Raw genomic sequence first — 57,671 nt, 5'->3', positions numbered from 1 at the left:
GCTTTTTACCTTAATCACTGCAATGCTTGTAAGTGTTTACAGTATTTCGATCTATTATTCATCCAAGGAAGCCAGAGAGCAATCTTTTTACAGCGAACTCCAAAACGAAGCCATCGCCAAAGCGGACCTGTTTTTCAGAAGTTCATTACCTGAGCAGGAAATGCATAAGCTCTATCAAAACAATACCAGAACACTGAATGAGGTTCAGGTAGCAATTTATGATAGTAATAAGCAATTGGTTTATCATGATGATGCCAGAGTAGATTATGTAAAGGAAACCCCTGAAATGCTTTCACAGATATTCAGGAAAAAAAGAATCAGTTTCTTTTTAAATGATCTGCAGGTCATCGGAATGGTGTATCATTATGAAGGAAAATCTTATGCTGTAACGGCCGCGGCTTATGACAAATACGGATACGAATATCTCACACATCTTTTAACCATCAGTATTGTTTCCTTTTTCAGTATTCTGATCCTGATCTATCTTTCAGGAATATTCCTTTCCAAAAAAGCATTGAGCCCGCTCAGTGATATGGTAAATCAGATCAAAAAGATGACTGCCGGAAAATTACAGCTGCGCCTGAAAACAACTAAGGAAAAAGATGAGCTTAATGAACTGGCCCAAAACTTCAACGGAATGCTGGAGCGGCTTGAAAATTCTTTTGACTCTCAAAAGCACTTCGTAGCGAATATTTCGCACGAACTGAGAACCCCTCTATCAGCCATTATTACAGAACTTGAACTGGCTTCCGAAAAAGATAAAACCAAAGAAGAATATCAGAAAACCATCCGATATGCGCTGGAAGATGCCCGAAATATGGTAAAGCTTTCCAACAGTCTGATGGATCTTGCCAAAGCGAGCTATGATCCCAATGAAATCAGTTTTTCTGAAGTACGCCTGGATGAAGTTCTCCTGGAATCTTATACCAAAACAATAAAAGAAAATTCAAAATATAAAGTTTCACTCAACATAGAAGACTCAGTAGAAGAACACCAGCTTATCATCCAGGGAAATGAATACCTTCTGCAGGTTGCTTTTAATAATCTCATTGACAACGCCTGCAAATATTCACCGGACCATACTTGCCTGATTGACGTGAAAGTTCACTCCAAGACTCTTACCATCAGCTTCAGCAATATAGGAAATATCATTTCTAAAGAAGATTTACAGCATATTTTCAAGCCATTTTACAGAAGTGAAGCCTCCCGGCAGGAAAAAGGGCATGGAATAGGATTATTTCTTACTGAAAAGATCATTAATCTTCACCATGCAAAAATCAACGCAGTATCAGAATACAATGAGACTGTTTTCACAGTTCTATTTGATATTATATAACCTTCTGAAGAAACAGGGTTCATTACCTTTTTTTGCGCTGATAACAGATATTCACGATAAAAACTATACTGCTGGTCACAAAAGGTATAATGTGTAAAAAATGTCTGAATAAAAGAGTCCCGGACTTTTTTTCTTCTGCAATACTTTGTATGCCCAAACCAACGAAAAAAAGTGAGATCAGAAGCAGAACAAGCTGTATTTTCCAATGTATTCTTATCATGGGATAAATCTTTTAATGACCAGATGTTCTGCTAAAAACAGTTGTTCCTATACTTGCAGCGATAACACAGCCAATAGAAATCCACTGTACAAAAGATAACTTTTCAGCAAGGAAAACCAATCCTGAAAGTGCAGCAAATGCAGGTTCCAGACTCATCAGAATACTGAAAGTTTTAGCCGGAAGTCTTTTCAAAGCCATAATTTCCAAAGAAAACGGCAAGGCACTCGAAAGAATAGCCACACCAAGACCTTTCACAAAAATGGTCGGTGTCAGGTTGAAAACAGCACCATCCCATATGGTAAAAGGAATAATCACCAGACTCGCAAATATCATTCCTGTTGTTACAGCATCCTTTCCGTCCATTATTTTAGAAACCTTACCTCCCATGATGATATAAACAGCCCAGAACATTCCTGCCAGAAAAGCCAATCCGAGACCTATTAAATCTACATGATTATTTTGCCACGGAACGATCAGTAAAATTCCCGCACAAGCCAGCAAAGCCCATACTACATCAAGCAGCTTACGGGATAAAGCCAGTGCAAGAAATAAAGGCCCCGCAAATTCTACAGTCACAGCCAGTCCCAATGGAATCCTTTGAATTGCCATATAAAAAATAAGATTCATTGCTGCCAGCCCGATTCCATATATTGCACAATATTGCCACTTCTGTCTGTTAAATGTTAAAAATTTCGGACGGTTAATCAAGGTAAGCAGAACCGCTGAAAGTACAATTCTTAAAGTAACTGTACCAATAGCACCTATTGCCGGAAAAAGCTGCTTCGCAATGGATGCTCCACCCTGCACACAGATGATTGCTAAAAGCGTAGCCGGTATTGCTATATTTGATTTTTTCATGCCTAAAATATATCATTCAAAAGATTTTGGAAAGAAACTTCCGCGATTAACAAACTCTTATTTTATACTTAAACCATGAAATTTACTATATAAAATAACTGCTACCAAATGTATTGATTTTTTCCCTTTTGCAATGGATACAGTTCTCACTTATTAATAAGACTTAATAAATATTTTTAATTCCTTTCACTCTAAACAAGAAATTATTTTCTCTAATAATTTTCTAATCATATTCTAAAGCTTTTCTAACTGCATAAAACCCCGGCTCTTTTTACTTTTGCACAGTAAAAATAAAGCATATGGACCCAGATCCTTACAGTAATTATCAATCTTAAAGCTTTAGTTGTACCACTTTTCCCGTACAGCTGAAAAAGCTTTATAAAAACAGGAAAAGTTATGAATACCTTTGAATTCACCCTTCGTTTACTGACTACATTCTGCCTGGGAGCCGGTATTGGCTTCGAAAGACAATGGCGTAAAAAGAATGCAGGTCTCCGTACCAACACACTCGTATGCATCGGCTCTTCAGCTTTCGTATTGATAGCCATCAGAATTGGTGGTGATGCAGCCGGAAGAATTACCTCTTATATTGTCAGCGGAATCGGTTTTCTCGGCGGCGGCGTTATTATGAAAGACGGCCTAACCGTGAGAGGGCTCAATACAGCAGCCACATTATGGTGCTCTGCAGCCATAGGTGCATTGTGTGCTCTCGGATATCCTAAAGAAGCCCTTATTACAGTCTTCTTCATTATTTCTACCAACATATTCCTGAGACCCACTTTATCCTCAAAAAAAGAAGCAAGGAGCAAAAAACTGCTCAACAACAGGAAAAACAATACAGAAAAAATAAAAATCAGCAACAGCACTCAATTGTTTTAAGAGCATGAAAAAAATAATCTTAAGCAGTATAATTCTCTTTGCAGTCTCCTGTAAGGACAATATACCTCAGCAAAACAACGAACGGGAAATAATCATTCAGGGTAACCAGGTTACCATCCCGGAAAACAATCCTGTATTCAAGAAAATTAAAGTACAGATCGTCACAGAGCAGGAACACAGTGATGGTGTTGTTTCAGCAGGAACAATTCAGGCCATTCCCAACCATTATGCAGAAATTGCCAGTCCTTTTTCCGGAAGAATTACCAAATCCTTTATTCAGCTTGGACAAAATGTTTCTGCCGGAAGCCCTCTTTTTGAAATCCTTTCTTCTGATTATTTTTCAGTTCAGAAGGATTATACAGATGCTCTGAATGATGTACAGCTTGCAGAAAAAAATTACAGACGCCAGCAGGATCTGGTCAGACACGGAGTAGGCATTCAGAAAGAACTGGACGAAGCGGAAACCGATTTCAAAAATAAAAGAACATCTCTTTCCAATGCTTCTTCAGCCTTAAAAGTATATAACAGCAAAGGCGGGGGTATAGGAAGCCCTCTTATTGTAAGGGCTCCCATTAACGGAGAAGTTATTTCCAACAGAATTGTAAACGGCCAATATCTGAAGGGAGATGCAGATCCGGTGATCATGATTGCAGAATTATCAAAAGTCTGGATTTCGGGTGATGTAAAGGAAAAAGACATCCGCTTTGTCAATACAGGAGATCAGGTTTCAGTAAAAGTAAGCGCCTATCCGGACAGAAATATTACCGGAAAAGTATATCACATCAATGAAATAGTGGATAAAGATACCCGAAGCATCAAAGTCCTTATTGAATGTGATAATCCTGACCGGAAACTAAAACCGGGAAAGTACGCCACCGTGAGCTTCTCAACAACACCTGAAAAAGCTGTGATGATTCCTGTAACATCCTTAATGCAGCACGACAGCTCCCAATATGTGTGGGTAAAAACCGGTAAGAACCAGTTTGCCAAACGTTTTGTGACTACAGGAGAAACGGATCAGAAAAAAGTAAGAATCACAGCAGGCTTAAACCCCGGAGAAATCATCATGACCGATGAGGAATTTATATGCCGGATGTGAAATAATGTAAATGAAAATTATGAAGAAATTACTCACACTCTCTATACAGAAGAGATGGCTGATGCTTGCCCTCTTCCTTTTACTGGGATTCTTCGGATATTATTCCTGGACCAGATTATCCATAGAAGCTTATCCCGATATTGCAGATGTAACTTCCCAGGTGGTTACACAGGTTCCGGGACTGGCCGCTGAGGAAGTAGAACAGCAGATCACCATCCCTTTGGAAAGATCACTGAACGGACTTCCCGGAATGCATGTGATGAGAAGCAAAAGTACCTTCGGGCTTTCCATTATCACTATTGTTTTTGATGATGGGATTGATGATTACTGGGCCCGGCAGCGTATTCAGGAAAGACTGACGGATGTAGAGCTTCCTTATAATGCACAGCCCGGTCTAGATCCCCTCACCTCTCCCATCGGCGAAGTTTATCGTTATATCATAGAAAGCAATAACCACAGTCTGCGGGAGCTTACAGATTTACAAAAATTTGTCATTATTCCCCGCATCAAACAGGTTTCCGGGATTGCTGATATTACCAACTTCGGAGGGATTACCACCCAGTTCCAGATCGAACTGGATCCTCATAAGCTTGAACAGTATGGACTTTCTCTTTCGGAAGTAACTGAAACCATTTCCAAAAATAATGTAAGTGCCGGAGGAAGTATGCTTCCCCGCGGAAACCTAGCCTATGTCATCCGTGGGATAGGATTGATAAAAGATTTAAATGACCTTGGAAAAATTGTAGTAAAAACCCAAAACGGAGTTCCTGTTTTTTTAAATGATGTAGGAACACTGAAATACGGAAACCTGGAAAGAAAAGGGATTCTTGGTTATACAGACCGGAAACGTAATTATTCTGAAAGTGTGGAAGGAATTGTGCTTTTATTAAGAGGGCAAAATCCCTCGCAAGTGCTGGCAGGTGTACATGAAGCGATAGAAGAACTGAATAACGAAACACTTCCTCCCGGCGTAAAAATCCATCCTTTTCTGGATCGGACAGAACTTGTAAAAACAACGCTCACCACAGTTTCTCATACCCTTACCGAAGGAATTGTTCTGGTTATTATTGTCCTGATTGTATTTCTCGGAAGCTGGCGCGGAGCATTGCTGGTGGCCATCACCATTCCGCTTTCTTTATTATTTGCTTTTATATTAATGCATTTTACTGACATTCCGGCCAATCTTCTTTCACTCGGAGCCATTGATTTCGGAATCATTGTGGACGGAGCCATCGTTATGCTGGAAACCATTCTGAAGAAGCGGGAAGAAAATCCGGAAGAAGCATTGGAAGAAAAAACCATTACTCAAAGGGTGATTGAAGTAGCCAAGCCCATTTTCTTTTCAACAATTATTATCATCACCGCTTATCTGCCCTTGTTTGCTTTTGAACGGGTAGAGAAAAAACTGTTTACCCCCATGGCTTTTACTGTAGGATATGCCCTATTGGGTGCGCTCGCTGTAGCATTACTTCTGATCCCGGGATTAGCATATGTTATCTACCGCAAACCACAAAAGATTTATCATAACAAATGGCTGGAAAAACTCGCTGCTGCCTATGGGAAAAGAATGGAAAGAATAATGCAGACTCCCAAAAGAGTTATTATTCCGATCATTATTGTATTGATATCTTCCGGGATTCTGTCTTACACCGTAGGAAAAGATTTTCTTCCGGAGCTGGACGAAGGCTCTATCTGGCTGCAGGTACAGCTGCCACCGGGAATATCCTTAGCCCAATCAAAAGAAATGAGTGACACCCTGCGGGCCCGTACCCTGAAACATTCCGAAATCACTTATATGATGGTACAGGCGGGCCGGAATGATGATGGTACAGATCCGTGGACAGCCTCTCATTTCGAGGTTTCCATTGGAATAAAACCTTACAGCGAATGGCCTTCCGGGAAAACAAAAGCAGACCTCATCAGAGAACTCGCGGCAGATTATAAAGACATGCCGGGATTCACGGTAGGTTTTTCACAACCTATGATTGACGGAGTAATGGATAAAATCTCCGGAGCGCACAGTGAGCTGGTGGTAAAAGTATATGGAGAAGATTTTAAAGAAACCAGACGCATTGCAGAAGATGTTTTGTCTACCTTGAATAAAATTCCTGGTTCGGCAGACCTTGCCATTGATCAGGAGCCGCCGTTACCTCAGCTGCAGATCATTGCGAACAGGGACAGAATTGCTCAGTATGGCCTGAATGTAGCAGATGTTGCCGACCTTATTGAAGTGGCATTGGGAGGAAAAGCCATTTCCCAGATCTTTATCGGCAATAAAGTGTATGATATTTCCTGTCGTTACACGGAAGACAGCCGCAATACTCCGGATAAAATCGGGAACCTGATGCTGACCTCAGCTTCCGGAGCCAAAATACCACTGTCTCAGGTAGCAGAAGTTAAATTAAGCACGGGCGAAAGTACTATTACCAGAGAAATGAACAAAAGGCATCTTACGGTAAAGCTTAATCTGAGAGGCACCGATCTTTCTTCGTTCCTGAAAAAAGCCCGGGATACAATTGAAAAAGATGTACAATATGATCACGAAAAATACCAGATTAAATGGGGCGGTCAGTTTGAAAATCAAAACAGGGCTTATTCAAGACTCGCATTTATTGTTCCGCTCGCACTGGCCATTATGTTTCTGTTATTGTATGGTGCATTTGGAGATTTCAGACAGGCCTTGGTCCTGATGTCTATTGTACCATTGGCATTATTTGGCGGAATGCTGGCACTCAATATCCGGGGAATGTCTCTGAATGTTTCTTCAGCAGTAGGATTTATAGCCTTATTCGGAGTTGCCATCCAGAACGGAGTCATTATGATTTCTCACATCAACGATCTGCGTAAGAAAGGATATGAACTGAAAAATGCCGCCATCAAAGGAGCAAAAGATCGTTTCAGACCTGTACTGATGACTGCAACGGTTGCTGTAATCGGATTATTTCCGGCATCATTGGCCACAGGAATCGGTTCTGATGTACAGCGCCCACTGGCAACTGTCATTGTCTACGGACTGATGTTCTCCACTGTTTTAACCCTATTTGTACTGCCGGCGATTTATTTTATGGCTGAATGCAGAAACGAAAACAAAATTTAGAATCAGATGAAAATTAGAATTCACTTTATCATAGTATCCTTTGTATTGCTCAGCATTACAGGTATGAAGGCACAGGAAAAAGAATTTTTGCCATTTGAAGAATACCTGAATCTTGTTGGAAGTAAAAATTTAGGCTATGCTTCTCAGAAGTACAATGTAAGTATAGCTGAAGCTGCTATCCAGACCGCCAATATGTTTCCTGATCCTCAATTGGAAATGGAAACCACCAATAACGGTGTGAATCAAAATATGGGTTATGTGTACGGGGCATCACTCAGCTGGACACTTGAGCTTGGCGGTAAAAGAAAAGCCAGGGTAAATCTGGCCAGAAACCAATCTGAACTGAGCAAACTACAATTGCAGGATTTCTTCAGGAACCTCCGTGCAGATGCCAGCTTAGGGTATATTGATGCATTAAAATCCAAAGCATTGCTTGAAGTTCAGCAGGATTCTTATAAAAAAATGCAGCAGCTCGCAAAGTCCGACAGTATCCGCTACAGGTTGGGAACCATATCACTTGTAACCTCCAAACAAAGTAACCTGGAAGCAGCTTCTTTACTCAATGAAGTATATCAGGCTGAAAGCGCAGAACATCAGGCCCTCACCAGTTTATCTGTATTTCTGGGAGACAGCAAAATTGTAGACAGAGAGGTTGCCGGAAATTTTAATGCCTTCAACAGGGATTTCAGTATCGATGACCTGATTCTCCAGGCATTGAATGAAAGAGCTGACTTATTAGCCGCCAGGCAAAATACCGAGGTTGCCAAAAGCCAGATCAATCTTGAAAAAGCCAACCGTGTCATAGACCTTGGCATCAGTGCAGGAGGAGAACGCCACACAGAAGCCATCAACGAAATTGCACCTTCCCCAACTGTAAATGCAGTAAAAATAGGCATTAGCATTCCCCTTAAATTTTCCAATAAAAGAAATGCAGGATTAAAAATAGCAGAAATGGCATCTTCACAGGCAGAAATTGAATACAGACAATTCGAACAAGGGATAAGAGCTGAAGTAATGCAGGCCTATCAACAGTATACAGCCACCCAGAAACAGCTCAGACAATTCCACAATGGAATGCTTACGGAAGCCGAAAGCATTCTGGAAGGAATTATTTACAGCTATAAAAGAGGAGAAAGCTCTATCCTTGAAGTCCTGAACGCCCAGAGAACTTATAACAATGTAAGGAAAGACTATTATCAGGCCCTTGCAGATAATGCATCTGCTTTGATTGAGCTTGAGCGTAAAGCAGGAATCTGGGATATTCATTTTTAGCTGGAAGAGGGAAGCTGGGGGATGGAAGTTTACGAAAGCCGATGAATAAATACACACCATTTAATTAACTTTTTAATCCCACCAAACGACAAACATTGATTCTAAAAACACAACTATAACTTCCAGCTTCAAACTTCCGGCTTCCAGCATAAAAAAAGCCCTGAAATCAAATAGATTTCAGGGCCTTTTTTATCTTTTATACTGAGATTCATAAATTCCGATCCAGTCGTCGGGAGTCATTTTCTTACTAAGCTCAGCGATCAGTTCAAAAGGGATATCTTCTACTTTTTTAAAGCGGATACAGGATTTACCCATATCCAGCTTCTTTTTGGAATGTTCTGGATATTCTGCCACAAACCAATCGAGAAGTTCCGGTTTTGAATAAAGCCCCATATGGTAAAGCGCTATAAAATTCTTCTGGGAAGCCAGATTAATGAATGGCAGTGGGGTTCCGGGTGCACAATGATATCCTGCAGGAAATGTTGCCAAAGGAACTACCCAACCTATCATCCCATAATTTGTAGCTTCTTCGAAACCTTTTGGAAGATTGTCATTCACTGTATCAAAAAGTTTTTTAAAAGCCTCTTGTCTTTCTTCAGGAATTTTTGAGATATAATCTTCTATGGAAACTGACTGAATCTGCATATTTTAAATTTTCTCTAAAATACAACTATTTTATAAAATTATACACATTGAACATCTGAACATCCTTACTGCTCTTTTGAAGGAACATCATTTTATTGACATTCGGAACATACTGAATCATATTTCCATCTGCGAAGCCATAGTTCTGGAAAAAGTTTCTTCCTTTATAATCAAGGCTTACTTCCTGAGGTTTCAGATTGGCAAAATCAAAAACTTTCATAGAAAATCCTGTATTCCCGAATGCTCCTTTCGGATAGAATGCAGAAATATAAAGTTTCTCCCCGGCATCAACAATATGAATCCTTTTTCCTGTAGAAGTTCCCGCAGCTACAAACTGCTTTACCTCACCTTCTTTATTAAATTTGATCAGCATTCCTGCATCCAGTGAATATACAGGATCCGGGAAACGGTTCATTGCCGTGGGCATCGGTCTTGTTACAGTTTCCTGTTGTACAGCCATTAAAGTTTCATCTCCTTTTACAATTGTTTTGATGACCTTTACATCACTCATATCTTTGCTTCCGGCTAAATTGGTATTACTGATCACTGCTTTTCCGGATTTCATATCATAAAACATTACTGTTCCGAAAGTACTTGCACCAATGGTAACCGCAGCGTTTTTTCTTCCAAATGTCACCAGACAATCGCTGTCATTTTTACTGAATGCATATAATTTTTCAGGAATATATTTATCATCAAACGGAAGGTTTTTATCCTCAGTATTCGAAACAAGTTCCAGCTTATAGGATTCCTTCCAGCCTGCTGCTTTTCTCAGTACAACAATTTTCGCGGAGTTAGTCAGCGTCAAAGACTTTTCAACATAATCATTACTCAATGTGATTTCTTTGTTCCAAACCGGAGAAAGTGTTCTCAGATCCAGGACCAGAACATCATTCACATTATCTGTTTTTTTGTTGGCATACCTGTCATTGAAGATCGCTGCATATTTACCGTTTTCTGAGAAAAGAACATATGTAGTTCCTGATTTGTTGGTAGATTCGATGCTGTATTTTGCAATGCTTTTGGTGGTAAAAGTACCTTCTTTTTTACTGAAAACATGCTGGAATACTTCCTTCCTGTTTTCTTTCCCGAAATACTCTTCCGTAAAGGCGATAAATTTATCATCATCAATCTGCTGTGAGCCAAGGTAGTTGTGAAGTACACCATTTGTTTTGTTGGCATAATCTTTCACATACGTATCCACAAGGCTTCCGTTCTGATCCAGTTTTCTCATCAATAATTTCTTATGTGGGAAAACATTTCTCATCAGTCCGTCAATATTGATGGCGCTGAACATATAAGAGTTGTAATCATCTGCCAGTACCAGTTTATCATCCGTTTCAAGATTGGCGTCCACGGTGAACTTTGTTCCCTCAGTCACTTTTGTCTGTGCATAACTGTACACAGCAGCTGTCATTAATGCCGAAGCAATAATCTGTTTAATCATATTGTTTTCTTTAGTTATTATAAATTTTTTCTTCCAATCTTTTCAGTTCAAGATTGGCATCGTAGGATAGCTTAATATCTACCAGATGCTCCTGCAGTTCATTTAAATATTTCTCTGCTTCCTGGTAATTACCCAAAGCAATATTCAATCTGATCAGGTTAAAATAAAGGTATTCGCCGATCTTTTGGTTGTAAGCAGCTTTCTTATCATTGTAATTTACTTTTGTCAAAGCGGTTTTCCAAAGATCAATCCCTTTCTGCATATTTTCCATGGCTACTTTATTCGGGGCGTAGTCTGACTTTGCCTGAAGTTTTTTCAGATTGGTCGTCACGTAGATATATGCTTTTTCCAGGTCATCGTATTCTCCTTTGTTCTTTACCGTCGCCAGAGTCACCGTAGAATTGATGGTCTGATAACCGAAATTTTCGTTAATGATATTCCTTGTACGGTCCATTGTTCTCTGAAGATATCTTTTTTCCTGGGCGTTCAGGTTGATTTCATTGGTCGGAACACTTGCTACTTCAGTAAAATCCGAGAAATACGTTTTATCCAGCTTTACTGCACCGCCTTGTTTTGCAACGATCCTTGTAGGCTGATTGGCAAAAGTTTTTCCCTGGTTGTCCTGGAAGTTTGTTCTTTCCATTTCGATAACGATATCAAGATAATTTCCGCCTTTTGAAAAACCCGTCACATCCATTTGTGATGCCAGAATTTTGTTATCCACAATCAAAGCGTCTCTCAGATCAGGCTGTTGGTAAACCGGCATTGGAGGAATATTAAGAATGGGTCTTGAAGGTAATCTCAATACAGGAGCTCCGTTGGTTGCAGCAATTTTCTCAACTGCGGATAATTTATTGTATTCTGCTGATTCCAGTTTGTATTTCTCCTGTAATTTTTTTACCTCAGCATCATAATCTTTTAATCTTTCCTGATGTTCGTACTTGGCGTTTTCAACGTTCGTCTGATAATTGTCCACCTTTCTCTGATAATCCTCTTTTGAAATTCTTATCACATCATCTTTTGTAATATTATAGGGAGATTTTACTGTAATCGTGTAATTTCTGTTGGAAAGTTCTGTAGGAAAAACCGGTTCTTTCAAAAGCTGGAAGCTGATCATTTCTTTATCAATTCGCTGAGCTTGGGAAAATTCGGAATAAAATAATGGTATTAAAAAAAGTAGTTTAAATTTATTCATGGTTGTTATAGTTTTCGGCGCAAATGTATAATAATTTTATGAACATTTCCGATAATAATTTTTTCCAGTTATTATGTGAAAAGCTATTAAAAAGGCAGCCACACGAATGTAACTGCCTACAGAAATTATTAACTCAAAAAATTTTATTTCTTAATGGCTTTCACTGTTGATTTTGAGCCATCTTTAAAGTTCATTGTCACTAAATACAAACCAGTATTCAAATCTCCTAACTGAAGCTCAGTAGTCGGATTATCAATAGTTTTCACCACTCTTCCCGCTACATCCGTAACTGTTACAGATTTCACATCTTTGATATCCGCAATATGCAGAACATCTTTGAAAGGATTAGGATATACATTCACTTCTTTTTTCTTAACAGATGTTTCAGCTGTACTTAAATTGGACTGCGTAAGGGAGAAATCATCAAATCCCATATAATATGGCGCCGGTGTTGTATTCAAAGCCTTAATTCCAAATGAGTAATCGCCGGTAGACGTTGGGGTATATGAAACAGTAACTTTAGTATATTCAGTACTGTTACCTCCTCCTGTTGCTGTTTGATCAGAAGTGATAAATGTCGTTAAACTGGTTGCACCGGCAGCAGTTTGTCCATTATTTACCAACACTTCATTCTGCCAGCCTGCATAGCCGTCTCCTACCCAATAGAATGAGAATTCATATGAAGTTCCTGCAGTTAAAGTAAATGTAGGGGTCCATAAATAAGCGGCATTACTATATGGATAATAGATTGTCAGATAATTTGGAGCAGATTTAGGGTCATTATAAGCTTGCTGGGAAGCGTTTGCTGAAGTAAAATTATAGCTGGATGAACTTCCTCCCGGAGTTTGTTTCCAGCACCCTGGAACGATGGCAGAGCCTATATTCGTCATTGCATCAAAATTTTCACTCCAAGGCAGTGTAGTTATCGGAAGACAAGTGGTTGTAAATGATACGGGAACTTCAGTCCAGATACTCTTATCAGTTGCGCTGCAGCTGGATCTCACCCATGCATAATAGGTTGTGGATGGTTGCAATGTACTTATCGGTGCAGAAGTTGTTGTAGACGTTGTAGAGTTTGCAGCATTTAAAACAGTGGAAGCATCCGGCGCGGTATTGCTTGTACTGTAATACACCTCATATCCGCCTGCAGGAACTGAAGATGGTGCTGTCCATCCGATTGTTGCTGAATTTGAATTCACGTTGGATGATGTAACAGCAGTCGGCTCAACGCAGGAAGGAATATTCTGAACAGAAATATTATCAATATAAATAGAACGGTAGGTACCTCCTAAACCATGTTTAAATGCTAACTGCAAATCAGAGCCTGCAGGAATATTAACAGTATATTGCGTGTGGGTAGATGTCAAAGCAATAGGAGAACCAATTGGCGTAAAAGAAGCCGGGTCTGCAGGATTCGATAGAGTACCTATTAATAATGTAGTCCCTGTTGTTCCTGTTTTTGCATAAAATCTGACACGTTTGGTCCCGTCTGAAAGGTTGATCGTTGGAGGTGTAACCAACATCTGGCTTCCTGTAGTAGCGCTTGAATTATATAGATAATAAGCATTAGGGGCTGAATAGTTACTTGATGTAGTTACATATCCATAGCCTGCAAATGATGGACTTTCCAGATATGCCCAGCAGCTTGGCGCATTGTTATTGGTGCTGGTGCCTGTGCTTGTCGTATCAAAGTTTTCTGTATACGGAACTGTGAAAGTAGAACATGCTGTTTTAAATGTTCCTGCAAAATACCATACACTTTGGCCGGTTGCGGTATTACAGTTGGATCTTACCCAATAATAATAGGTCGTATTGGAATTAAGACTTCCTATCGTTGTGCTTGTTCCCGTTACTCCCGGATAAGTAGGTGTTACTGAGCTTGCCGGTGTTGTGTTTGAAGTACTGTGGTATACATCATAACTGGCAGCATTACCTGTCCATGAAACTAAAGCAGAGTTGGCCGTTATGCCTGAAACTGCCTGCAATACAGGAGGTGCACAGTCTGAATAAGCATCCACTGAAAAAGCAAAAATATTCGGGATACCTGAACCGCTTGCTTTCGTTACTGTTACGCTTTGTATCAGCTTCGTCTGATTGGCAGCATCTATTGCCAGTTCGCTTTGATATAATCTTGGATTGGTTCCACCTTCAGGAGAAGGAACATCATCGCCCGCAGCAGGAGTAGCTCCCGCCTTTTTAATCCTTCCTATTCCCTGGATGGCAAAATTGGAACCTCCGTACCAGTCTGCAAGGCTGATATTGGAAAACGTCTGCGAACTGCCATCGGTAAAGTTTACCACAACATTTACTGCAGAACTTCCACTTCCGCTTACGGCAAGCATATACAGTTTGGTAGCGGCTTTCGGTGCCGTAAATGTCAGAGTTCCGTTATCATTGATTGCAGCCAGCCTTAACGAATTGTTGGCATTCAAACTTGCCAACTGGAAGCTCAATCCCGGAGTGGTTCCCACCACGGAATTAATAACTCCATCTACAGGAATACCATACGTAATGGCAGCACTTGTGGAAGTCAGCTGAAAATCTTTAGCTACAAAAGCGTAGGAAACTCCATCTACGTCATTATTTGTAGTAATTGCGGAAGAACCTATACCGTTCGCAATTACATCAGCAGTAAAGCCCGAGGAAACCGGCATAGTTTGATAATTCTGAGCCATCATTGCAGAGGCTGAAAACAGAGCAATAGCAGGTACCACTCTAGAAAATAAATTTATTACCATTTTAATCACATTTATGGCGAAATTAAGGCAAAATAACAATACAGAAATATTATTTTTAACAAAATCATAACATTTCTTTAAAACACACACAAAATCAATATTGAAAACTGCCATTATAACTGAATTTTTCGAAGAACATAAAAGCTCAGGGAATATTTTCTTATTGACTCATAATTTTATTATTGAGAAATTAAATCCTATTTTTGTCATACAAATTTTTTGAACAATGCCGAATATTTCAAACAGAGCACTGCATATGCCGCCATCGCCGGTAAGAAAACTGGTTCCCTTTGCTTTACAAGCGAAACAGAAAGGAATAAAAGTATATCACCTTAATATCGGACAGCCTGATATTGAAACTCCGGAAACAGCTTTAAATGCTTTAAAAAACATCGATTTAAAAGTATTGGAATATGCGCTTTCTGAAGGTAATATCGAGTACAGAAAAGCCCTTACTGAATATTATCATTCATTAGGCTTCTCAGACCTTACTCCTGATAACTTTATTGTTACCAACGGTGGTTCTGAAGCTCTCAACTTTGCGATCTCCACTTTATGTGACGAAGGTGATGAGGTGATTATTCCTGAGCCTTATTATGCCAACTACAATGGTTTTACCAGTACATTTGATGTAAACGTAGTAGCTGTACCTTCTACTATTGATACAGGTTTTGCTTTGCCTCCTGTTGAGGAATTCGAGAAAAAAATCACAGAAAAAACAAGAGCAATCATTATCTGCAACCCTGGAAATCCTACCGGATATCTTTATACCCGTGAAGAACTTCAGAAACTGGCAGAAATTGCCTTAAAATACGATATTGTAATCATTTCTGATGAAGTATACAGAGAATATGTATACGATGGAAAGCAGCAGATCTCCATGCTTGAGTTCCCGGAATTAGCTGAAAACTGTATCATCATCGATTCTGAATCCAAGCGTTATTCTATGTGTGGGGTAAGAATCGGATGTATGGTTACCCGCTCCAGCAAAATCCGTAATGCAGCGATGCTTTTTGCCCAGGCAAGACTAAGCCCTGTTCTTTTGGGACAAATTGCAGCAACAGCGGCACACCAGAATGACGGACCTTATATCAGAGCGGTAAGGGAAGAATATACCCACAGAAGAAATGTATTGGTAGATCTTTTAAATGCTATTCCTGGCGTGATCTGTCCTAAGCCAAGAGGAGCTTTCTACTGTGTTGCCGAACTTCCGGTAGATGATACTGAAAAATTTGCCCAGTGGCTGCTTGAAAAATATTCTCTTAATAATGAAACCATCATGGTTGCACCTGCAGGAGGATTCTACAGCGATCCTGAACTGGGAAAAAAGCAGGTAAGAATTGCCTATGTTCTGAAAGAAGCAGATTTAAAAAGAAGTGCTGAAATTCTTAAAGAAGCTTTAAAGAAGTACAGAGAAGAATTCAGCCTGTAAAATATATCCTATGCCGACAACAAAAAAACGTTATCTGAAAATCCTGTTTTCGATTCTTTTGCTGTCGGCATTGTTTTCCTGTGATTCAAAGAAAACAGAACCAGCTGATTCCCATAAAAATCCATACGAAATTACATTTGTCAGTGTATCGCACATCGGAGGAAATCTGGGAAGTTACAGGATTATCAAAGCTACCAAAGATTCTGTTTTTGCTGAAAAAGGGATGACAGCCAATCAAACTCATAAAGAATGGTCATCTGCCATCAATACCGAAACCTGGAAAAAGCTTATATCACCAGTCAATATCACAGATCTTGACCACATAAAAAGCTCTCCCAGCCAACAGTCTGTAAACGGGATAGATGAGACATTCCAGATTAGGACTCCCAAAAAATCACATATCTATGTGAACTCTTATGCAGACACCTTACATTACAGGCAATTACAACAACTTAAAGAACAACTAGACAAGATTCTTCCCAAAGAATACCAATAAAATATGCAGGAAAATTTTTCATTAAAGCCTTATAACACATTTGGTGTTGATGCCCGGGCCAGGTATTTTACTGAAGTCAATACGATTGATGAATTAAAAGAGGCGCTTATTTTCGCAAAAAACCAATCTCTTCAGCTTCTGTTTTTAGGAGGAGGAAGCAATATTCTTCTTACCAAAGATTTTGACGGCCTTGCCATCAGATTAAATTTAAAAGGAATTTCCGAGGAAAGCATCAATGAAAATGAAGTATTGGTAACCGCAAAAGCAGGTGAAAACTGGCATGAATTTGTGATGTATTGCCTGGAAAAGAATTATGGCGGACTGGAAAATCTTTCATTGATTCCCGGAAATGTAGGTACCTCTCCAATGCAGAATATCGGAGCTTACGGAACAGAAATCAAAGATATCTTTGTCACCTGTCAGGTATTGGATCTGGAGAATCTTGAGCTGAGAACTTTCAATCTTGAACAATGCAGGTTTGGTTATAGGGATTCTATTTTCAAACAGGAAGGAAAAGGCAGATATGTTATTCTGGAGGTTACTTTTAAACTCACCCAAAAAGATCACCATATCAAAACGGAATATGGTGCCATCAAATCCGAACTGGAAAACCTTGACATTGAACATCCGACTATTCAGGATGTTTCCAAAGCAGTTATCAATATCAGACAAAGTAAATTACCGGATCCTAAAGAAATCGGGAATGCCGGAAGCTTTTTCAAAAATCCAACCATTCCTCTGGCTCAGTTTGAAGCATTGAAACTGAAATTTGAAAATATCCAGGGCTATCCAAACGGAGATATGGTAAAAGTTCCTGCCGGCTGGCTGATTGAACAGTGCGGATGGAAAGGGAAACAGATCGGAAATGTTGCTTCACACAAATTACAGTCCCTGGTGATCATCAATGCAACCGGAAACGCTACAGGAAAAGAGATTTTTGATTTTTCTACGGAAATTATCAATTCTGTAAAGGAAAAATTTGGGATAGAGCTTGAGCGGGAAGTGAATATTATTTAATTTAAAATACATAAAGGCTGATTCATATGATTTCAGTCTTTTTTATTTCTTAATGATCTGTAAGTGTCGAATATTTTGAAGTCCCAGGGCAATATATTTTCGCACGGATTTCGCAGATAGCACAGATCCTTATGATACTACTTTATTTCGCTCTTGCTGAAAATCTTCGATTTTCTTGCGCCTTAAAACAGCATCTTATTCAAAAACATTTGCGTCTTTGCGTTTTCCAACCAACAATTAATTCAGGATAAACTCATATCCAGTCTCCGGAAAATCACTATTTTAGCTAAAAAATTTACAATCCGTAATGAAAATAGCGATTCTTGGAGCCGGAAATATGGGACTTTCTTTTTCGAAGTCATTTCTGAAATATGAACTGATCAAACCTGAACACCTACATCTGATTATCAGAAATCAGGAAAAAATTGCCAAAATAGCCGAAGAATTCCCCAAATCTAAAATTTCCACTTTCGAAGAAGTAAAAGAGATTGATGCGGATTTAATCATCATTGCCGTAAAACCTCAGGATTTCCAGACGGTAGCACAAAATATTCAGTTTACGTTAAAAGAAAACCAGATGGTTCTATCCATCATGGCCGGAATTAATATTGAAAAGATTCAAAAACTACTGAATCACCCGCTGGTTGTAAGAGCCATACCGAACTCTCCTACCCTTCTGGGAATGGGAATTACCGGGTATACCGCTGCCAACGGAATATCTTTCAGCCAGTTAATCAATATTGAAAGACTATTGAACAGTACCGGAAGATCGGTTTACCTGGAAGATGAAGAGCTTCTGGATGGTGTTACCGCACTTTCAGGAAGCGGTCCTGCTTATTTTTATTATATCATTGATGCCATGATCAAGGCAGGTATTGAAATGGGTATTGAAGAAAACCTTTCCAAACTTTTTGTAAAGCAGACCATGCTGGGCGCTTATCATTTAATCAATAACTCTGAAAAAAATCTTGAAGAACTGATTAAAGATGTTGCATCCAAAGGCGGAACTACCGAAGCGGCTTTAAAAACTTTTGAAGAAAACAGCTTCAAAGAAATTCTGAAACAGGGAATTCTGAATGCTGAAAAACGGGCAAAGGAACTTAACAGTTAAATTTCTTCTCAATAAATCTGCACAGCAGCCAGCCTATATAGACCCCGAAAGTATTCAGGATGATATCGTCTACCTCAAATATTCCCATTCTTGTAAAATATTGAAGAGCCTCAACGATAACAATACATGAAATAAAACCAAATATCAGAGGTTTCAGCTTTTTCAGTTCAGGAATAATCCATCCCAGAAATCCAAAAGGAATAAACATGATAATATTTCCCAGAACAATCTTCACAACATCTATGGTCTTATGAGGTCCCTGGATAAATTTTATGGTAGAAAAAAAGGGTTCTACGGTAATAAGGTTTTCCTCGTACTGAAATCTGCCCATCCCCAAAAACATCAGGTAGAGCAGAAACAGAATATAAGGAACAATAATGATTTTATATATTTTCTTTAACATTGAACTGCTAATATATTCATTTCAAAAACATTAAATTTGTGTATTAAAATAATTTAATGAAATACGTTCTGCTTACACTTATTTCAGCAATGCTGCTGTCGGTTTCATGGCCAACTTACGGGGTTCCGTTTTTTATATTTTTCGCTCTTGTTCCTCTGATGATGATGGAGCATGGAATTTCAAAATTTTCAGATTATAAAAGAAAAAGCTGGGCTGTCTTCGGATTATCTTACTTATGTTTCGTGATCTGGAATATAGTCACTACAGGATGGCTGTATGGCTCAAAGAATCCTGATGGAAGCCACTCTCTGATGGCTGTTTTATTTCCTGTACTGGTAAATTCTCTTTTATATTCTTTGGTGTTTCAATGCTATCACTGGTACAAAAATGCTCAGGGCACCTATTGGGGTTTAGGTTTTTTGATTGCCATCTGGATGAGCTTTGAAAAATTCCATTTGGGATGGGAGTTAACATGGCCCTGGCTGAACCTTGGGAATGTATTCTCTGACTATCCGAAACTGATCCAGTGGTATGACACATTGGGAGCAACCGGAGGAAGCTTCTGGATTCTTTTAGTTAATGTACTGATTTTTTATGCGGTAAGAACCTGGGAAGCAGGAAGAAAGAGAAAAGCTCTGATTAAAAACTCGGCAATCATTGCAGCTTTAATTGCCCTGCCGATGATTATCTCGGTCATTAAATACAATACTTTTGATGAAAAGCCATCCGGCCAGGTTAATGTTCTGATGCTGCAGCCGGACCTCGATCCTTATGCTGAAAAATATTCGAAAGACAGTTTAACGATAGAACAGGATTTATTAGCGCTTGCTGAAAAAAATTCCACAGGTAAGATTGATTATTATATTGCACCGGAAACAGCACTGCCCGGAAGAGGTTCTATTTCCGAAACAGCTTTTGAAAAAAGTTTGCTTCTCAACAATATCAAAGGATTTTTATCCAACCATCCGGGATCTGTTTTTGCCACAGGAATTTCATCACACCGTTTTTATTATAATCCGGCAGATTTACCTAAAGAAGCCTATCAGATCAATGGTGGTGTTTGGGTAAGCAGTTATAATACAGCTATTCAGCTTGTCCCTGGTCAGAAAGTACAGGCTTACCACAAAGGGAAGCTGGTACCGGGTGTTGAAATATTCCCTTATATGAATGTTTTAAAACCTTTGTTAGGAGATGCCATGCTGAATCTGGGTGGTACCGTGGCTTCTTTGGGAACAGATAAAGAAAGAGTGGCCTTTTCAAACCCTTACAACAAAGGAAAGCTGGCACCTATTATCTGCTATGAAAGCATTTATGGTGAATTTGTAACAGATTATGTAAAAAAAGGAGCTAATTTCTTAGGAATTATGACCAACGACTCCTGGTGGGGAGTAACAGAGGGACACAAACAGCTTTTATCTTATGCCAAACTGAGAGCCATTGAAACCAGAAGGGAAATTGCCCGTGCTGCCAACAGTGGAATTTCAGCGCATATCAATGCAAAGGGAGAGGTCACAGCCGACACTTTCTATGGTGACCAGACAGCCTTATTTGCGAAGGTAAATCTGTATGATACCATAACCTTTTATACGAGAGCAGGCGACCTTCTTTCGAGGTTTTCCATATTTGCATTAGGATTCTTATTGTTTTACTACCTGATTGAATGGTTTAAAAAGAAAACAAAGAAAGCATAATTTTTAAACACGAATTGCACAAATCTTCACCATAATACAACCTGAGTTTTGAGCATAAAAAAAGAGAAAAGCCGGCTGGACGTCCGGCTTTTCTCATTGATAGAAGATAGAATTGATTCAACTACTTAATCGTAAGCTTTCTGGTGGTTATTTCGTTTTTTATCTTCAGTTTTAATATGTATACTCCTTTAGGTAAATGAGAAACATCAACAGACTGATCTCTATTTATACTGATATTAAGTTTTCTTCCATCCATTGAATACATTTCCGCTTCCGAAACTTTCTCCCCTTTGATATACACTTTATCTGATGCAGGGTTGGGATAGATCATCAGCTGTTTTTCAGATCTGATTTCTGCCGTTCCCAGAAAATCCTGTGTGGAAGCATCAGAATACACCTTTGAAGCATCAATAGATTTTACGCTCCAGTATACATTCTGAATGGCCGGATCAAGCTCCAGAAACCATGATGGTGTTGTTACCACATATCTGGCAATATCGTGTGCACCCTCTGCAGATCCTACCGAAATCTCATAACGCAATGCATTCACCGGGGTTTTATCATCTGTTGCACCACTCCATGTAAAATTGAACCGGTTGCCATTTTTGGTCAGATTCAATTGAGTCGGAGCCGTAGGTTTCTCATTGACTGATGCAGAAGTATTTTTAAAAACTTTCGTCAGCGAAGGAAGATCAGATTCAGACCAATCAAATCCTCCCAATAAAATATCCAGGTGATGATCATTATTAAAATCAAAAAGCTGTACCAGTCCCGGACCTCCCAGCTCAGTAATTCCGGTTACTGTCCCTTCATCAAATTTGTTATTGGAAACATCATACAGATACGTTTTCACAACAGCATTGTAATTTTTGTTTCCTGAAATGATAAAATCGTAATATCCGTCATTGTTTAAATCTCCGACACTTAATGCTACATCCGAAATATCATTCTCCGGAATTACCTGCAGCGTCAGTGTACCCGTTCCGTCATTCATCAGAACAGCAAAATATCCTTCGTCATTTACATCTCTTCCAATCATTACAATATCCTGAAAACCATCGGCATTAAAGTCCGCAAAATCTATTTTTCCTACTGCTACAGGAGGAAGATCCTGTGTAGGCACAAGAATTCCATTTTGATTCATATATACTTTAGATACTGCATCTCCATTGATATCCGACCCGATAATCACAAGATCCAGCAGATTATCATTGTTAAGATCTACCACTTTAAAGCTTCCACTCTGGGTTCCATCCACCCAGTTTTCCGTCATAACAAAATTATTGCCTGTATTTTTATAATAATCAAGGCTGTTTCCGAAACCTCCGCCATGCGCATACTGAGTCCCATTAAGTGCATAGTCAGGTTTTCCGTCATGATTAAAATCAAAAACTTCCAGAGACCCGTAAATCTTACCAGGCAATTCTGCCTCTTTTACAAATCCTGCTCCGGTATTTTTGAACCGGTATTGCTTATAATTAACAACATCCATATAGCTGAGTCCCGTGGAAATAATATCCATCAGCCCATCATTATTATAATCAATGAACTTAATATCTCCCAGATGTGTCACGTCTCCTCCCAGTCCTGTAAACGGAAGTAATGTAGTTCCATTATTCTGATATACTTCATTATAGGTACTGTCTACATTCCCGTCACCATCAGAATCTATCGCTCCATTCACCACAATATCCAATGTACCGTTGCCGTCTATATCTGCAATATCAGCCGACGAGTAATAAAAATTATTCATGCCCGTCTGCACCTCAGTAAAATTCTGAGCCATCAGGGATATGGGCAGCATAGAACAAAAAATATAAATCCTCTTCATATTTATTTTTATTTAGATTAATTAAAAACAAAGATAAATTATTAAATTCTTTTGCTGAAAAAAAGCCTGTATGAAATATATCAGCACTGATTATCTGCTGTATCCCAAGGATTCTGCTATTTTTAAAAATTCAATATTATTAATCAGCCACTTATTTATAAATATTTTTCAAAAGATTTGTCTATCTAAAAAATTCTTCGTTATTTTGCACTCTCAAATATTATAGTACAAATAAGAACATCGAGATATGTCAAGAATTTGCCAAATAACAGGAAAGCGTGCAATGGTTGGTAACAACGTTTCTCACGCTAATAACAAAACGAAGCGTCGTTTTGAAATTAACTTATTGGAGAAGAAGTTTTACCTTCCGGAGCAAGATAAGCACGTAACACTGAAAGTATCAGCTCATGGATTGAGAGTGATTAACAAGATTGGAATCGAGGAAGCTATTGAAAGAGCTACTAGAAACGGATTGATTAAAAAGAATTAATAAATCATGGCAAAAAAAGGAAATAGAGTTCAAGTAATCCTTGAATGCACAGAGCACAAAGAAAGTGGTATGCCAGGAATGTCCAGATACATTTCTACAAAAAATAAAAAGAACACTACAGAAAGATTGGAATTGAAAAAGTACAATCCTGTTCTTAAGAGATCTACCATTCACAAAGAAATTAAGTAATTTATAAATAATAACTTACCATGGCAAAGAAAGTAGTAGCAACCCTACAAAGCGGTCAGTCTAAAAAAATGACTAAAGTGGTGAAAATGGTTAAGTCTTCTAAATCAGGAGCTTACGTTTTCGAAGAAAAAGTAATGAATGCTGATGAAGTAGATGGTTATTTAAAAAAATAATCAGTACTTTGTTTACAATATAAAAAACTACTCATATTTTGGGTAGTTTTTTTGTTATCTTTGTGCACCAGATTATTAATCAGTAAGGTATGAAAAAGATACTTGTTCTGGCCTGCACAGCAACTTTTCTATTTTCATTCAGTCAGAAAATAATGAATCCTGCAGAATATAAAAGTTCGCCGAAAGTTTTCAACATAAAAGGGCTTTCACAGTCAGTAAGCATTGACTGCGGAAGTTCCAAAATGATTTTGCTATCGGGACAGGTACCTCTGGATCCAGAAGGGAACCTTGTGGGAAGTACTATTGAAGAGCAGACACAGCAGGTTTTCAAAAATATTGAAAGCATCCTGAAAGAGTATGGAGCAACGGGAAAAGATATTATCAAAATGGTAATCTATACCACAGATATCAAAAAAACACCTGAATTCAGAAAAGTAAGGGATTTGTATGTCAACCTTCAAAATCCTCCTGTAAGCAGCCTTGTGGAAGTGAGCAGGCTTTTCAGAGATGATGTGCTTATAGAGGTAGAAGCCACAGCAGTGATTAAAAATAAATAAGAATAAACTAAAACTATGAGTTGGTTTAAAAATATTTTCAAAAAAGAAGAAAAGGAAACCTTAGATAAAGGACTTGAAAAGTCCAGCCAGGGCTTCTTTGAAAAAATGACGAAAGCCGTTGTCGGTAAAAGCAAAGTAGATGATGAGGTTCTGGATGACCTGGAAGAAGTACTGATTGCCTCCGATGTTGGCGCCTCTACCACTATCAAAATCATTGAAAGAATTGAAGAACGTGTTGCCAGGGATAAATATGTAGGTGTAAACGAACTGGATAAAATCCTTCGTGAAGAAATTTCAGGATTATTACTTGAAAATCCGCATGCAGGTACAGGAAATATTGATACTTCCAAAAAGCCATATGTTATCATGGTTGTAGGAGTAAACGGAGTTGGAAAAACAACCACTATCGGAAAGCTTGCCCACCAGTTCAAATCAGAAGGTAAAAAAGTAGTTCTCGGAGCGGCAGATACCTTTAGAGCGGCGGCTGTTGATCAGCTTACGATCTGGAGTGAAAGAGTGGATGTTCCCATTGTAAAACAGGGAATGGGTTCCGATCCTGCTTCTGTAGCATTTGATACGGTACAAAGTGCGGTAGCCCAAAATGCAGACGTTGTAATCATTGATACAGCAGGAAGGCTTCACAACAAGATTAACCTTATGAACGAGCTTTCCAAGATTAAAAGAGTGATGCAGAAGGTAATTCCTGATGCGCCTCATGAAATTCTATTGGTACTTGACGGTTCTACAGGACAGAATGCATTTGAACAGGCTAAGCAGTTTACAGCCGCAACAGAAGTAAACGCTTTAGCAGTAACAAAACTTGACGGAACAGCAAAAGGAGGTGTTGTAATCGGTATCTCTGACCAGTTTCAGATTCCGGTTAAATATATTGGTGTAGGCGAAAAAATGCAGGATCTGCAGCTTTTTAATGGTACGGAATTTGTAGACTCATTCTTCAAGAAAAGATGATTTATATCATGTTTTCTCTTATATTAGCAAACAAATCATTTTTAAATATTAACACTAAAAAAATTTGCAACTATGGGAATACTAACATGGATCTTATTCGGTCTTATTGCAGGTGCTATCGCTAAAATGATCATGCCTGGAACTCAGGGAGGAGGATGGTTAATCACTATTATCTTGGGAATTCTGGGAGCATTTGTAGGAGGAGCTATAGGAGTTTACGTTCTGCATTGGGGAGATGTCACTTCATTCTGGAATCCGAGAAGCTGGATTCTTTCAATCGGAGGCGCCTTAATTATCCTTTGGATTTACGGAATGGCCACAAGGAAAAGCTGATATTAACGCTGATAAAAAATAAAATCCCGGATCTGAAATTTCAGGTCCGGGATTTTTGTATACAATATAAATTTAGTTAGTTGTTGATTCTGATCTGATACGGCATTTCCATTTTCACCTCAGACTGTAGTTTTTTGTCTGTGATCTGCTGTAAAATTTCATAGTTGGATTTCCCTATTTTGCTTTTAATGATTCTTGCAGAAACATCCTCTTCATTCAGGTCTTTGAAGATTTGCTCAAACGGTGACATTCTCTTAGGAAAGGCATCTACCTGATATGATTTTAATCCTGCTTTCTGCGCTGCGAACTTCACGGCATCTGTTAGCGTACCAAGTTCATCTACCAATCCTATCTCTTTGGCACGAACACCACTCCATACTCTGCCTCCTCCTACATTATCGATCTGCTCAAAAGTTTTCTTTCTGTTCTGAGTCACAAAATGTACAAATCTCTTGTAAGTACCTTCCACACTTCTTGTCATCATATTAACACCATAAGGCGTTACTCCGTTTAATCCGGAATAATACATTGAGTTGGCATTGGTAGCAACAATATCTGCACGGATTCCGTTTTTAGCCGCAATATCTTTATAATAAGGCATAACCCCGAAAACTCCGATAGAACCGGTAAGTGTATTAGGCTCTGAATAAATTTTATCCGCAGCCATGGCTACATAATATCCTCCTGATGCTGCATAATCACCGAAAGAAACGATCAAAGGTTTTTTCTTTTTCAGCTGCTGCAATTCAAATAAGATTTCATCTGAAGCATTAGCGCTTCCTCCCGGAGAGTTGATTCTGAAAACAACCGCTTTCACCTTATCATCCTCCTGAAGTTTTTTAATATATTTCACATATTTCTCGGAATGAATATCATTGTACTCATCTCCGTTATTTATAGAACCGGAAGCATACAGTACAGCTACCTTTTCACCTGATTTATCATCATCAGCATAAGAACTGATATAGCTTGCCAGAGAAATTTTGTTCAGCTTTTCCTTTTCTTTCACATTTAACTTTGCCCTGATAAGATCTTCATATTCTGATTTCTGAATCAGTTTGTCTGCAAGTTTATGCTGTAAGCTTTGCTCAGGAATCATTCCGTATAAGCTGTCTGTAATGGTTCGGAACTGAGCTGTATCAATCTTTCTTGAAGCAGCCATTTTATTGGAAGTATTTTTCCAGAGATCATTCAGAAGAGTATTTAACTGTTCTTTATTTTCGGGTGAAATATCATTTCTTAAAAAAGGCTCAACTGCAGATTTGAATTTACCGTGACGGATCACTTCTATTCCGATTCCGTATTTGTCAGCAAAATCCTTGAAGAAAGTAACCTCGGTAGAAAGACCTTTTAATTCAATCATTCCTGCCGGATGCAGGTAATATTTATCCGCAACAGATCCTAAATAATAAGCCGATTGTGATACCCCGTTTCCATACGCGTATACGAATTTTCCACTTTTCTTGAAATCTTCAATTGCATTTCTAAGATCATCAATTTGGGTAAGCCCCGCATTTAAGTCATCTGCTTCTATACTGATCCCTTTAATATTATCATCAGTTTTTGCTTTATTAATAGCTTCTATGGCATCATAGATAAGGATACTTTTATTTTGGGCACCTATACCGAATAATCCCATTTCCTCTTCTGTAGGGCTATCAATGATATTGGTCTTTAAATTAATCGTAAGAACCGAGTTCTTTTTCACCGTCACCGACTTATCATTTCCCATCGCACTGAATACAAGCATTATAATGAAAAAGATGAAAAATAGAGCGCAAAGTATGATTATTGCCACTATATTTGCCAAAACATTTTTGAAGAAACTTCTCATAAATCAATCAATTTTCCAATATGTCGCAGCATAAGGTAGTTTTGTTACTAGGAAGTAACCTGGGGGAGCAAAAAAAAAATATAGAGCTCGCATTAAAGAAGATCAGCGATGCCGGAAATCACATTTCACAAACCAGCGAATATTTAATGTCAAAACCCGTAGAATTTGCCAGTTCCAATATTTTTTGTAATATTGCAACAGTAATATTCACACATCTTTCACCAATTCAACTGCTTGATTGTATAAAGAATATAGAAGTTGAGATGGGAAGAATTAATGATTCAAAAGTATCCGGAGGCTATACTGACAGGATAATAGATATTGATATCATTAAGTATAATGAATTAAATTTTAAATCAGAAAGATTAGAAATCCCTCATAAAAAACATCTTTTTGAAAGGGATTTTTCCAGAGTATTATTAAAAGATTTTATTTAAAACATAAAACATATTGTATGAAATTAGGTTTATTATTATTATTGGCTACGTCATTGCCAATTGCAGCTTTCGCACAGAACAGCAGCACTACAGTAAACTCTTCCACAGAGTATCCTAATACATTTTCCTCAGGTTCTGCGAATGTACAACCCTTTGACAATAAAGCCAGACGCTTCAGAGACTGGTCTATTTCTGTCGGAGGAGGTCCTGCATTTATGGTACACTCCGATTTAAAATCTATCCGTAAGGATAAGACCAATTGGGGGTACAATGCATATGTAAGCGTAGACAAACAAATCACACATGCATTTGGCCTAAGCCTTATGTATATGAGAGGAGAAACGAAACAAACAGCCCAGCTTCCCGGTGCTGCAGGTGTAAAATCAGGAATCGCTACTGCAACGACACAATTTGACAACATCTCTTTATTAGGGGATATCAACTTCTCAAACTTATTCAGAAGAGTAGACAACCATTCTCCATACAGATGGGCTTTCCATGGATATATGGGTATTGGGGTGCAGGGATTCAGAACATCATTACATGACAATGATGAATTCAGATGGAGCACTACACCAAGAAGAACTCCTTTGTTTATCAAACAGGATATTGATATCAACTCTATCTTCTATCAGGGAGGTTTAGGAATAAAGTACAATGTTTCCAAACTTATTGACGTTGAAGCAAGAACTATGTACATCATCAGTGGTGATGATGAATTCGATGGTGGCGGATGGGCAGATCCTAATGATTATGATCCTTCTACACCAGGTTCAAAGTATAATATGCTAAACTCAAGAAGATCTGATAATGCATGGACAGTAAGTTTAGGGGTATCTTTCAAACTAGGTAAACATTTATCTCACCTGGCATGGCATGATCCTCTTCAGGAAGCTTATTACAGAACCAGCGTTCTTGAAAACGCAGCTACTGATCTTGTTGTTTGCGAAAAAGGAGATGCTGATAATGACGGAGTATGTGATGACTGGGACAGACAGCTTGATACTCCTGCAGGAGCAAGAGTAGATGGCGCCGGAGTTGCCCTGGATATGGATCTTGACGGAGTTATTGACCTTTATGATAAGTGTGTAACCGTTCCAGGACCTGTTGAAAATAACGGATGCCCGGTTAAATAAAAAAACTTAAAATTCTTTTTTCAAAAAAAGAAATCAAATAATAAATACACGATGAAATTAAGTTTAGCAATTGTTGCATTTGCTTTAGCTATTCCTATGGCTGGCTATGCGCAAGACTCAACAGCAGTTTCGACAGGAGAATATCCCAATACATTTTCTTCCGGATCTGCTAATGTTTCCCCATTTACAAACCAATCCAAGAGATTTAATGACTGGTCTATTTCAGTAGGTGCGGGTATTCCGCTTATGCAGTCAGCAGACCTGACCTCTATCAAAAACGGTAACGGTAAAAACCTTTTCGGATATTCAGCGTATGTAAGTATTGACAAAGCAATTACCCATGCTTTCGGGATCAACTTACAGTATGACAGAGGTGAAACCAGACAAGGATGGTTCAATACTAAAAATGCTGCACCGGATGGATCTGCTGTAGGAGCAAGAACTCAATATGATGCAATTTCAATTCTAGGAGATATTAACTTCTCTAATCTATTGAGAAGAGTTGACAACCACTCTCCTTACAGATGGGCTCTTCATGGATATGCAGGTATCGGTACCATTGCATACAGAGCATATCAGAAAGATATCAATGGTCAAAGATTGATGACTGAAGTTAAGCCTTTTCAGTTAGGCTCTATGTTCATGCAGGCTGGTACAGGTCTGAAATTTAAAGTGAACAGAAGAATTGATATCGAAGGTAGATTGATGTATGTAGTTACCGGTGATGATGAATTTGATGGTGGCGGTGATGCTTACAGTGCGATCAACAAGCGTTCTGAGCAGGTCTCTGACAACTTCTTCAACGCTACTTTAGGGGTTTCTTTAAAACTTGGAAAACACGAATCTCACTTAATGTGGCATGACCCGCTTCAGGAAATCTATTACAAGCTTGATGTGCTGGCTAATAAAAACCAGGATATCGAAGTATGTAAAAAAGGAGATGCTGATAACGACGGGGTATGTGACGATTGGGACAGACAGCTTGATACTCCTGCAGGAGCAAGAGTGGATGGTGCCGGAGTTGCTCTTGATACAGACCTTGACGGTGTAATTGACCTTTACGATAAGTGTGTAACGGTTCCGGGACCTGTTGAAAACAACGGTTGTCCTGTTGCTAAAAAAGATAATAAAGAAACTGCTGTAGAAGTAGAAAAGACCCTTAAAGATATTTATTTTAATTTCAATAAGGCTACTATCAGACCTGAATCTAATGAGAAACTGGATCTTGCAGCTTCAATTATTAAAGAAAACGGAGGAAACTACCTGTTGACAGGTCATACAGATATCAAAGGAAACGCAGCTTACAACCTAAGACTGTCCAAAGAAAGAGCGGCGGCTGTCGTAAGTGCTTTGGAAAACAGAGGTATCAATGAAAATGTCCTGAAATCAAGAGGTGTAGGTTCTGCCGAAGCAACTATTCCTGCATCAGCTTCAGATGCTGAAAGAATGGCAGACAGAAAAGTTACTGTAAGATTTGTAGAAAGTTCAGAATGGGATTCTATCAAAAAGAAAGACTATGAGGACACTCCTGTAAAAAAAGCAGTAAAAAAAGTTCCAGCTAAGAAAAAGAAGAATTAATTTCAAATACAAACCGGAAAGAATTGTTCTTTTCGGTTTAATTTTTTTCTACTACGAATTTTTTTACATACCTTTATCATTATTTTCAGGATAACTGGCATGAAACACATTAGAAATCAGCAAGTTTGTTTTGAAAAAAATTAACACAAAATCGCTTTTTAACGTAAAAAATCATTTAAAATAACTTAACTTAAAAAAATAACACTATGAAATTAAGTTTAGCAATTGTTGCATTAGCATTAGCAATTCCTTCTGCTACCTATGCACAAGACTCAACGGCAGTTTCAAAAGGAGAATATCCTAATACATTTTCTTCAGGATCTGCTAATGTTTCCCCATTTACCAATCAGTCTAAAAGATTTAACGATTGGTCAATTTCTGCTGGGGTGGGTGTTCCGCTTCTTCAGTCAGCGGATTTAACCTCTATCAAAAACGGTAACGGTAAAAACCTTTTTGGATATTCAGCGTATGTAAGTATTGACAAAGCAATTACCCATGCTTTTGGGATCAACTTACAGTATGACAAAGGTGAAACAAGACAAGGATGGTTCAATACTAAAAAAACGGCACCAGATGCAACAGCTGTAGGAGCCAGAACTCAGTATGACGCAATCTCAATCTTGGGAGATATCAACTTCTCTAATCTATTAAGAAGAGTTGACAACCACTCTCCTTACAGATGGGCTCTTCATGGATATGCAGGTATCGGTACCATTGCATACAGAGCATATCAGAAAGATATCAATGGTCAAAGATTGATGACTGAAGTTAAGCCTTTTCAGTTAGGCTCTATGTTCATGCAGGCTGGTACAGGTCTGAAATTTAAAGTGAACAGAAGAATTGATATCGAAGGTAGATTGATGTATGTAGTTACCGGTGATGATGAATTTGATGGTGGCGGTGATGCTTACAGTGCGATCAACAAGCGTTCTGAGCAGGTCTCTGACAACTTCTTCAACGCTACTTTAGGGGTTTCTTTAAAACTTGGAAAACACGAATCTCACTTAATGTGGCATGACCCGCTTCAGGAAATCTATTACAAGCTTGATGTGCTGGCTAATAAAAACCAGGATATCGAAGTATGTAAAAAAGGAGATGCTGATAACGACGGGGTATGTGACGATTGGGACAGACAGCTTGATACTCCTGCAGGAGCAAGAGTGGATGGTGCCGGAGTTGCCCTTGATACAGACCTTGACGGTGTAATTGACCTTTACGATAAGTGTGTAACAGTTCCGGGACCTGTTGAAAACAACGGTTGCCCTGTTGCTACAACAGGACCTGTAGTAGAGACAGAAACTAAACTGGAAGGCATCGAGTTTGATTTAAATTCTGACAGAATTTTACCATCAAATACTCCAATCCTAAACAATGCTGTAAACTATATTAATTCTTCAAGCGGTTCTTACAATGTAATCGGTGCTACTGATACAAGAGGTACTGACGCTTACAACCAGAAACTATCTGAAAGAAGAGCAAACAACGTTAAGAACTATCTGATCAAAAACGGTGTTCAGACAGGTAAACTTCAGGCTATAGGAAAAGGTGAAAAAGACCTTAAATACCCTGAGTGTGAACCAGCAACGAAGTGCCCTGAATGGAAAAACAGAGCCAACAGAAGAGTATACTTCGAAGCTAAATAATAAACTTATTAATATATTATATAAAAGTCACGCCATGCGTGGCTTTTTTTGTCCTGATTCTTTCCTTATTTTTACAACATGATTTCTCCGCAGGATTTTCAAAAACTAAAATATGATACTCTTAAGTATTTCTGGGGTTATACCGACTTCAGAGATTCTCAGGAAGAAATTATCAATGCTGTTATCAATGAAAAAGATACTCTGGTTCTGTTACCCACAGGAGCAGGAAAATCTTTATGTTATCAATTGCCTGCTCTATTGAAGGAAGGAACGTGCCTTGTAGTTTCCCCGTTGCTGGCATTGATGAAAGACCAGGTCAATCAGCTTAAATCCCGTGGCATAGAAGCTGAATACCTTTCTTCCGAGCTGGATGAATATGATGCTGAAACAATTTACGACCGCTGTAAGGAAGGACTTACAAAATTACTGTATGTTTCTCCTGAAAGACTTACCAATCCACAGTTTATCCAAAATATGGAGGAAATACAGCTATCCTTCATTGCAGTAGATGAAGCACACTGTATTTCGGAATGGGGACAGGATTTCAGACCCAGCTATCAGAATATAAAAGGATTCCGAAGTAATAATCCTGAGATTCCATGCCTTGCTCTGACAGCAACTGCAACTCCAAAAGTACTGGAAGAGATTAAAAATAAACTGGAGCTGAAGAATCCATTTGTTTTTCAAAAAAGTTTCAAAAGAGAAAATATCAAAATCTTTACTGATGAAGTATCTGATAAATTCCAGCGTGTTTTTGACATCTTAAAATACAGCAACGACTCCGGAATTGTATATGTAAGGACAAGAAAAGAAGCAGAACTGCTGGCAGAATTCCTGAAGAAAAATCAGCTGAAAAATGTAGATTATTTTCATGCAGGCTTAACAACTAAAGAAAAAAATGCAAAGCAGAATCTTTGGAACAACAGTGACAATCATGTCCTGATTTCCACCAATGCCTTTGGAATGGGTATTGACAAAGATAACGTCCGTTTCGTCATTCACTACTCTCCTGCAGCATCTCTGGAAAACTATTATCAGGAAATCGGAAGAGCAGGAAGAGATGGAAAAGACAGTTTTGCGTTCATGCTTTGGAACAGGCAGGAATTATTGAATTTTGATCAGGTCTTAAAAAATCAGACTCCCAACAAAGCTGAGTTTTTGAAGATTATCAGTTACCTCTACTCTATTTTTCAGGTAGCCGAGTTTGAACTTCCTGAAAAAACATTTCAGTTGAACACCCTCAACATACAGAACTTTACAAAACTGTCGAAGGCAAAGATCAATAATGTACTCAATTTTCTTCATAATCAGGAAATTGTCTACTACAATGATAACAAAAGCCTGTCTTCACTCGAACTTTTCATTAAAGCGGATGAGATAGACCAGCTGCCACAAAAAGACGCCTATTTTATTGAGCTTCTTTTCCGTACCATTTCCGGAATTACAACTCATAAAGTAATGTTCAGTGAACAGCAGGTAAGCCATAAAATTAACATCAGCGTTCCTTTGATCAAAGAACGGCTTAAGGAACTTCAGCAAAAAAATTACCTGGAATATATCGACGGAGCACTTTCCAGTATCAAATTCCTGAAACCCCGTGATGAGAGAGCGGTGAACAATGCTTACTGGAAATTATTTGAGCATATTCAGAGGAACAAAATCCAAAAATGGGAAGAGATGAAGTTTTACGTAGAAAACAATGACTATTGTAAGATGAAACTCATCCTTGCTTATTTTGGCGAAAAAAATTCAAAAAACTGTGGACAATGTTCTGTCTGTGAAAAAAATAAGCAGTCTATCTTTGGAAAAAATATTTCCCAGCAAATCATCAATCTATTAGCCAAAAAGTCTGCAACCATTGAAGAACTGTCTATACAGCTGAGTTATCATTCCAAAGAAAATATTCTGGAAAACCTGATTTTCCTATTAGATTCAGGAAAGGTAAGGATGCTGAACTTCAGAACGTATGCGCTGAATCATGAGTAATGAATAATGAGTAATCAGTAATGAATAATAAGAAGATGCCTAGGTAGCATGTGAAGTAGTCATAATCCCATCCTATCTCTAAAAACTCTCCCACTCTCTCACTCTCATACTCCCACCCCTCAAACCTGAAACCTTCCGACTCTCAGATCAAAAACTTATCTTTGCAGTATGAAATCATTGAAAGTCGTTTTTTTAGGGACTCCCGAGTTTGCAAAGACTTCTCTGGAGGCTATCCATCAATCTCATCATCAGGTAGTAGGTGTGGTAACTGTTGCTGACAAGGCAAGCGGACGAGGACAGAAAATCCACCAATCACCGGTAAAAATCTATGCAGAAGAAAACAATATTCCTGTTTTTCAGCCGGAAAAGCTGAGAAATCCGGAATTTTTGGAAGAACTTAGAAAGCTGGATGCTGATGTCTTTGTAGTAGTTGCGTTCAGAATGATGCCCAAAGTGCTTTTTGAAATGCCAAAAATGGGCACTTTCAATCTTCATGCTTCATTGCTTCCTGATTACCGTGGGGCTGCACCTATCAATTACGCAGTAATCAATGGGGAGGAAAAAACCGGAGCAACCACTTTCTTTATTAACGAAAAGATTGACGAAGGAAATATTCTTCTTCAGCAGGAAATAGAAATTTTACCTGATGAAAATGCAGGAAGCCTTCACGACAGACTGATGGAAATGGGTTCAGGGCTTGTTGTAAAAACACTGGACGGACTGGCAGAAAATGCTATTCAGGAGAAACCTCAGCCACAGGTTGAACATCCTAAAAATGCTTATAAAATTTTCAAGGAAGATACGAGAATCAATTGGCAGCAGCCGTCAAAGACCATTCATCAGTTCATTCTTGGAATGTCTCCTTACCCGGCAGCATTCACTACTTTAAAGATCGAAAACGAAGAAAAAGGTTTAAAAATATTCGGAGGTAAGTTTGAACTTTCTGATCATGGTAAACCTGCCGGAACCCTGGATATCTCCAAAAACGAATTTAAAATTTATACTCAGGACGGAATCTATTATCCACAGGAACTTCAGTTGGAAGGTAAAAAGAGAATGATGGTAAAAGATTTTCTGAACGGCTTCCGGAACTTTGACGGAATCACTCTAAACTAAAGTGCTACATCTTTTCAGATACTCAAAAATAAAGTCCCAAAAGTATTTACAACTTCCGGGACTTTTTAATATTATGTATAAAGAAAGATTAGCTTTTACTAACAATTTTCTTTCTGATTCTGCTAATAAATTCCGGCGTTACTCCCAGATAGGCAGCAATCTGGATATTGGTAAGACGGTGTGCTGTCTGCGGATAGTCCTTTAAAAATTCAACATACCGCTCATCAGAAGGCTTACTCAGGTTATCTATAATTCTGCGTTGTAATGCTATAATTGATTTTTGGAATTTAAGCCTCATTAGTCTTTCAATCTCCGGCATTTCAGCATACAATTTCTCTTTTTCTTTTTTGGGAATAAGAAGAATCTCACTATCCTCCAGAGCCTGAATATTGAGCTTTGAAGGAATACGGTTCACAAAACTGTCGATACCTGAGATCCACCAGTTTTCAATGCCAAAATATAATATCTGTTCAGCCGCATTATGATGGGTATGAAAAACTTTAAAGCAGCCGCTCAGTACGAATCCTTCAAATTCACAGATCTCCCCTTCTTTTAAAAGGAATTCCTTTTTCTTTATTTTCTGAAGGCTGAAAGCACTGCAATATTTCTCAAGCTTTTCATCTGAAATATCAATATAATCCCGGATGTGTTTTTTTAAAGGCTCAGTCATAGTTTAAAAATAAAAAAAGGTTCAGAAAATCCTAAACCTTATATTTTGTATTGTAAACAGCCATTGATGTGAAAAACTTACTATTGGCTATACATTTACTATAGTTGCACCATCTCAGTAACCTCTACATCATAACCTCCAACCTGAGGTTTGATATTAGGGTTTTGAGTGATTACTTTGAACTTGTTGATTCCTAAATTCTTTAAAATCTGCGTCCCGATTCCATAATCCCTGTAATTGTACGCTAAAGTAGGATGCTGTTCCTGTCCGTCCTGATAATTCAGGAACTGCTGAAGCTTTCTCAATGTATTCTCGGAATTGGAAACATTATTGATGAAAATAATAGCTCCTTTTCCTGCCTCATTCACCATATTGGTTACTTTTTCCAGCAATGGTTTCTCTCCATTGTTCAATCTTGTCAGTACATCGAAATAAGAATCAGAAGACTGTACTCTTACCAAAACAGGCTCATCTACAGTCCAGGCTCCTTTTGTTAAAGCAAAATGAATCTGTTCGTTGGAAGTTTCCCTGAAAGCATAGAAATCGAAATCTCCGTAAAATGTCTTTACTTTTCTCTCCTCAATTCTTTCCACAAGATTTCCTTTTTTAAGTTGATAATGGATCAGGTCTTCAATAGAAACGATCTTCATATCATGCTTCTGGGCAAAAGCGTGAAGTTCAGGCAGACGTGACATTGTACCATCTTCATTCATGATCTCGCAGATCACTCCCCCTTCTTTTAAACCGGCCAGGCTTGTAAGATCGATAGCAGCTTCTGTATGTCCGGCTCTTTTCAATACCCCTCCTTTTCTGGCACGAAGCGGGAAAATATGACCTGGTCTCATAAAATCTGTAGGTTTGGATTTTTCATCCATCAGTGCTAAAATTGTTTTCGCTCTGTCTCCTGCAGAAATTCCGGTAGATGTTCCGTTTCCTAAAAGGTCTACCGATACGGTGAAAGCAGTTTCTTTAGGATCGCTGCTTCTGCTTACCATCACTTCAAGTCCAAGCTCATCACATCTTTTTTCAGGAAGCGGCATACAGATCAGCCCTCTTCCGTGAAGAGCCATAAAATTGATTATTTCCGGCGTTGTCAGCTCTGCCGCGCAAAGAAAATCTCCTTCATTTTCTCTGTCTTCATCATCTACTACTATGATTATCTTACCATTTCTAAGGTCTTCAATAGCCTCTGGAATAGTATTTAATTTAATATCGGACATTTTTACTTTTTATTTGTGCAAAGATACTCATAAAAATAAGCATCTGCCAATTAATTATGGATGGTTTATTACGCTTTGGACAGAGAGTCTGCTGCCGCTCTGAAAATCTCATAAGATCTTAATCTTTTCTGATGGTCATAGATATGCGAATTGATCATCATTTCATCTACCTCAAACCTTTCCTGGAAATCTTTAAGCTTTTCCTGAATTTCTATCTGATCTCCAATAAACGTATATCTCAGTTTCTGTAAAACCATTGATTTTTCCATCGGTGACCAGATTTCGTCCATATCATCTACCGGAGGGGCAAATGGTTTTCTGTCGTTTCTTACAATATTGATGAATGCCTGGAATAAAGTAGTGGAAATTTTGTGAGCTTCTTCTGAAGTTTCTGCAGCCACACCGTTTACACAGGCAATGATATAAGGCTTATCCAGATATTTTGACGGTTCAAAATGCTCTCTGTATATTTTAAAAGCCATTTCCATCTGCTCCGGAGCAAAATGTCCTGCAAATGCATAAGGCAGGCCAAGTTCTGCAGCCAGCCATGCGCTATCCGTACTTGATCCCAGAATATACAATGGAATATCCAGTCCTTCTCCGGGAATTGCACGAACCATCGCATCCGAATTTTCTTTGGAAAAATATCTTTGTAGTTCAAGAATCTGTCTTGGAAACTGTTCATTAATGATGGCTGGATTTCTTCCTAAAGCCTGCGCCGTTAAGCCATCTGTTCCCGGAGCTCTTCCTAACCCAAGATCAATTCTCCCGGGAAACAATGATTCCAGTGTTCCGAATTGTTCAGCAATAATCAGAGAACTGTGGTTGGGAAGCATAATTCCTCCTGAACCCACTCTGATTTCTTTCGTCCCATTGGCAATAAAACCTATTAAAACAGAGGTTGCTGAACTTGCAATGCTTTCCATATTGTGATGTTCCGCCAGCCAGAATCTTTTGTAATTTAAATTTTCAGCGTGGTTAGCTAATGATAAGCTGTCCTGAAAAGTATCGTGAATGCTTTTTCCTTGCTTTACCGGTGCAAGATCCAAAACAGAAATTTCAAAATTTTTCATATTGAGGTTAATTTTTCATTGGTCTCAAAAAAACAGACAAATTTAAAACATAAAAACTGCATTAGTTACTTTTTGTAATTAATAAAAACAATTGATCAGTTCAGGGAAAAACTATTGGAATAAAATTCTTTTTTGTTTGATTTTATATATAAGATTTTGGGTAAATTGCGATGTTATTTAATGACATGAAAACAAAAATAATGTATATCGAAAACAAATCCCTCGGACATCACGGGCCGGCATGGATTGGTTTTGTGGAATTCTCAAAATCAGGGCAAACTGTTTATTTCGATAACAAGGCACTCAAAAAACTCAAAAGACCAGGAATCAACGCTAATCATTTTGATATAGAAACGGGAGAAGAATATTGGGTGTCCGGCGTTAAGAAAAATGGTCAGAACAGACATCAGTTTGGTGGTGGAAAAATTATGATCGATAAAAACTCTATTAATGACTATCTAAAGCTGGTAGACTTCAACTATATTGATGAAAAGTATTTTGAAATTGTTGAATTTTCCCGGACAGACAAGAGCTTATTTAATGAAATAGAAAATACAGAAACTGAATTCAGAGATGAAAGTTATCATGCTACATTTTATGACAACAACCGTAGAAAATTAATCTTAGACACTAAAATTTAAATGAAAAATATATATTTACTTCTTTTCTCATTCTTTTTAATGAGCTGTTCTTTTAATCAATTCTATAAGGACAGAGAATCCGACAAAAAAGATGGTGAAAAAGTTCCAATAAAATTTTATTGGGAATTACGTTATGGAAAAAACCCGGATGATATTTATAAGTTGTTTGGTGAGAAGTTTTTTGAGGTGACTGATAAAGAAAAGCTCGTAAAACTGATGAATACAGTCAATGAGATTGGTCCTGTTGAAGAATACAATCTTGCCAAATGGGAAACAATGGTTGTAAAGGGAAGCAATGCCCGAAGTCAATATTTCTTCATGTACAATGTAAAAAGAGGTACTAAGAAAACAGAAGAATCTTTCACTTTAGAAAAAAATAAAGATGGAGATATAAAAATTGTCGGTTACAGAGTAAATCAAGACATGCTAAACGAATAAAAATAAAAAAAGGGTTTTGGATATTTTCAGAACCCTTTTTATTTTATGATTTTGTCTATTTGATTTTAATATGAAATAATCATATTTAAAAGTATATTTTAAGAAAAATAAATCAATAAAAAGAGATATATTCATTATATTCGTATACCAAATTCTTAAAAATATTAATATGATCAAAAAAAACAAACAGTCTGTTTTATAAGCAGATGCTGACAGGAAAAACTGTGTTGATAAGTTTTCTTCTGGGTGTCACATTTTCATCTTGCAGTAAAAATACTGAAGAAATTACTTCTGAAGCACAAACCAACGCTTTTAATATTGACAATGTAAAAAAAGGGCAATTGAACGGCCAGGAAATTACCTATGAAAGAAAAAACGGAATGAATTTTTTCCAGGGAGATATTGTTCTTACCGATAAACAGTTATCCGGAGGCAGTGAACTTCATAAAGGCGGCGCCAGTTATTCAAGGTGGCCAAACGGTAAAATTTATTATACTATTGCCAACAATATGGGCTCTATCAACGTAAACAAAATCAATACTGCAATTAATGAGTATAATACTAAAACCAATACTCAATGGATTTATCGTACCAACCAGTCTAATTATGTTGAATTTATATTCGGAAGCTCATCAGGGTCAGATGGGTGGGCGCATATCATATCAGGGAGGAAAACAAACAATTTCTCTGGATCAATATATTTCTGTAGGATCAGTTATTCATGAAATGGGACATACAGTGGGTCTTTATCATGAGCATACGCGTAAAGACAGGGACCAATATGTAAAAATCCTGTGGAACAACATCCAGAACGGACAGTCTTATAATTTTAATATCTACAGTTCCGGAACAGATATCGGCCCTTTTAATATCAATTCTGTGATGATGTACTGGCCAACTTCGTACTCTAAAAACGGACTGCCAACGATTACCAGAGCTGACAACAGCAATTTTACTTATAACAGAACCGGATTTACTACAGGAGATATCAATACCATCAATGCGATGTATCCTTAAATTCTTATTAGAACTGCATAAAAAAGAACTCTTACGAGTTCTTTTCTTTTTTATAATTATAGTGATTAATTAAAATCCTGATTTCGTTAAATTCAAAATGGCTTGGCAGTGCATTTTTCCATTCGGTTAATGTTTCATGCGGATTTTTATAGAACTCTTCTTCAAAAGCTTTAATCTTATCTGAAGTAATTACTCTTGTAATATCCAGCAATCCCTGTTCTGCAAATTTAGCCAGGTGGCCGATAACGGTCTCCTTCACCAAACCTCTTTCCAATGCAATTTCTCCGATGGTTTTTCCCTGTTCAAACAATTGGAAGGTTAAAACCTGAGAAGGGACTTTAGCAATTTTCAGATTGATTTCCTTATCATTCTTTTCATCTAAAAGTTTCGTTTCAAGAAGATGAATTTCTCTTAAGCTATTCAGATATTCTTCAATGTCTTCCAACCAGCTTTTAAATTCTTCATTGTATTGCTTTAATCCTTTTACTCCTTTTATTTCAACATAAAATTCTTTCAAAGGATCGAATATTTTATTCCTGGTCTCTGTAAAAAAGAAATTAACCGCGCCTTTTGATTTGCTTTCAATTTCAGACCAGTCTTCTTTCTGTTCAATAAAATTATTGACTTTCTGGAAAATGATTCTTTCCAGCTTTTCAAATATTTTCCCAAGGTTCACCGCTTCATGCTTTAACTGCAGGTAAAGCTGTTTGGTTTTAACATGATCAATATTTTTGGTGACAATGGAAAGGTTATTCCACTCTTCCACTTCTTTCAAAAACCATGTACAATCCAGGGTACGTAGCACTTTTCTGATGCTGTAATCATATTTTTCCTGATTGAGGATGGCTTCTACATGATCATTGGCAATCGTATCAGTGTGGAAATGTAAAATCCTGTTATCCTTAAAAATAACTTCAGGGGTAATTTTTGACTTTAAAACAATTCCTTCCAGGGTTCTGCAACGGGATAAAGCAACATACACCTGACCAGCCGTGAAACTTTTTCCGGCATCAATAATTACTTTGTCAAATGTCAACCCCTGGCTTTTATGAATTGTTACAGCCCATGCAAGCTTAATTGGAAACTGCTCAAAACTTCCCAATACCTCTTCCTTGATATTTTTATCTGTATCAAGGAAATATTTTTTCTGTTCCCAGGTTTCTCTTTTTACAACAATTTCTCTTTCACTTTCGTCCAGTACTACCCGGATTTCATTTTCATCCAACCCGATAATCTCCCCCAGTTTTCCGTTAAAATATTTCTTTTCACCGGAAATATCATTTCGGATAAACATGATCTGAGCCCCGATTTTCAGTTCTAAAAACTGGTCGTTTGGAAACTGGTTTTCTTTAAAGTCTCCTACAAGCTTAGCTTCATAAACCTGAGGATCTACTTTTATTTCTGCTAATTTTTCCTGGTTGATCTCATCTGCCATTTTATTGTGAGAACACAAATAAACGTAAGATTCTTTTCCCATATCAAAGTCAGGATCATACCTTTCATTAAGATAGTCAAAATCGATATTATCCACATCTCCGTCACGGATCGCATTCAGGATTTCCAGAAATTCTTCATCAGACTGTCTGTATACTTTTGTCAGCTCAATGGTAACAATGGGGATTTCTTTAATGGCATGGCTGTCAAAAAAGAAAGGTGAATTGTAATACATTTTCAGGATATGCTCATCTCTCACCACCGGCGGAAGCTGATACAAATCCCCGATGAAAAGCATCTGTACACCACCAAATCTCTGATTATTTCTTCTGATAAACCGCAAAGAAAAATCCATCATATCCAGAACGTCAGCCCTCAGCATTGAAACCTCATCTATGATAATAATTTCAACTTCTCTCAGAAGCTTAAGTTTATCTTTACGGTACTTGAAATGAGGCATCAGATCGGCAATATTATTGGCCAAGCTGGTATCTATCCTCTCTGTAGTAGGAAGAAAGGTTCTCAACGGCAGTCCAAACATAGAGTGGATTGTCACTCCTCCAGCATTAATGGCAGCAATACCTGTAGGAGCTACCACAATATGCTTTTTCTTGGTACGCCTCACAAAATCATTAAGAAATGTTGTTTTCCCCGTTCCGGCTTTCCCGGTCAGAAAAACACTTCTGTTGGTGTATTCTATTAAGTCAAAAAAATGATTGTTCATCGTTGTCAAAAATACGGAAATGAATTTGATTTTCTTACCTTGGCATAAGTTTTGAAAATTCTTAAAAAGAAAAAAGTTTATTGTGAAAAAATTATTCTTTCATATCCCTGCAATAGTATTATGTACTACATTAACTTTGGTTTCCTGTAATACATCAAAAAATGCCAATATCAATCTTCCTGTCGATATCGCAGACAGACCGGCTGACGAAGACAGTCAGAAATATGAACAGGCGCAGCTGGATAAACTAAAAGCTTCTATTGAATCTGAGGTATCAGGTGAAAAATGTACGGATGCCAGTGAATGGGCATTTACTCCTATGGGATCAAAATCCTGCGGCGGGCCTCAGCAATACATAGCCTATCCCAAGAAAATAGAAGAGACTTTCCTGCCAAGGGTCAATGAGTATACGGATAAAGTGAGAGCTTTTAATGAAAAGTATAATATTGTGTCAGACTGTATGATGGTTATGCCTCCTACATCCCTAAAATGTATCAATGGCAAGATAAGGCTTATTACGCCTGATCCAAACTAACAATAACGCAAAGGTTCTATATCAAATCGAAAAAGCTCTGTCCCGGGGACGGAGCTTTTATATTTGTTAATCGTGAATTTATGCCTCGCAAGTGAATACTGAAGTTTGTAGCCAAAAAAATTAACAAGCGCAGCGGATTGACATTTGACTAGAATTGATGATCTTTCACATTTTCCTTATACCATGAAGAATATTTAACATAATTATCCGCAATTCTGTTCACTTCCCCTTCCAGTAACTGTGCATTGATATCTTTGATTTTCTTTGCAGGAACTCCGCCCCAGACTTCTCCGGATTTAACGTGGGTCCCCTGAGTAACTACAGAACCTGCTCCTACGATAGAATTTTCTTCTACCAGGCAATCATCCATTACAATAGCTCCCATCCCGATCAATACATTATCTTTAATAGTACATCCATGCACAATCGCATTGTGTCCGATAGAGACATTATTTCCGATATTCAGAGGATATTTCTGATAGGTACAGTGCAACATTGCATTATCCTGAACGTTCACCTTGTCTCCCATTCTGATATAATTAACATCTCCCCTGATCACTGCATTATACCAGATACTGCAGTCTTTTCCCATGGTAACATCCCCAATAATGGTTGCCGTCTCTGCTAAAAATGTATTCTCCCCGATCTGTGGTGCTTTTCCTAAAAGTTCTTTTATAAGTGCCATAATATTAATTTGAAAATTTGAAAATAAGCCGATTTGAGAATGTGATATGTGCCATATAATTTCAGGTATCTAACTTCTAAATTACAGCGATAGCAAAAATCTAACTCTCTGTCTTCAGCTTCTGACTTCTAATGCGTATTTTTGTATCTCAAATTTAACGAAAAAATGCGTACCGTACTTATAGAACCAACCGAAAACCCAAAAGTGATGAAATTTGTAGCAGATTACAATCTCATCCCGGGGTCTTTAGAGCTGGACAGAAATTCAGATATATCAGAAATTCCATTGGCACAGGAGCTTTTCAATTATCCGTTTGTGGAAAGAATTTTCATTACGGCTAATTTTGTTGCTGTGGCAAAGCAGGATACTGTGGAGTGGGAACATGTTGCTGAAAGTCTGAAAAACGTAATTGAGGATGAATTACTGGCTAACCCGAGAATTTATCTTCAGAAGAAAAAAGAAATGTATCAGATTTATGCTGAAATGACTCCGAATCCCAATGTAATGAAGTTTGTTTCAAGCAAATTACTGATGGACGGTTTTGTGGAAGTAAAATCGAAAGAAGCTGCAGAAGAAGTTCCTTTAGCTCAGGCTATTTTTAAAGAATTTGATTTTGCAACGGAAGTTTTCATTTCTGACAACTTTGTAGCCGTTACCAGAGATAATTCTGTAGAATGGCATCAGGTAATGATGACTGTTCGTGCTCTTATCGCTGAATATCTTCAAAACGGAGGTGAGATTTCAAAAATAGAGCCTCAGAAACATGAAAATCCTGTTGAAAAAATCATCAACAGAGATTATACTGAAGATGAACAGAAAATCTCTGATATCTTAAATGAATATGTAGCTCCTGCCGTAGAAAATGATGGCGGAAAGATTTCCCTGATGGAATATGACCAGGAGAATAAAACGGCAAAAATGCTTCTGCAAGGTGCATGTTCAGGATGCCCAAGCTCTACAGCTACTTTGAAAAACGGAATTGAAAATATTTTAAAACAATTCGTTCCGGACCTGGTAGAAAAAGTAGAAGCTGTAAACGGATAAAACAGTTAAAAATGCCTCCCGGAAAGAAAATTGTTATCATAATAGGAAGTGCTTCTGAAAATTCAAGCAACCTGAAGCTGATGCAACAGGTACTGGAAAAAATGAATGACACAAATTTCCAGATCTATGATAACCTTTCTTTTCTTCCCCATTTTGATACAGCATTAACGGATGATCATACTCCTGAAGAAGTTCTGGAGATCAGAGAAGCTATTAAAAATTCAGCTGGAGTCATATTTTCCACACCGGAATATATTTTCAGCATCCCGGGAAGATTAAAAAATCTATTGGAGTGGTGTGTTTCCACAACAGTTTTTTCTGAAAAACCGACAGCAGTGATCACTGCTTCTGCCAGTGGGGAGAAAGGACATGAAGAATTGTTGTTGATTTTAAAAACTCTGGGCGCTGTAACAGATGATAAACATCAGGTATTAATAAAAGGGATAAAAGGCAAGTTTGACAGCAATGGCTTACTGGAAAGTAATACCTTTGCCAAAGTAGCAGAATTAGTAACAGATTTTACAACGTCTGTTTCATAATTAAAAATTAGAATATTGAATAAGAAAGGAATTTTACTGGTCAACCTCGGATCACCGAGATCAACTTCTGTAAACGACGTAAAGGAATATCTTGATGAATTTTTGATGGACGAAAGAGTGATTGACTATCGCTGGATTTTTCGTGCACTGCTTGTACAGGGAATTATCCTGAAAACAAGACCTGCAAAATCTGCAGAAGCCTATAAAACGGTTTGGACAGATCAGGGTTCACCGCTGATTGTCATTACTGAGCAGATTCAGAAAAAACTGCAGAAGGTAGTAGATGTTCCGGTGGAAATCGGGATGAGGTATGCAGAACCAAGTATTGAAACCGGTATTCAGAAACTTGTGGATCAGGGAATCACTGAAATTGTTCTTTTTCCTCTATATCCTCAATATGCGATGAGCACAACGGAGACTGTAATTGAAAAAGCTGAAGAAGTAAGAAAAAAGAAGTTTCCACAGGTGAAGATCAATTATATTCAGCCTTTCTACAACAGGGATATTTACATCAATTGTCTTGCAGAAAGTATTAAGGAGAAGCTTCCCGAAAATTTTGATGCCCTTCAGTTCTCTTACCATGGTGTTCCGGAAAGACATATTTATAAGACAGACCCTACCAGGACCTGTAACCTTAATGACTGTTGTTCCAGGGAAGATAATCCAAGTCATCAGTTTTGCTACCGCTACCAATGTTATAAAACGACACAGCTTGTCATTGATAAACTGAATTTGCCTAAAGAAAAAACCATAGTTTCTTTCCAGTCAAGGTTAGGAAAAGACAAATGGATTGAGCCTAATACAGACGAAACTCTTGAGAATCTTGGTAAAAAAGGGGTCAAAAACCTGGCTATTGTATGTCCGGCTTTCGTTTCCGACTGCCTCGAGACATTGGAAGAAATTTCTGTAGAAGGAAAAGAGCAGTTCCTGCATGGAGGCGGTGAAAACTTCCATTATATTCCATGTCTGAATGATGAAGACCGATGGATTGAAGTCGTAAAAATCCTTTGTGAAGAAAAACTGAACGATTTCTATTTGGTTTAATTTATCTGACTTAAAATATACAAAAGGCCACAAGAATTAACTTGCGGCCTTTTTGTTGAATATATTAAAAATTTATTTGGTGTTATTTTTTAATCAGGTTTCCTGCTTTCTGTCCGTTTACAGTTACAATATATACTCCAGGAAGAATATTGGAAGGTAACGGGATGTTAAGTTTATTCACTCCGTCAGTGATTTCAACTTTTTCAGAAAGTTCTTTCTTACCTGTAAGGCTTACCAGCTCTACAATTCCTTTTCCTGCTTTACCTTCAAAATTTACAGTGAATCTATCTGTTGCCGGATTCGGGCTGATGGTATAAGCTGAAAGGTTTGAAGTTGATGCTACAAGTCCGGCAGGAGAAGTTCCACCTCCTACACCTACTGCATTCCATGCATTGGTAACCTGTGTTACTTCATTGCTTCCGGCACCGTATAGATCTGCTGCTGCCTGAAGAGAGTAAGTTCTGGCATTGGCATAATTGGATGACGAAGTCAGATAAGTGGTTAATGTTCTGTAAGCGATAGCGCCTGCTTTATCCAGTCCGATTCCGGAAACGTTATAAGCAAAACCATTATCATTAGTTCCTGAACCTCCTGTTACTAAAAGATAATACCAGAAGTTCAGCACTCCGGAGTTGGTATGTACTCCACAATAGTCATTGGTAGTTTGCCCTGGTACAGCACATCCTGTAGTAGTAGCATCTTTCCAGTACTTACCTTTATAAGTATCCGGCTGGCTGTAAGCGTTTGGATTCGACATATCTCTGATCACATAACTGAAGTCTTCTCCCAGAGTCCAGCTTGCCTGCGTAGGTCTTGCCCAACGCTCTATAGAGTTCCCGAAGATATCTGAGAAACCTTCATTTAAAGCTCCTGATTCTCTCTGATAAGCGAGATTAGCTGTTTTAGAAGTTAAACCGTGGGTAATTTCATGACCACACACATCTAGGGCTGTTAAAGGTTTCCCACCGTTTGTTGTAGAGCTTCCATCACCATAAGTCATTCTGGAGCCATCCCAAAATGCATTAAAATAGTTGGTAGAATAATGTACATAAGATTTAATAGCAAAATTATTATTATCAATACTCTTACGTCCATATTTTGTATAATAATAATCTACTGTCATTTCTGCTCCCCAATGGGCATCTGTAGCGTATTGATCTTTATTGGTATTAACATTATTCCAGTTATTGTCCGTATCTGTAAAGTCTACAGCGGAAGCATAGCTGGTTCCTTTTTTCAGGTTGTATGTTTCCACAGCTGTTCCGGCATTTCTTCCTGTTTCTCTTAACCTGTAACTTCCATTATAAGAGTCTGTGGTTATATTACGGGTTCCGCTATATGCTGTAACGGCTGTTCCCGGAGCATTTACTTCATGAATAATGGCATCCACACCCAGTATCTTTCCGTTTTTAGCATCTACAAAAACATTTTGTCTGCTTAACGGTTTTTCAGCATAAATATCAAACTTATAAGCCAGCCTTAAATCATTCAGCTTATCATCATCAGGATCTGAATAATACACTAACTCACCTTTAGGGGCAAAACTTGCATTAGGGTCTCCGGTTTCTTTTTTAAGAAAATCTTCCTCCTCTTTGTTTTTCCATTTATAGGATTCCGCTCCTACGAACGATAAAGCATTCTGTAGTGCAATACTTTCAGAAATATTGGCTTTTTTCTCAAGTCCTTTAGGCACATTAAGAACCCACTTTCCGGATTGTCCTACAATTTTACCGTTTTTTGTCTGTACCGCCATCATTCCGTATTCTACTGGAATATCATTAACGGTTTGTTGGAATCTTTGGGTCTCAAAACCTAATGCATCCTTTTCCAGCCCTAGTTTACGGGCTTGTCCGGGAGAAAGCCTCTGAGATGCTTCGTCAAATAAAACAGGACTCCCCTGGAATGCCGGGGCATTTTTGTCAAATCTCATAAATTCGGCATGTAAGCCGCTTTTACCCGGAATTAATTTTGATGGTGTGTTTTGTCCAAAAACAAAAGAGCAGGCAGCAACGCTAGCCACTAAGATAAATTTAGTTTTCATATTAATAATGGTTGATTGTGATGACGAATTTATAAATTTTCCGCAATAAAACAAGAAAAACAATGAATAAAATTCAATTGATATTACAAATCAATAAATAAAACACAATAATGATTTTAAAACAAAGAAAATTATTTAAATATAATTTTTCAGTAATATAAATTTTATGTTAAAATATTTAATTAAAATCAAATTTTTGTGAATTATTTTTTTCACTATGCTGTGCATTATAATTAAAAAAAATAAGGTTTAATCTGAGGTTTACAACATTAATTCTTTTAATATGAGCAAAAAATAAGGACCATCTCAAGAGACAGTCCCATTTATATGTATAATTTTTATAGCGATTATATCAGATCACTAGCGCTTATTCGCAATCGGGGTCCTGAATTCACCATATCCCATAAGGCCATCATAATTCCTTCCGAAAGGTGCATAGTACAGAAATGCCTGATAAAGGTTCTCCGTCTGCCAAAAATTACCATTAACTTCACCAAAGTTCAAAGAGCCATTGGCCTCTTTCGTTGCGAGTACATAATTATAGAAGCCTTGTTTCAGGAATATTTTAGCTACATACTGCTTCGTAGCAGAATCGTACTGCATTTGATTTTCCTTGGTTGGCTTATAATTATTAAATCCTCCTAAAACATAAATCTCTTTGTCCACAGGGTCAGAATCCAGATAGAAATGTACCCATGAATAGTCTGCTTCTCTTTCCGCATCTCTTTCCCTTCCCAGGTCATTTCTTCTGTAATACCATGCTCCATTTACGTCAGGCTGGTATTGATAATTCAAAGGAAATGCCCACACAGGATGAAGATAGGTCTGGTTGACATCATCTTTTATTTCCGTGGCACGCACCATATCCGCTGCCATGTTCATATTTTTATTATCGAAATAATAAAACTCATTGTCTCCCGGAAAAACGAGATTCATCTGCTGGAAAAGTATCTGATTTCCTAAAACGCTGCTCGGTTTAAGATTAGAAATCACCATATTCGGGTTGTTATTCTGCATCACATTCATAGTAATTGAATTGACATTGGAAGAAATATCCCCTCCTTTAGGAGAAACATTCACTTCTACCCTCTGATTAACGTTGGGATTTTTGGCATCTGAAAATCTCGAAATATTTAACCCCACAGATGTTACATCTTCCACCAGATAAAACCTTTTCTTGAAGAGAGGCTGGTCTGCGGAATCTTTATAAACAATCAGCTCATAATTCCCTGATACCTTCAGCTGGATTTTATCATTGGGAAAAACCAGTTTGTAATGGGTATAAGCCTGTAATGTATTGAAAGAGTACTGAAACTGATCCAGAAGCGCATTCATGCTTCCGGCAGCAAACTCTGTAAAAAACAGATTATCTTCATTCCAGTTTCTGTCATAATGTTTGAAAGTATACCGGTAGATCTGACTGCCGTTGGTAAGATCATCAAAACCAAGAACCAATTGTTCCCCTATCTTAATGACAGGAGTTTCGTCATTGGTCTGAGGATTGAACAGCTGGATACTTTGGATATTCTGCCCAAAAACCAGTCCACTCAGAGAAAGTAAGAGTATTCGCAAAGTTTTCATTATAACGAAGATAGCGAAAAATAGCCATTTTCTTAATAATATCGTATTTTTGAATAAAAAATTTTCAGATATGCTTCAGATTCAAGGTTTCGTTTTCAACTTTGCGAGCGAAAATACTTACATCATCTATAATGAAAATAAAAATGCCTGGTTAATAGATCCGGGAAATATGAATGCTCAGGAAACTCAGGCTATCCATAATTTTATTACTGAAAAAGGATTAAAAATTCAGAAAATTCTGTTGACACATGCTCATATTGACCATGTATTCGGGCTTCAGTGGGCATTTGATACCTTCAAGGTCCCTGTGAATATGCATCAGGAAGACCAGGAAGTACTGGATATGCTTCAGGCAAGTGGTGTGAGATTCGGGATGAAGGTAGATCCTGTAAAAGTAGATATCGAATATATAAAGGAAGGAGACGAGCTGGACCTGGATGGTGAAAAGTTTAAAATTTACCATGTTCCGGGACATTCTCCGGGAAGTGTGGTATATCATAACGAAAATCAGAAATTCATGATCTCCGGTGATGTACTTTTTGAAGGCAGCATCGGAAGAACAGATTTATATAAAGGGAATTATGATCAGCTGATTGAAGGAATCAAATCGAAACTTTTTATTTTAGATAATGATACTCAGGTTTTCTCAGGACATGGGAATCCTACTTCAATCGGGTTTGAGAAACAGTATAATCCGTTTTTGAAGTAAGAGAGTTTCAGAGTTGGAGGTTTGTTTGAGAGTTTGAGAGCTCTGCAAGTGTCTGGATTCAAACTTAGCTCTGACACTTAATGTAAGTGAACATAAAAATTACAAAACCGTCAGAAATTCTGACGGTTTTGTTGCTATAAAGAAACAGAATTTAGAAATCCAAAGTGATTGATGCTCTGGCAGCAGCCCCCATAATAGGTCTGGCCATGATGATTCCATCTCCGTTTGGTGATCCTGCTCTCGGATCTCCTTCTGTAATACCAATTGTATTGAAGATATTGGTACCATCCACTGCAAAACGTATTTTTCCCAGCTGATAAGACATTCCTGCCCCAAATTCTGTGAAAGAAGGCAATGTCTGCACATTCTTCTCATCCTGGAAACGTTTTCCATAGTAATTCATACTTACATAAGCCCTCCATTCTTTTGTGATATTCACTGCCGGCGAAATATTGAAATAAAATTTCGGCATTCTTCTTACTACGTTGCCTTCGAGAACACTTCCTGCTTCAAGATTTTTATATTTTGGACTTTGGATGGTTCCGTTGAAGGTAAGTTCTAAAATATTATTGAATAAGCGGGCATATCCTTCCACCTCAACTCCATAGTTTCGTGTATTGGCAAAAGTATTTTCAGATTTCCCATCAGAAAAGATATCGGTAAATGACAGGTTCTTTAATGTAGAATAAAACGGAATCACTGCTACATCAAAAGTACGCGAGTAATATTTGTATCCTACTTCCAGCTGATTGGTCGTTACCGATTTTAAAGGTTTATCCGGTGCCGGATTGGAAAAATAATTGTAGTATGCTTCCTCATTCGGAGATCTGAAACCATTAGAAAAACGGGCATATACTGCATTCTCCCTGTTGATCTTATAATTGGCTGCCAATGTGAAAGAAACTTTATCTATATTATAATTCCAGTAGGTATATTTATTTCCCAATACACTCATGTTATCATCCGCTGTAGTGGTATTGAAACCATGAGTTCCGTCTGTTGTTAACCCGGAATTATTCAAGTTGGAAGTCGTTGTATTGGCAAAATTTCCTTTATAATAATCATGGCTGTAACGAAGACCTCCGTTCACACTTAAAGCATCTGTAATATTATAGTCTAAGTTTACATACAGGTCATTCAAACTTCCCTGAGTCTGTGTTCTTCTTTGTAAAAATGTCATATCCATCACTCCGTTGTAAGTTTTGGAGTATCCGTCATCAGATGGACTAAGAGATGGGTTTACCAGGTTAAGAAGCTCAGGTCTGTCTGTAGCTGTTGTCAGAATATTGCTCCAGTTCCAGTACTGCTGGGATTTCCAGTTGGATTTGTAAAACCCTGCTGTAACGTTTCCTTTATCGAATTTATAATTGAACTGCAGGTCATTCACAAAGTTATTCATCTGCTTATCAATCGCCCAGAATCCTAATTTTTGTACAAACTCAGGATTTACAACAGCTCCGTTGCTTACCAGGGAGTACTGATAGTCGTTCATACCAAGTCCGCCGTCTTTTACCTGATCTGTTGCATATTTAGAAGCCTGCTTAGGACCTCCCGCCGGAAAAATTCCGGTATAATTCATATTGATATCCGTATATCTTGTCTTGTTTAAAACACTAAAATTATTTCCAAGGTCATATTTAAATTCAGCGCCTACAACATCAACTTTAGGATGAATTCCGTCTTCAAGATTTCTGTTAAAAAACCCACCTCCGGCTTGCGGAATATTCAGCTGGCTGATAGCTCTGTAACTGTAGGTTCCGTAGTTAGGGTCAAATCCCTGGAATCCTTTCAGTTTATTTCCGTTCTGGATCAAAGGAATGGGAAGGAAGAATGTATTTCTGTCATCCAGTTTTTTGTAGTAGACTTTCACATACCCTTTATCAAAAACATATTTCAGGTTCATTCTGATCTGTCCTCCGTTATTGGCTTTGAAGCCTGTTTTTCTGATACCGTCGTCTGTTCTGTAAAAGCCGCCGACATTGAAAAATAATTTATCCTGAACCAGTGCTCCGCCTACATTCACATCAGTACGCATTAATCCATAGGTACTGGTTTCCAGCTTTGCCGTACCTCTGAAATCATTGGTTCCCTCTTTTGTAATAAAGTTGATCAGACCGCCTGGAGAATTGGTTGCAAAAATGGATCCTGAACCTCCTCTTAAAGCTTCCATACGGCTTACGGAATTATCTACACGGAAAAAATTATCCGCATTGGCAAACTGAAGCGCGCCGTCTTCAAAAACAGCAAGACCATCTTCCTGTACCTGTACAAATTCATAGGCTCCGGCGGAAGGAATACCTCTTGCAAAAAGGTTGTTACCTACTTCACCTCCGGATGTTTCCACAGCAAACCCGGGAACCCTTTGTAATAAAGCAGCTGCACTGATCGGGTTTTGCTTCTGAATTTCTTTGGAACTGAATGTGGAAATCGCTGTACTGGATTCTATTTTTTTCTTAGGATTTGAGTTTCCTGTGATGACAATCTGATCGATGGAGGAAACTTTTGCAGAATCCTGCGGCGTTTCCTGAGCATAAGCATTATTAAAATATAACGTAGCTGTTGCGGCGATTAAAAAGATTGATTTTTTTTTCATAGCCTTATTTTTATAGTTAGTTTCAGTTTTGTTGTAATTGTAAATACACTCCATTCGTCCAGCCGAATCCATCCTGATTGGGGTATTCCCCGCCGCCTGCTATTGTTTCTGTATCTAATGCATTGTATTTTTCCATCAGTTTCCCGGTATTCTGGTAGACTCTTTCTACGTTGGAACACCAGTTATTTTTAATTTTTTCTGCCAGTTCATCAAAGCCATAATTTTTCATTGCCCTGAAGCCCAGCCATTGATAAGGAGCCCACGCATTGGGAAGATCCCATTGCTGTCCTGAATTTTTAGTGGTCGTTACCAAGCCTCCCTGATAAAGAAACTTTTCAGCAACTGCTTCAGCAACTGCTTCTGCCTGCTTCTGATCTGCAATACCAAGGAATAAAGGGTAAAGAGCAGCAATATGTTCAGACGGTGTTTTTGTGTTTTTTTTAATGTGATAATCTTTGTAAATCTTAGTGTTTTCATCCCAGAAATATTGATTGATCATCTGTCTTCGGCTTGCTGCTCTTTCTGAAAAATAGTATTCTTTTTCATTCAGATTCTGAAGTGCTGAAGATTTTGCCAAAGTCATTTCCAGATGCCACAAAAGGCAGTTCAGGTCAACCTGTGCAAGGTTCAGCGTTTCTATCGTCTGTATATTTTGTCCGTCTGCGAACCATCTGCTGGAAAAATCCCAGCCTGATTCACAGGCACTTCTTATGTTTCTGTAAAATTCACCTTCTGTTGTTTTTTCATGATCTTCAATATCGATCAGGTAACTTTCAGGACGTGGTGCATTTTCTGCATCGTAATACCGGTTAAGAATAGCTCCGTCTATTGTTCTGACTACTCTTTTCACACTTGAATTACTCTCCAACCCTTCTTCGCCATCCATCCAGAAAGCATATTCCTTCTCAAGCGTTTCATAGTATTTTGTATAAATTTCTTCATTATGAGTTGTTTCAAAAAGAAGATCCAGCATTAATGAAAAATAAGGAGGCTGTGATCTGCTCAGGAAATGGGTTCTGCTCGCATTGGGAACAAATCCTACATTCTGAATAAGATAAGAGCAGTTCTCAATAATATTTTCCATCATTTCCACTCTGCCGGAAGCTTTTAATCCAAGCATAATAAAATAGCTGTCCCAATAGAAAAACTCATTAAAACGGCCACCCGGAACAATATAAGGTTTCGGTAATTTTAACAGTGTTCCCCTTTCCTCATATGCCGTTCGGGTCAGTTCATCCCATAATTTTTCAATATGATCCACAATCGGAAGATGATCTTCCCTCTGAACAGAAACCCTGGCCCCTAAAAAATCAAAATGAGCCATTACAAAATCTTTCAGATCAAAACCGGGACTGTCTTTTGTTTTTTCATAATCTTCATTGATCTTTGAAACAGGAAATAATGGAACCGCATCCGTCATCATTTTCTGATCTTCAAAAATTTCAGATCTCTGTACTTCATCAAAAAGAGTTTGAATATCGTTTATATAAAGTTGATTACTCATTGCTATTTTTTAGGATTAATTTTTAATTTATTCATGAAAACCGCTGAAGTGATCAGTAATGACAGAGGAATCAAGGACAGATAAAATGCCCGCTGCCCACTGAATTCCTGAAATACAAAACCGGTAATGATGGAACCTATCGTTCCTCCGATTGCTGAGAACACAACAATCAATCCTGACATGGCACTGTGCAGATATTTCGGTATCGACGCCAGAATTACAGAATTAATGCTCGGATAAATTGGTGCCAGCAAACCTCCCATCAAAGGAAATAAATAGACAACCAAAGGCGCATTCAGCCAATTTGTATTGGTATCTATATGGATATTGTGAGTTAATGGCAGAACCAGAAGCAAACTTATGGCAAAACCTACCACACAAAAGGAAACCACATAGATCCAGCTGAATTTCTTGGAGAAAAACCCTGACAAGAATCTACCCAGTGCAAAAGCGCCTGCCAAAACGGCTCCCGCCTGAATACTCATGGAGGTTGGCACTTTTAAAATCTCTTTATAAAAAGTAGGCGTCCAGGTTTGAAAACTCTGCTCTACCAGTACAAAAAGGAAAGCGCATAATAAAAAGCACAGCACTTTTTTATAACTGAACAGACTTGCACTGTTTCTTAAATCTCCTAACAGATCTGTTTTCTCACTTTTCGCTTCTTTCTCATCCAGTTTTGAAAAGAACAGGAATAAAAAAGACAGGCTGGAAAGCCCTCCGAGAACCCAATAAACATTCAGCCATCGTGTAGATTCCGGATTGTGATCATCAATGTATAAGCTGAATAAAACATTTCCTGCCAATACTCCAATCATGAAAAATCCTTCCAGAAATCCCATAAAACTGGAATGTTCCTTATCTGTTTCAGTTACCAATCCAATAGAAGTAAAAACTGATATTTTGATCAGTGCAAATGAAACGCCTACGATGGCAAATAATAATTTGAAAACCCAGAAGGCATTGGTAAACGGCATTACAAAACACATACAGCTTACCAGCAGCAAGGCAATCAGCATTGATTTCCGGATTCCTATTTTGGGAAGAAATGAAGCAAGAATGAATGAACATATGGCAATAGGAAGATCTTTAAAGCCTTCCAGAACACTGGCCGATGATTTTGAAATTCCAAAATTCTGCTGTACCTGCAGGATCACAGTTCCTACAGAATTCAGAAGAATGGCAAAGACAAAATAATTTAAAAATAAAACGGCCTTGATGTTAATATTTTTCATTCAGGTTACTTCTTGCCGGCTAAGATAGAAGCATTTGAGTTAACGATAATTTAACACAGTAAATCAATATTTGAACTATATTAATATAATTAGTATTTTTAAGAATTAAATATGATTAATTAAATGAAAGTTACTTTTGAAAGGGTGATTCCTAATGAAAAGAGCTCATTCCGAACTATTCATAATAATTCTCCTATCTCAGAGTTCAAATGGGAATATCATTATCATCCCGAAATTGAGCTGGTGTGTGTTATTTCCGGGAGCGGAACCCGCCATGTCGGCTACCATAAAAGTAATTACACGAATGGAGATCTTGTGTTAATCGGGTCTAATATCCCCCACTCCGGATTCGGACTGAACTCCATTGACCCTCATGAAGAAATTGTACTTCAGTTTAAGGAAGAAATCCTTCAGTTTCCCCAGCAGGAAGTAGAAGCCAGATCCATCAAAAATCTTCTGGAGCTTTCAAAATACGGTATTCATTTTCATCATAAAGTAAAAAAAATAATGCTCCCAAAATTGAGACTTATGCTGGAATCGGAAGGTTATAAAAGATATTTATTGCTTCTGGAAATTCTTTTTGAGCTTTCGAAATGTGAAGATTATGATCTCCTGAATAAAGAAATTATGCCGTACACGATTATTTCCAAAAATAAAGCCCGCCTTGAAAATATCTTTACCTACGTAGAACATCATTATGACAAGGAAATTGATATTGAAGACGTTGCAAAACTGGCTAATCTGACACTGCCAGCTTTCTGTAATTTTTTCAAAAAAACAACGCAGATCACTTTTACAGAGTTTGTAAACAGATATAGAATCAATAAGGCATGTCTGCTGATGGTACAGGACAGGTCTATTTCAGAATGCAGTTACCAATGCGGCTTCAATAATGTAACGTACTTTAACAGGATGTTTAAAAAATATACAGGGAAGACGCCTTCAGAGTTTATAAAAAATTATACTCATAATAAAGTGAATGTGGATCTGAAGGTTGAAAAGGAGACTAAAATTAAGGTAAGCTTTTAGTTTTTGCTGAGACCTCTGCCAGTGGCAATTTGTATGATAACTAAGTGTTGTAATTGTCTATTCCGTAGGAATCCAGACTTTCTCATATGTAATTTTGCAGTAGCTTATAATAAGATAAACTATGCTGAGACTCCTGCGGAGTGACAAAAGTGGTTGAATAGATCATGCTCTCGTACTTGTCATTCCGTAGGAATCCAGACTTTCTCATACGTGATTTTACAGTAGCTTATAAGAAAAACAAACTATGCTGAGATTCCTACGGAGTGACAAAAATGGATGAATAGATCATGCTCTCGTACTTGTCATTCCGTAGAAATCCAGACTTTCTCATATGTAATTGTGCAGTAGCTTATAATAAAAACAAACTAAGCTGAGACTCCTGCGGAGTGACAAAATGTATGGCTATACTAAATGTTGTACTTGTCCTTTACGTAGGAATCCAGACTTTCTCATATGTAATTTTGCAGTAGCTTATAATAAAACAAGCTATGCTGAGACTCCTGCGGAGTGACAAAGTGTGTGAATAGCTAAATGAACGATGTTCAATCAACAAAAAAGCCACTCCAGAAGAGCAGCTTTATATTATTAAGTAAAAACCAGTAACTAAACAACTAGCAACCAGAATTATTTCCATTTAATATTACATCCCATACTAGGTCTTTGAATTTCTTCCTGAGGTTCTCCGGCCAAAAGATTTTCAAAAGCAATGA

50 protein-coding genes and 1 pseudogene (2 of these 51 cut by a window edge) are annotated in these 57,671 nt (G+C 38.0%); 32 read left to right on the top strand and 19 right to left on the bottom strand.

Translation table 11 applies throughout. From position 1 onward, the window contains the following. Positions 1-1,336, top strand: partial view of an ATP-binding protein gene (locus tag ACE3RB_RS03355; RefSeq protein WP_374462897.1) — the 3' portion only. It extends 26 nt beyond the left edge of the window; the window shows 1,336 of its 1,362 coding nt (coding positions 27-1,362); the start codon falls outside the window, past its left edge; it ends in the stop codon at positions 1,334-1,336. A 232-nt stretch (positions 1,337-1,568) separates the two neighbouring features. On the opposite strand, the gene ACE3RB_RS03350 is transcribed toward ACE3RB_RS03355, so the two are convergent. Next, positions 1,569-2,414: a DMT family transporter gene (locus ACE3RB_RS03350; RefSeq protein WP_374462896.1), complete on the bottom strand. Its 846-nt coding sequence runs from the start codon at positions 2,412-2,414 to the stop codon at positions 1,569-1,571. A gap of 396 nt (positions 2,415-2,810) precedes the next feature. On the opposite strand from ACE3RB_RS03350, the gene ACE3RB_RS03345 reads away from it, so the two are divergent. The 4 genes and pseudogenes from ACE3RB_RS03345 to ACE3RB_RS03330 all read left to right on the top strand — a co-directional run bounded on the left by ACE3RB_RS03345 (position 2,811) and on the right by ACE3RB_RS03330 (position 8,761). Continuing rightward, positions 2,811-3,293, top strand: a complete 483-nt coding sequence (locus tag ACE3RB_RS03345) for an MgtC/SapB family protein (RefSeq protein WP_374462895.1) — start codon at positions 2,811-2,813, stop codon at positions 3,291-3,293. Positions 3,294-3,297: 4 nt separating this feature from the next. After that, positions 3,298-4,392, top strand: coding sequence for an efflux RND transporter periplasmic adaptor subunit (locus tag ACE3RB_RS03340; protein WP_374462894.1), 1,095 nt, complete (start codon positions 3,298-3,300; stop codon positions 4,390-4,392). A 19-nt stretch (positions 4,393-4,411) separates the two neighbouring features. Beyond that, positions 4,412-7,506: pseudogene (locus ACE3RB_RS03335) on the top strand (efflux RND transporter permease subunit). After that, positions 7,496-8,761, top strand: a complete 1,266-nt coding sequence (locus ACE3RB_RS03330; protein WP_374462893.1) for a TolC family protein — start codon at positions 7,496-7,498, stop codon at positions 8,759-8,761. Before ACE3RB_RS03335 ends, ACE3RB_RS03330 begins: the two are co-directional and overlap by 11 nt. 189 nt (positions 8,762-8,950) lie before the next feature. On the opposite strand, the gene ACE3RB_RS03325 is transcribed toward ACE3RB_RS03330, so the two are convergent. From ACE3RB_RS03325 to ACE3RB_RS03310, 4 genes are all read right to left on the bottom strand, one after another. After that, entirely contained in the window at positions 8,951-9,406 is a 456-nt protein-coding gene (locus ACE3RB_RS03325; protein WP_374462892.1) for a DUF1801 domain-containing protein, read from the bottom strand. Between the two features lie 25 nt (positions 9,407-9,431). Further along, the gene (locus ACE3RB_RS03320; protein ID WP_374462891.1) at positions 9,432-10,853 is read right to left on the bottom strand and encodes a hypothetical protein; all 1,422 of its coding nucleotides are present in this window, start codon (positions 10,851-10,853) and stop codon (positions 9,432-9,434) included. 10 nt (positions 10,854-10,863) lie between these two features. Continuing rightward, complete coding sequence (locus ACE3RB_RS03315; protein WP_374462890.1) at positions 10,864-12,048, bottom strand: hypothetical protein; 1,185 nt, start codon at positions 12,046-12,048, stop codon at positions 10,864-10,866. Between the two features lie 143 nt (positions 12,049-12,191). Then, positions 12,192-14,786: a fibronectin type III domain-containing protein gene (locus ACE3RB_RS03310; RefSeq protein WP_374462889.1), complete on the bottom strand. Its 2,595-nt coding sequence runs from the start codon at positions 14,784-14,786 to the stop codon at positions 12,192-12,194. Between the two features lie 226 nt (positions 14,787-15,012). Here ACE3RB_RS03310 and ACE3RB_RS03305 point away from each other — a divergent pair, with 226 nt between their 5' ends. The 4 genes from ACE3RB_RS03305 to proC all read left to right on the top strand — a co-directional run bounded on the left by ACE3RB_RS03305 (position 15,013) and on the right by proC (position 18,842). Further along, positions 15,013-16,218: a pyridoxal phosphate-dependent aminotransferase gene (locus tag ACE3RB_RS03305; RefSeq protein ID WP_374462888.1), complete on the top strand. Its 1,206-nt coding sequence runs from the start codon at positions 15,013-15,015 to the stop codon at positions 16,216-16,218. A gap of 10 nt (positions 16,219-16,228) precedes the next feature. Then, positions 16,229-16,714, top strand: coding sequence for a hypothetical protein (locus ACE3RB_RS03300; RefSeq protein ID WP_374462887.1), 486 nt, complete (start codon positions 16,229-16,231; stop codon positions 16,712-16,714). A 3-nt stretch (positions 16,715-16,717) separates the two neighbouring features. Beyond that, positions 16,718-17,731 carry a UDP-N-acetylmuramate dehydrogenase gene (murB, locus tag ACE3RB_RS03295; RefSeq protein WP_374462886.1) on the top strand — a complete coding sequence of 338 codons (1,014 nt, stop codon included), beginning with the start codon at positions 16,718-16,720 and terminating at the stop codon, positions 17,729-17,731. A 307-nt stretch (positions 17,732-18,038) separates the two neighbouring features. Then, a complete protein-coding gene (gene proC, locus ACE3RB_RS03290; RefSeq protein ID WP_374462885.1) occupies positions 18,039-18,842 on the top strand; it encodes a pyrroline-5-carboxylate reductase in 804 nt (267 codons plus the stop codon). Here proC and ACE3RB_RS03285 read toward each other — a convergent pair. Then, positions 18,832-19,245: a VanZ family protein gene (locus tag ACE3RB_RS03285; protein WP_374462884.1), complete on the bottom strand. Its 414-nt coding sequence runs from the start codon at positions 19,243-19,245 to the stop codon at positions 18,832-18,834. The genes proC and ACE3RB_RS03285 overlap by 11 nt on opposite strands. A gap of 56 nt (positions 19,246-19,301) precedes the next feature. Here ACE3RB_RS03285 and lnt point away from each other — a divergent pair, with 56 nt between their 5' ends. Further along, positions 19,302-20,936 (top strand): apolipoprotein N-acyltransferase, encoded by a 1,635-nt coding sequence (gene lnt / locus ACE3RB_RS03280; protein WP_374462883.1) that lies wholly within the window; start codon positions 19,302-19,304, stop codon positions 20,934-20,936. Positions 20,937-21,057: 121 nt separating this feature from the next. Here lnt and ACE3RB_RS03275 read toward each other — a convergent pair whose 3' ends face one another. Next, complete coding sequence (locus ACE3RB_RS03275) at positions 21,058-22,767, bottom strand: T9SS type A sorting domain-containing protein (RefSeq protein ID WP_374462882.1); 1,710 nt, start codon at positions 22,765-22,767, stop codon at positions 21,058-21,060. A gap of 247 nt (positions 22,768-23,014) precedes the next feature. Between ACE3RB_RS03275 and rpmB the strand changes: the two genes are divergently transcribed. The 6 genes from rpmB to ACE3RB_RS03245 all read left to right on the top strand — a co-directional run bounded on the left by rpmB (position 23,015) and on the right by ACE3RB_RS03245 (position 25,478). Further along, positions 23,015-23,257, top strand: a complete 243-nt coding sequence (gene rpmB, locus ACE3RB_RS03270) for a 50S ribosomal protein L28 (protein ID WP_002976757.1) — start codon at positions 23,015-23,017, stop codon at positions 23,255-23,257. Positions 23,258-23,263: 6 nt separating this feature from the next. Further along, the gene (gene rpmG, locus ACE3RB_RS03265) at positions 23,264-23,446 is read left to right on the top strand and encodes a 50S ribosomal protein L33 (protein WP_002976756.1); all 183 of its coding nucleotides are present in this window, start codon (positions 23,264-23,266) and stop codon (positions 23,444-23,446) included. Positions 23,447-23,466: 20 nt separating this feature from the next. Beyond that, positions 23,467-23,619, top strand: coding sequence for a DUF4295 domain-containing protein (locus ACE3RB_RS03260; protein ID WP_002976755.1), 153 nt, complete (start codon positions 23,467-23,469; stop codon positions 23,617-23,619). Between the two features lie 89 nt (positions 23,620-23,708). Continuing rightward, positions 23,709-24,176, top strand: a complete 468-nt coding sequence (locus tag ACE3RB_RS03255) for a RidA family protein (protein WP_374462881.1) — start codon at positions 23,709-23,711, stop codon at positions 24,174-24,176. 15 nt (positions 24,177-24,191) lie between these two features. Then, positions 24,192-25,145: a signal recognition particle-docking protein FtsY gene (gene ftsY, locus ACE3RB_RS03250; protein ID WP_002976753.1), complete on the top strand. Its 954-nt coding sequence runs from the start codon at positions 24,192-24,194 to the stop codon at positions 25,143-25,145. 72 nt (positions 25,146-25,217) lie between these two features. Further along, positions 25,218-25,478 (top strand): GlsB/YeaQ/YmgE family stress response membrane protein, encoded by a 261-nt coding sequence (locus ACE3RB_RS03245; protein WP_309436096.1) that lies wholly within the window; start codon positions 25,218-25,220, stop codon positions 25,476-25,478. 76 nt (positions 25,479-25,554) lie between these two features. Here the strand turns inward: ACE3RB_RS03245 and sppA are convergent, their stop codons facing one another. Beyond that, positions 25,555-27,312: a signal peptide peptidase SppA gene (gene sppA, locus ACE3RB_RS03240; RefSeq protein WP_374462880.1), complete on the bottom strand. Its 1,758-nt coding sequence runs from the start codon at positions 27,310-27,312 to the stop codon at positions 25,555-25,557. 20 nt (positions 27,313-27,332) lie between these two features. Between sppA and folK the strand changes: the two genes are divergently transcribed. The 6 genes from folK (at position 27,333) to fmt (ending at position 35,208) form a co-directional block, all read left to right on the top strand. Beyond that, complete coding sequence (gene folK, locus ACE3RB_RS03235; RefSeq protein WP_374462879.1) at positions 27,333-27,749, top strand: 2-amino-4-hydroxy-6-hydroxymethyldihydropteridine diphosphokinase; 417 nt, start codon at positions 27,333-27,335, stop codon at positions 27,747-27,749. A 17-nt stretch (positions 27,750-27,766) separates the two neighbouring features. After that, on the top strand, positions 27,767-28,885 hold the full coding sequence (locus ACE3RB_RS03230) for an OmpA family protein (RefSeq protein WP_374462878.1): 1,119 nt from the start codon (positions 27,767-27,769) through the stop codon (positions 28,883-28,885). A 51-nt stretch (positions 28,886-28,936) separates the two neighbouring features. After that, positions 28,937-30,463, top strand: a complete 1,527-nt coding sequence (locus ACE3RB_RS03225; RefSeq protein ID WP_374462877.1) for an OmpA family protein — start codon at positions 28,937-28,939, stop codon at positions 30,461-30,463. A gap of 206 nt (positions 30,464-30,669) precedes the next feature. After that, positions 30,670-32,106, top strand: coding sequence for an OmpA family protein (locus ACE3RB_RS03220; RefSeq protein WP_374462876.1), 1,437 nt, complete (start codon positions 30,670-30,672; stop codon positions 32,104-32,106). A gap of 78 nt (positions 32,107-32,184) precedes the next feature. After that, the gene (locus ACE3RB_RS03215) at positions 32,185-34,092 is read left to right on the top strand and encodes an ATP-dependent DNA helicase RecQ (protein ID WP_374462875.1); all 1,908 of its coding nucleotides are present in this window, start codon (positions 32,185-32,187) and stop codon (positions 34,090-34,092) included. 168 nt (positions 34,093-34,260) lie between these two features. After that, positions 34,261-35,208, top strand: coding sequence for a methionyl-tRNA formyltransferase (fmt, locus tag ACE3RB_RS03210; protein WP_374462874.1), 948 nt, complete (start codon positions 34,261-34,263; stop codon positions 35,206-35,208). A gap of 88 nt (positions 35,209-35,296) precedes the next feature. Here fmt and ACE3RB_RS03205 read toward each other — a convergent pair whose 3' ends face one another. From ACE3RB_RS03205 to ACE3RB_RS03195, 3 genes are all read right to left on the bottom strand, one after another. Continuing rightward, the gene (locus ACE3RB_RS03205) at positions 35,297-35,878 is read right to left on the bottom strand and encodes a Crp/Fnr family transcriptional regulator (RefSeq protein ID WP_374462873.1); all 582 of its coding nucleotides are present in this window, start codon (positions 35,876-35,878) and stop codon (positions 35,297-35,299) included. A gap of 98 nt (positions 35,879-35,976) precedes the next feature. After that, entirely contained in the window at positions 35,977-37,098 is a 1,122-nt protein-coding gene (gene ribB / locus ACE3RB_RS03200; RefSeq protein WP_002976742.1) for a 3,4-dihydroxy-2-butanone-4-phosphate synthase, read from the bottom strand. Positions 37,099-37,166: 68 nt separating this feature from the next. Further along, entirely contained in the window at positions 37,167-38,171 is a 1,005-nt protein-coding gene (locus ACE3RB_RS03195) for an LLM class flavin-dependent oxidoreductase (RefSeq protein ID WP_374462872.1), read from the bottom strand. Positions 38,172-38,356: 185 nt separating this feature from the next. On the opposite strand from ACE3RB_RS03195, the gene ACE3RB_RS03190 reads away from it, so the two are divergent. The 4 genes from ACE3RB_RS03190 to ACE3RB_RS03175 all read left to right on the top strand — a co-directional run bounded on the left by ACE3RB_RS03190 (position 38,357) and on the right by ACE3RB_RS03175 (position 40,267). Further along, complete coding sequence (locus tag ACE3RB_RS03190; protein ID WP_374462871.1) at positions 38,357-38,812, top strand: hypothetical protein; 456 nt, start codon at positions 38,357-38,359, stop codon at positions 38,810-38,812. After that, on the top strand, positions 38,813-39,250 hold the full coding sequence (locus ACE3RB_RS03185; protein ID WP_374462870.1) for a hypothetical protein: 438 nt from the start codon (positions 38,813-38,815) through the stop codon (positions 39,248-39,250). A gap of 224 nt (positions 39,251-39,474) precedes the next feature. Next, positions 39,475-39,975 carry a M12 family metallopeptidase gene (locus ACE3RB_RS03180; protein ID WP_374462946.1) on the top strand — a complete coding sequence of 167 codons (501 nt, stop codon included), beginning with the start codon at positions 39,475-39,477 and terminating at the stop codon, positions 39,973-39,975. Next, positions 39,857-40,267: a M12 family metallopeptidase gene (locus ACE3RB_RS03175; RefSeq protein ID WP_374462869.1), complete on the top strand. Its 411-nt coding sequence runs from the start codon at positions 39,857-39,859 to the stop codon at positions 40,265-40,267. The genes ACE3RB_RS03180 and ACE3RB_RS03175 overlap by 119 nt, the downstream gene beginning before the upstream one ends. Positions 40,268-40,298: 31 nt before the next feature. On the opposite strand, the gene ACE3RB_RS03170 is transcribed toward ACE3RB_RS03175, so the two are convergent. Further along, positions 40,299-42,425 (bottom strand): helix-turn-helix domain-containing protein, encoded by a 2,127-nt coding sequence (locus ACE3RB_RS03170; RefSeq protein ID WP_374462868.1) that lies wholly within the window; start codon positions 42,423-42,425, stop codon positions 40,299-40,301. Positions 42,426-42,507: 82 nt separating this feature from the next. Between ACE3RB_RS03170 and ACE3RB_RS03165 the strand changes: the two genes are divergently transcribed. Beyond that, positions 42,508-42,960: a hypothetical protein gene (locus ACE3RB_RS03165; RefSeq protein WP_374462867.1), complete on the top strand. Its 453-nt coding sequence runs from the start codon at positions 42,508-42,510 to the stop codon at positions 42,958-42,960. A 148-nt stretch (positions 42,961-43,108) separates the two neighbouring features. Here the strand turns inward: ACE3RB_RS03165 and ACE3RB_RS03160 are convergent, their stop codons facing one another. Then, positions 43,109-43,645: a gamma carbonic anhydrase family protein gene (locus tag ACE3RB_RS03160; RefSeq protein WP_374462866.1), complete on the bottom strand. Its 537-nt coding sequence runs from the start codon at positions 43,643-43,645 to the stop codon at positions 43,109-43,111. A 165-nt stretch (positions 43,646-43,810) separates the two neighbouring features. Between ACE3RB_RS03160 and ACE3RB_RS03155 the strand changes: the two genes are divergently transcribed. Genes ACE3RB_RS03155 through hemH form a run of 3 tightly spaced genes read left to right on the top strand, consistent with a single transcriptional unit; the run spans position 43,811 to position 46,272 of the window. Further along, the gene (locus tag ACE3RB_RS03155) at positions 43,811-44,689 is read left to right on the top strand and encodes a NifU family protein (RefSeq protein WP_374462865.1); all 879 of its coding nucleotides are present in this window, start codon (positions 43,811-43,813) and stop codon (positions 44,687-44,689) included. An 11-nt stretch (positions 44,690-44,700) separates the two neighbouring features. Further along, on the top strand, positions 44,701-45,228 hold the full coding sequence (locus ACE3RB_RS03150; RefSeq protein WP_374462864.1) for an NADPH-dependent FMN reductase: 528 nt from the start codon (positions 44,701-44,703) through the stop codon (positions 45,226-45,228). A gap of 15 nt (positions 45,229-45,243) precedes the next feature. Next, positions 45,244-46,272: a ferrochelatase gene (hemH, locus tag ACE3RB_RS03145; RefSeq protein ID WP_374462863.1), complete on the top strand. Its 1,029-nt coding sequence runs from the start codon at positions 45,244-45,246 to the stop codon at positions 46,270-46,272. 82 nt (positions 46,273-46,354) lie between these two features. On the opposite strand, the gene ACE3RB_RS03140 is transcribed toward hemH, so the two are convergent. Further along, entirely contained in the window at positions 46,355-48,313 is a 1,959-nt protein-coding gene (locus ACE3RB_RS03140) for a M4 family metallopeptidase (protein ID WP_374462862.1), read from the bottom strand. Positions 48,314-48,673: 360 nt separating this feature from the next. Further along, positions 48,674-49,894 carry a DUF5103 domain-containing protein gene (locus ACE3RB_RS03135; protein WP_374462861.1) on the bottom strand — a complete coding sequence of 407 codons (1,221 nt, stop codon included), beginning with the start codon at positions 49,892-49,894 and terminating at the stop codon, positions 48,674-48,676. A 70-nt stretch (positions 49,895-49,964) separates the two neighbouring features. Between ACE3RB_RS03135 and ACE3RB_RS03130 the strand changes: the two genes are divergently transcribed. Continuing rightward, positions 49,965-50,603, top strand: coding sequence for an MBL fold metallo-hydrolase (locus ACE3RB_RS03130; RefSeq protein WP_374462860.1), 639 nt, complete (start codon positions 49,965-49,967; stop codon positions 50,601-50,603). 151 nt (positions 50,604-50,754) lie between these two features. Here ACE3RB_RS03130 and ACE3RB_RS03125 read toward each other — a convergent pair whose 3' ends face one another. From ACE3RB_RS03125 to ACE3RB_RS03115, 3 genes are read right to left on the bottom strand one after another with little or no spacing between them, the layout of a single operon-like run. Next, positions 50,755-53,196: a TonB-dependent receptor gene (locus ACE3RB_RS03125; RefSeq protein ID WP_374462859.1), complete on the bottom strand. Its 2,442-nt coding sequence runs from the start codon at positions 53,194-53,196 to the stop codon at positions 50,755-50,757. A 22-nt stretch (positions 53,197-53,218) separates the two neighbouring features. Further along, positions 53,219-54,700, bottom strand: a complete 1,482-nt coding sequence (locus ACE3RB_RS03120; RefSeq protein WP_374462858.1) for a trehalase family glycosidase — start codon at positions 54,698-54,700, stop codon at positions 53,219-53,221. 2 nt (positions 54,701-54,702) lie between these two features. Then, positions 54,703-55,932, bottom strand: a complete 1,230-nt coding sequence (locus tag ACE3RB_RS03115; RefSeq protein ID WP_374462857.1) for a sugar MFS transporter — start codon at positions 55,930-55,932, stop codon at positions 54,703-54,705. A 123-nt stretch (positions 55,933-56,055) separates the two neighbouring features. Between ACE3RB_RS03115 and ACE3RB_RS03110 the strand changes: the two genes are divergently transcribed. Next, entirely contained in the window at positions 56,056-56,961 is a 906-nt protein-coding gene (locus ACE3RB_RS03110; RefSeq protein WP_374462856.1) for an AraC family transcriptional regulator, read from the top strand. A 624-nt stretch (positions 56,962-57,585) separates the two neighbouring features. Here ACE3RB_RS03110 and ACE3RB_RS03105 read toward each other — a convergent pair. Further along, a protein-coding gene (locus tag ACE3RB_RS03105) for a thioredoxin family protein (RefSeq protein ID WP_332385400.1) crosses the window boundary here: on the bottom strand, positions 57,586-57,671 show its final stretch. 469 nt of this gene lie beyond the right edge of the window; 86 of the gene's 555 nt are visible here — the last part of the coding sequence; the start codon falls outside the window, past its right edge — the gene reads right to left on this strand; its stop codon occupies positions 57,586-57,588.

It is taken from the genome of Chryseobacterium sp. (assembly GCF_041914225.1).
Lineage (GTDB): Bacteria > Bacteroidota > Bacteroidia > Flavobacteriales > Weeksellaceae > Chryseobacterium.
Note: the sequence above shows the minus strand (reverse complement) of the source record. Positions and strands in the feature narration are given on the sequence as shown.

Bases quoted from the DNA above. Each gene is read 5' to 3' on its own strand.
- ACE3RB_RS03350 (WP_374462896.1), bottom strand. From the start codon at position 2,414: ATGAAAAAATCAAATATAGCAATACCGGCTACGCTTTTAGCAATCATC.
- ACE3RB_RS03345 (WP_374462895.1), top strand. From the start codon at position 2,811: ATGAATACCTTTGAATTCACCCTTCGTTTACTGACTACATTCTGCCTG.
- ACE3RB_RS03340 (WP_374462894.1), top strand. From the start codon at position 3,298: ATGAAAAAAATAATCTTAAGCAGTATAATTCTCTTTGCAGTCTCCTGT.
- ACE3RB_RS03330 (WP_374462893.1), top strand. From the start codon at position 7,496: ATGAAAATTAGAATTCACTTTATCATAGTATCCTTTGTATTGCTCAGC.
- ACE3RB_RS03325 (WP_374462892.1), bottom strand. From the start codon at position 9,406: ATGCAGATTCAGTCAGTTTCCATAGAAGATTATATCTCAAAAATTCCT.
- ACE3RB_RS03320 (WP_374462891.1), bottom strand. From the start codon at position 10,853: ATGATTAAACAGATTATTGCTTCGGCATTAATGACAGCTGCTGTGTAC.
- ACE3RB_RS03315 (WP_374462890.1), bottom strand. From the start codon at position 12,048: ATGAATAAATTTAAACTACTTTTTTTAATACCATTATTTTATTCCGAA.
- ACE3RB_RS03310 (WP_374462889.1), bottom strand. From the start codon at position 14,786: ATGGTAATAAATTTATTTTCTAGAGTGGTACCTGCTATTGCTCTGTTT.
- ACE3RB_RS03305 (WP_374462888.1), top strand. From the start codon at position 15,013: ATGCCGAATATTTCAAACAGAGCACTGCATATGCCGCCATCGCCGGTA.
- ACE3RB_RS03300 (WP_374462887.1), top strand. From the start codon at position 16,229: ATGCCGACAACAAAAAAACGTTATCTGAAAATCCTGTTTTCGATTCTT.
- murB (WP_374462886.1), top strand. From the start codon at position 16,718: ATGCAGGAAAATTTTTCATTAAAGCCTTATAACACATTTGGTGTTGAT.
- proC (WP_374462885.1), top strand. From the start codon at position 18,039: ATGAAAATAGCGATTCTTGGAGCCGGAAATATGGGACTTTCTTTTTCG.
- ACE3RB_RS03285 (WP_374462884.1), bottom strand. From the start codon at position 19,245: ATGTTAAAGAAAATATATAAAATCATTATTGTTCCTTATATTCTGTTT.
- lnt (WP_374462883.1), top strand. From the start codon at position 19,302: ATGAAATACGTTCTGCTTACACTTATTTCAGCAATGCTGCTGTCGGTT.
- ACE3RB_RS03275 (WP_374462882.1), bottom strand. From the start codon at position 22,767: ATGAAGAGGATTTATATTTTTTGTTCTATGCTGCCCATATCCCTGATG.
- rpmB (WP_002976757.1), top strand. From the start codon at position 23,015: ATGTCAAGAATTTGCCAAATAACAGGAAAGCGTGCAATGGTTGGTAAC.
- rpmG (WP_002976756.1), top strand. From the start codon at position 23,264: ATGGCAAAAAAAGGAAATAGAGTTCAAGTAATCCTTGAATGCACAGAG.
- ACE3RB_RS03260 (WP_002976755.1), top strand. From the start codon at position 23,467: ATGGCAAAGAAAGTAGTAGCAACCCTACAAAGCGGTCAGTCTAAAAAA.
- ACE3RB_RS03255 (WP_374462881.1), top strand. From the start codon at position 23,709: ATGAAAAAGATACTTGTTCTGGCCTGCACAGCAACTTTTCTATTTTCA.
- ftsY (WP_002976753.1), top strand. From the start codon at position 24,192: ATGAGTTGGTTTAAAAATATTTTCAAAAAAGAAGAAAAGGAAACCTTA.
- ACE3RB_RS03245 (WP_309436096.1), top strand. From the start codon at position 25,218: ATGGGAATACTAACATGGATCTTATTCGGTCTTATTGCAGGTGCTATC.
- sppA (WP_374462880.1), bottom strand. From the start codon at position 27,312: ATGAGAAGTTTCTTCAAAAATGTTTTGGCAAATATAGTGGCAATAATC.
- folK (WP_374462879.1), top strand. From the start codon at position 27,333: ATGTCGCAGCATAAGGTAGTTTTGTTACTAGGAAGTAACCTGGGGGAG.
- ACE3RB_RS03230 (WP_374462878.1), top strand. From the start codon at position 27,767: ATGAAATTAGGTTTATTATTATTATTGGCTACGTCATTGCCAATTGCA.
- ACE3RB_RS03225 (WP_374462877.1), top strand. From the start codon at position 28,937: ATGAAATTAAGTTTAGCAATTGTTGCATTTGCTTTAGCTATTCCTATG.
- ACE3RB_RS03220 (WP_374462876.1), top strand. From the start codon at position 30,670: ATGAAATTAAGTTTAGCAATTGTTGCATTAGCATTAGCAATTCCTTCT.
- ACE3RB_RS03215 (WP_374462875.1), top strand. From the start codon at position 32,185: ATGATTTCTCCGCAGGATTTTCAAAAACTAAAATATGATACTCTTAAG.
- fmt (WP_374462874.1), top strand. From the start codon at position 34,261: ATGAAATCATTGAAAGTCGTTTTTTTAGGGACTCCCGAGTTTGCAAAG.
- ACE3RB_RS03205 (WP_374462873.1), bottom strand. From the start codon at position 35,878: ATGACTGAGCCTTTAAAAAAACACATCCGGGATTATATTGATATTTCA.
- ribB (WP_002976742.1), bottom strand. From the start codon at position 37,098: ATGTCCGATATTAAATTAAATACTATTCCAGAGGCTATTGAAGACCTT.
- ACE3RB_RS03195 (WP_374462872.1), bottom strand. From the start codon at position 38,171: ATGAAAAATTTTGAAATTTCTGTTTTGGATCTTGCACCGGTAAAGCAA.
- ACE3RB_RS03190 (WP_374462871.1), top strand. From the start codon at position 38,357: ATGAAAACAAAAATAATGTATATCGAAAACAAATCCCTCGGACATCAC.
- ACE3RB_RS03185 (WP_374462870.1), top strand. From the start codon at position 38,813: ATGAAAAATATATATTTACTTCTTTTCTCATTCTTTTTAATGAGCTGT.
- ACE3RB_RS03175 (WP_374462869.1), top strand. From the start codon at position 39,857: ATGTTGAATTTATATTCGGAAGCTCATCAGGGTCAGATGGGTGGGCGC.
- ACE3RB_RS03170 (WP_374462868.1), bottom strand. From the start codon at position 42,425: ATGAACAATCATTTTTTTGACTTAATAGAATACACCAACAGAAGTGTT.
- ACE3RB_RS03160 (WP_374462866.1), bottom strand. From the start codon at position 43,645: ATGGCACTTATAAAAGAACTTTTAGGAAAAGCACCACAGATCGGGGAG.
- ACE3RB_RS03155 (WP_374462865.1), top strand. From the start codon at position 43,811: ATGCGTACCGTACTTATAGAACCAACCGAAAACCCAAAAGTGATGAAA.
- ACE3RB_RS03150 (WP_374462864.1), top strand. From the start codon at position 44,701: ATGCCTCCCGGAAAGAAAATTGTTATCATAATAGGAAGTGCTTCTGAA.
- ACE3RB_RS03140 (WP_374462862.1), bottom strand. From the start codon at position 48,313: ATGAAAACTAAATTTATCTTAGTGGCTAGCGTTGCTGCCTGCTCTTTT.
- ACE3RB_RS03135 (WP_374462861.1), bottom strand. From the start codon at position 49,894: ATGAAAACTTTGCGAATACTCTTACTTTCTCTGAGTGGACTGGTTTTT.
- ACE3RB_RS03130 (WP_374462860.1), top strand. From the start codon at position 49,965: ATGCTTCAGATTCAAGGTTTCGTTTTCAACTTTGCGAGCGAAAATACT.
- ACE3RB_RS03125 (WP_374462859.1), bottom strand. From the start codon at position 53,196: ATGAAAAAAAAATCAATCTTTTTAATCGCCGCAACAGCTACGTTATAT.
- ACE3RB_RS03120 (WP_374462858.1), bottom strand. From the start codon at position 54,700: ATGAGTAATCAACTTTATATAAACGATATTCAAACTCTTTTTGATGAA.
- ACE3RB_RS03115 (WP_374462857.1), bottom strand. From the start codon at position 55,932: ATGAAAAATATTAACATCAAGGCCGTTTTATTTTTAAATTATTTTGTC.
- ACE3RB_RS03110 (WP_374462856.1), top strand. From the start codon at position 56,056: ATGAAAGTTACTTTTGAAAGGGTGATTCCTAATGAAAAGAGCTCATTC.